This window comes from Pseudomonas sp. R3.Fl, assembly GCF_023516765.1.
Classification (GTDB): domain Bacteria; phylum Pseudomonadota; class Gammaproteobacteria; order Pseudomonadales; family Pseudomonadaceae; genus Pseudomonas; species Pseudomonas citronellolis.
Genome location: NZ_JAMGSO010000001.1, coordinates 2,702,094 through 2,758,936, shown reverse-complemented (window position 1 = coordinate 2,758,936; position 56,843 = coordinate 2,702,094). Strand labels below are relative to the sequence as shown.

At 67.1% G+C, this 56,843-nt stretch carries 49 protein-coding genes and 1 pseudogene (1 of these 50 only partly in view); 28 read left to right on the top strand and 22 right to left on the bottom strand.

Going from position 1 to position 56,843, the window contains the following annotated elements; all coding sequences use genetic code 11:
• The first annotated feature begins 337 nt into the window (after positions 1-337).
• From M8R19_RS11965 to M8R19_RS11955, 3 genes are read left to right on the top strand one after another with little or no spacing between them, the layout of a single operon-like run.
• The gene (locus tag M8R19_RS11965; RefSeq protein WP_249917898.1) at positions 338-1,828 is read left to right on the top strand and encodes a DUF6531 domain-containing protein; all 1,491 of its coding nucleotides are present in this window, start codon (positions 338-340) and stop codon (positions 1,826-1,828) included.
• A gap of 15 nt (positions 1,829-1,843) precedes the next feature.
• Complete coding sequence (locus tag M8R19_RS11960; RefSeq protein WP_249917897.1) at positions 1,844-4,630, top strand: RHS repeat-associated core domain-containing protein; 2,787 nt, start codon at positions 1,844-1,846, stop codon at positions 4,628-4,630.
• On the top strand, positions 4,627-4,917 hold the full coding sequence (locus tag M8R19_RS11955; protein ID WP_249917896.1) for a hypothetical protein: 291 nt from the start codon (positions 4,627-4,629) through the stop codon (positions 4,915-4,917). Before M8R19_RS11960 ends, M8R19_RS11955 begins: the two co-directional genes overlap by 4 nt.
• An 854-nt stretch (positions 4,918-5,771) precedes the next feature.
• Here M8R19_RS11955 and M8R19_RS11950 read toward each other — a convergent pair.
• Positions 5,772-5,876 (bottom strand): annotated as a pseudogene (locus tag M8R19_RS11950) (hypothetical protein); the annotation flags it as partial.
• Between the two features lie 87 nt (positions 5,877-5,963).
• On the opposite strand from M8R19_RS11950, the gene M8R19_RS11945 reads away from it, so the two are divergent.
• Entirely contained in the window at positions 5,964-6,380 is a 417-nt protein-coding gene (locus M8R19_RS11945; protein ID WP_249917895.1) for a hypothetical protein, read from the top strand.
• A 444-nt stretch (positions 6,381-6,824) separates the two neighbouring features.
• On the opposite strand, the gene M8R19_RS11940 is transcribed toward M8R19_RS11945, so the two are convergent.
• A complete protein-coding gene (locus M8R19_RS11940; protein WP_249917894.1) occupies positions 6,825-8,051 on the bottom strand; it encodes an alpha/beta fold hydrolase in 1,227 nt (408 codons plus the stop codon).
• Positions 8,052-8,369: 318 nt separating this feature from the next.
• Here M8R19_RS11940 and M8R19_RS11935 point away from each other — a divergent pair, with 318 nt between their 5' ends.
• The 18 genes from M8R19_RS11935 (at position 8,370) to M8R19_RS11850 (ending at position 27,212) form a co-directional block, all read left to right on the top strand.
• Positions 8,370-9,635 carry a glutamate-5-semialdehyde dehydrogenase gene (locus tag M8R19_RS11935; RefSeq protein WP_249917893.1) on the top strand — a complete coding sequence of 422 codons (1,266 nt, stop codon included), beginning with the start codon at positions 8,370-8,372 and terminating at the stop codon, positions 9,633-9,635.
• Entirely contained in the window at positions 9,635-10,297 is a 663-nt protein-coding gene (nadD, locus tag M8R19_RS11930) for a nicotinate-nucleotide adenylyltransferase (protein WP_249917892.1), read from the top strand. Before M8R19_RS11935 ends, nadD begins: the two co-directional genes overlap by 1 nt.
• A gap of 11 nt (positions 10,298-10,308) precedes the next feature.
• Positions 10,309-10,662, top strand: a complete 354-nt coding sequence (gene rsfS, locus M8R19_RS11925) for a ribosome silencing factor (protein ID WP_009617292.1) — start codon at positions 10,309-10,311, stop codon at positions 10,660-10,662.
• Positions 10,663-10,668: 6 nt separating this feature from the next.
• The gene (rlmH, locus tag M8R19_RS11920; RefSeq protein ID WP_009617293.1) at positions 10,669-11,136 is read left to right on the top strand and encodes a 23S rRNA (pseudouridine(1915)-N(3))-methyltransferase RlmH; all 468 of its coding nucleotides are present in this window, start codon (positions 10,669-10,671) and stop codon (positions 11,134-11,136) included.
• A gap of 15 nt (positions 11,137-11,151) precedes the next feature.
• Positions 11,152-13,038, top strand: a complete 1,887-nt coding sequence (gene mrdA, locus M8R19_RS11915; RefSeq protein ID WP_249917891.1) for a penicillin-binding protein 2 — start codon at positions 11,152-11,154, stop codon at positions 13,036-13,038.
• A gap of 50 nt (positions 13,039-13,088) precedes the next feature.
• On the top strand, positions 13,089-14,192 hold the full coding sequence (gene rodA, locus M8R19_RS11910) for a rod shape-determining protein RodA (protein WP_099049098.1): 1,104 nt from the start codon (positions 13,089-13,091) through the stop codon (positions 14,190-14,192).
• A 21-nt stretch (positions 14,193-14,213) separates the two neighbouring features.
• Positions 14,214-15,236: a lytic murein transglycosylase B gene (gene mltB, locus M8R19_RS11905; RefSeq protein ID WP_249917890.1), complete on the top strand. Its 1,023-nt coding sequence runs from the start codon at positions 14,214-14,216 to the stop codon at positions 15,234-15,236.
• Positions 15,233-16,264, top strand: coding sequence for a septal ring lytic transglycosylase RlpA family protein (locus tag M8R19_RS11900; RefSeq protein ID WP_061560640.1), 1,032 nt, complete (start codon positions 15,233-15,235; stop codon positions 16,262-16,264). Before mltB ends, M8R19_RS11900 begins: the two co-directional genes overlap by 4 nt.
• Positions 16,265-16,353: 89 nt before the next feature.
• Positions 16,354-17,514: a D-alanyl-D-alanine carboxypeptidase family protein gene (locus M8R19_RS11895; RefSeq protein WP_249917889.1), complete on the top strand. Its 1,161-nt coding sequence runs from the start codon at positions 16,354-16,356 to the stop codon at positions 17,512-17,514.
• Between the two features lie 196 nt (positions 17,515-17,710).
• A complete protein-coding gene (locus tag M8R19_RS11890; RefSeq protein ID WP_249917888.1) occupies positions 17,711-18,001 on the top strand; it encodes a DUF493 domain-containing protein in 291 nt (96 codons plus the stop codon).
• A complete protein-coding gene (gene lipB / locus M8R19_RS11885) occupies positions 18,001-18,663 on the top strand; it encodes a lipoyl(octanoyl) transferase LipB (protein WP_249917887.1) in 663 nt (220 codons plus the stop codon). The genes M8R19_RS11890 and lipB overlap by 1 nt, the downstream gene beginning before the upstream one ends.
• Positions 18,660-19,643 (top strand): lipoyl synthase, encoded by a 984-nt coding sequence (gene lipA, locus M8R19_RS11880; RefSeq protein WP_074981957.1) that lies wholly within the window; start codon positions 18,660-18,662, stop codon positions 19,641-19,643. Before lipB ends, lipA begins: the two co-directional genes overlap by 4 nt.
• Positions 19,644-20,037: 394 nt before the next feature.
• Positions 20,038-20,580, top strand: a complete 543-nt coding sequence (locus M8R19_RS11875) for a fimbrial protein (protein WP_249917886.1) — start codon at positions 20,038-20,040, stop codon at positions 20,578-20,580.
• Positions 20,581-20,629: 49 nt separating this feature from the next.
• On the top strand, positions 20,630-21,361 hold the full coding sequence (locus tag M8R19_RS11870; protein ID WP_064987593.1) for a fimbrial biogenesis chaperone: 732 nt from the start codon (positions 20,630-20,632) through the stop codon (positions 21,359-21,361).
• A gap of 5 nt (positions 21,362-21,366) precedes the next feature.
• Positions 21,367-23,916 carry a fimbria/pilus outer membrane usher protein gene (locus M8R19_RS11865; RefSeq protein ID WP_249917885.1) on the top strand — a complete coding sequence of 850 codons (2,550 nt, stop codon included), beginning with the start codon at positions 21,367-21,369 and terminating at the stop codon, positions 23,914-23,916.
• 33 nt (positions 23,917-23,949) lie between these two features.
• The gene (locus M8R19_RS11860; RefSeq protein WP_249917884.1) at positions 23,950-24,948 is read left to right on the top strand and encodes a fimbrial protein; all 999 of its coding nucleotides are present in this window, start codon (positions 23,950-23,952) and stop codon (positions 24,946-24,948) included.
• An 8-nt stretch (positions 24,949-24,956) separates the two neighbouring features.
• Positions 24,957-25,943: a fimbrial protein gene (locus M8R19_RS11855; protein ID WP_249917883.1), complete on the top strand. Its 987-nt coding sequence runs from the start codon at positions 24,957-24,959 to the stop codon at positions 25,941-25,943.
• Between the two features lie 243 nt (positions 25,944-26,186).
• Positions 26,187-27,212 carry a fimbrial protein gene (locus M8R19_RS11850; protein WP_249920170.1) on the top strand — a complete coding sequence of 342 codons (1,026 nt, stop codon included), beginning with the start codon at positions 26,187-26,189 and terminating at the stop codon, positions 27,210-27,212.
• A 43-nt stretch (positions 27,213-27,255) separates the two neighbouring features.
• On the opposite strand, the gene M8R19_RS11845 is transcribed toward M8R19_RS11850, so the two are convergent.
• The 11 genes from M8R19_RS11845 to leuS form a co-directional block, all read right to left on the bottom strand.
• On the bottom strand, positions 27,256-28,560 hold the full coding sequence (locus M8R19_RS11845; RefSeq protein WP_502943061.1) for a lytic murein transglycosylase: 1,305 nt from the start codon (positions 28,558-28,560) through the stop codon (positions 27,256-27,258).
• Positions 28,561-28,637: 77 nt separating this feature from the next.
• Positions 28,638-28,928: a hypothetical protein gene (locus tag M8R19_RS11840; protein WP_009617320.1), complete on the bottom strand. Its 291-nt coding sequence runs from the start codon at positions 28,926-28,928 to the stop codon at positions 28,638-28,640.
• 134 nt (positions 28,929-29,062) lie between these two features.
• The gene (locus tag M8R19_RS11835) at positions 29,063-30,232 is read right to left on the bottom strand and encodes a porin family protein (RefSeq protein ID WP_488453604.1); all 1,170 of its coding nucleotides are present in this window, start codon (positions 30,230-30,232) and stop codon (positions 29,063-29,065) included.
• A 62-nt stretch (positions 30,233-30,294) separates the two neighbouring features.
• On the bottom strand, positions 30,295-31,578 hold the full coding sequence (locus M8R19_RS11830; RefSeq protein ID WP_249917881.1) for a purine-cytosine permease family protein: 1,284 nt from the start codon (positions 31,576-31,578) through the stop codon (positions 30,295-30,297).
• Between the two features lie 232 nt (positions 31,579-31,810).
• Positions 31,811-31,963, bottom strand: coding sequence for an alternative ribosome rescue factor ArfA (gene arfA, locus M8R19_RS11825; RefSeq protein WP_043313745.1), 153 nt, complete (start codon positions 31,961-31,963; stop codon positions 31,811-31,813).
• Between the two features lie 82 nt (positions 31,964-32,045).
• Positions 32,046-33,002, bottom strand: coding sequence for an AraC-like ligand-binding domain-containing protein (locus tag M8R19_RS11820; RefSeq protein ID WP_249917880.1), 957 nt, complete (start codon positions 33,000-33,002; stop codon positions 32,046-32,048).
• A 105-nt stretch (positions 33,003-33,107) separates the two neighbouring features.
• The gene (capA, locus tag M8R19_RS11815; RefSeq protein ID WP_249917879.1) at positions 33,108-35,189 is read right to left on the bottom strand and encodes a caprolactamase subunit alpha; all 2,082 of its coding nucleotides are present in this window, start codon (positions 35,187-35,189) and stop codon (positions 33,108-33,110) included.
• 10 nt (positions 35,190-35,199) lie between these two features.
• Positions 35,200-36,936, bottom strand: a complete 1,737-nt coding sequence (gene capB / locus M8R19_RS11810) for a caprolactamase subunit beta (protein WP_283939458.1) — start codon at positions 36,934-36,936, stop codon at positions 35,200-35,202.
• A gap of 386 nt (positions 36,937-37,322) precedes the next feature.
• On the bottom strand, positions 37,323-38,360 hold the full coding sequence (gene holA, locus M8R19_RS11805; RefSeq protein ID WP_009617330.1) for a DNA polymerase III subunit delta: 1,038 nt from the start codon (positions 38,358-38,360) through the stop codon (positions 37,323-37,325).
• 39 nt (positions 38,361-38,399) lie between these two features.
• Positions 38,400-39,014 (bottom strand): LPS-assembly lipoprotein LptE, encoded by a 615-nt coding sequence (locus tag M8R19_RS11800; protein ID WP_009617331.1) that lies wholly within the window; start codon positions 39,012-39,014, stop codon positions 38,400-38,402.
• 62 nt (positions 39,015-39,076) lie between these two features.
• A complete protein-coding gene (gene leuS, locus M8R19_RS11795; protein ID WP_249917878.1) occupies positions 39,077-41,698 on the bottom strand; it encodes a leucine--tRNA ligase in 2,622 nt (873 codons plus the stop codon).
• A gap of 237 nt (positions 41,699-41,935) precedes the next feature.
• On the opposite strand from leuS, the gene M8R19_RS11790 reads away from it, so the two are divergent.
• The gene (locus M8R19_RS11790) at positions 41,936-42,364 is read left to right on the top strand and encodes a hypothetical protein (RefSeq protein ID WP_009617334.1); all 429 of its coding nucleotides are present in this window, start codon (positions 41,936-41,938) and stop codon (positions 42,362-42,364) included.
• Between the two features lie 50 nt (positions 42,365-42,414).
• Entirely contained in the window at positions 42,415-43,176 is a 762-nt protein-coding gene (locus M8R19_RS11785; protein WP_249917877.1) for a YdcF family protein, read from the top strand.
• 403 nt (positions 43,177-43,579) lie between these two features.
• Here M8R19_RS11785 and lnt read toward each other — a convergent pair whose 3' ends face one another.
• The 5 genes from lnt to miaB form a co-directional block, all read right to left on the bottom strand.
• Positions 43,580-45,112: an apolipoprotein N-acyltransferase gene (gene lnt / locus M8R19_RS11780; RefSeq protein ID WP_249917876.1), complete on the bottom strand. Its 1,533-nt coding sequence runs from the start codon at positions 45,110-45,112 to the stop codon at positions 43,580-43,582.
• Between the two features lie 331 nt (positions 45,113-45,443).
• Positions 45,444-46,283, bottom strand: coding sequence for a CorC family transporter (locus tag M8R19_RS11775; protein ID WP_009617338.1), 840 nt, complete (start codon positions 46,281-46,283; stop codon positions 45,444-45,446).
• A 21-nt stretch (positions 46,284-46,304) separates the two neighbouring features.
• Positions 46,305-46,766, bottom strand: a complete 462-nt coding sequence (gene ybeY / locus M8R19_RS11770) for an rRNA maturation RNase YbeY (RefSeq protein WP_058488469.1) — start codon at positions 46,764-46,766, stop codon at positions 46,305-46,307.
• Entirely contained in the window at positions 46,759-47,775 is a 1,017-nt protein-coding gene (locus M8R19_RS11765; protein WP_249917875.1) for a PhoH family protein, read from the bottom strand. Before M8R19_RS11765 ends, ybeY begins: the two co-directional genes overlap by 8 nt.
• Positions 47,776-47,865: 90 nt before the next feature.
• Positions 47,866-49,206, bottom strand: a complete 1,341-nt coding sequence (gene miaB / locus M8R19_RS11760; RefSeq protein ID WP_249917874.1) for a tRNA (N6-isopentenyl adenosine(37)-C2)-methylthiotransferase MiaB — start codon at positions 49,204-49,206, stop codon at positions 47,866-47,868.
• 131 nt (positions 49,207-49,337) lie between these two features.
• Between miaB and M8R19_RS11755 the strand changes: the two genes are divergently transcribed.
• Positions 49,338-49,670 carry a DUF1820 family protein gene (locus M8R19_RS11755; protein ID WP_074981912.1) on the top strand — a complete coding sequence of 111 codons (333 nt, stop codon included), beginning with the start codon at positions 49,338-49,340 and terminating at the stop codon, positions 49,668-49,670.
• A 119-nt stretch (positions 49,671-49,789) separates the two neighbouring features.
• On the opposite strand, the gene M8R19_RS11750 is transcribed toward M8R19_RS11755, so the two are convergent.
• The 4 genes from M8R19_RS11750 to M8R19_RS11735 all read right to left on the bottom strand — a co-directional run bounded on the left by M8R19_RS11750 (position 49,790) and on the right by M8R19_RS11735 (position 53,337).
• On the bottom strand, positions 49,790-50,335 hold the full coding sequence (locus M8R19_RS11750; protein ID WP_074981910.1) for a tetratricopeptide repeat protein: 546 nt from the start codon (positions 50,333-50,335) through the stop codon (positions 49,790-49,792).
• A gap of 215 nt (positions 50,336-50,550) precedes the next feature.
• Entirely contained in the window at positions 50,551-51,834 is a 1,284-nt protein-coding gene (gene hemL / locus M8R19_RS11745; protein WP_074981908.1) for a glutamate-1-semialdehyde 2,1-aminomutase, read from the bottom strand.
• A gap of 62 nt (positions 51,835-51,896) precedes the next feature.
• Positions 51,897-52,520, bottom strand: coding sequence for a thiamine phosphate synthase (gene thiE / locus M8R19_RS11740; RefSeq protein WP_249917873.1), 624 nt, complete (start codon positions 52,518-52,520; stop codon positions 51,897-51,899).
• Between the two features lie 19 nt (positions 52,521-52,539).
• Positions 52,540-53,337 carry a hydroxymethylpyrimidine/phosphomethylpyrimidine kinase gene (locus tag M8R19_RS11735; RefSeq protein WP_249917872.1) on the bottom strand — a complete coding sequence of 266 codons (798 nt, stop codon included), beginning with the start codon at positions 53,335-53,337 and terminating at the stop codon, positions 52,540-52,542.
• A gap of 180 nt (positions 53,338-53,517) precedes the next feature.
• Here M8R19_RS11735 and M8R19_RS11730 point away from each other — a divergent pair, with 180 nt between their 5' ends.
• The 3 genes from M8R19_RS11730 to M8R19_RS11720 all read left to right on the top strand — a co-directional run.
• The gene (locus M8R19_RS11730; RefSeq protein WP_249917871.1) at positions 53,518-55,905 is read left to right on the top strand and encodes a hybrid sensor histidine kinase/response regulator; all 2,388 of its coding nucleotides are present in this window, start codon (positions 53,518-53,520) and stop codon (positions 55,903-55,905) included.
• A gap of 130 nt (positions 55,906-56,035) precedes the next feature.
• Entirely contained in the window at positions 56,036-56,683 is a 648-nt protein-coding gene (locus tag M8R19_RS11725) for a TetR/AcrR family transcriptional regulator (RefSeq protein WP_074981898.1), read from the top strand.
• Positions 56,680-56,843: the 5' end (the start) of an acyl-CoA dehydrogenase family protein gene (locus M8R19_RS11720; protein WP_249917870.1), read on the top strand. 1,486 nt of this gene lie beyond the right edge of the window; only the first 164 of its 1,650 coding nucleotides appear in the window; the start codon lies at positions 56,680-56,682; the stop codon falls past the right edge of the window. Before M8R19_RS11725 ends, M8R19_RS11720 begins: the two co-directional genes overlap by 4 nt.

Below are 56,843 nucleotides of genomic sequence, written 5' to 3'. Positions count from 1 at the left end.
GATTTGAAGGGATTTCCTACAAATTAAATCCGTCGTTCGCTTTGATATTTGCGACTCATGTATAGGGTTGTGTTCTGTTCTTTATTTTTCTTTTGTGCATGCGGAAATTCTTTGCTGCTGGCGTATGTAATTAATTGTTTCTCTCTCCTTGGTTGCCCTTCTTGGTGAAAGATCAATTCAATCATTTTCTTCTGTTTTCCTTCTAATGGTCATTGTCTGTTCAGCGTGGCCTGATTTTTCGTCTTGAAATACTTCTTTACATGCGTCTGACATCGCTCCTTGGGCCGATGGACTTACCACTGTGTGGCCGATCAATTCAGCACATGGAGGTAGGCGTATGCACAGGTTCACTCTGCTTGCAGTCGCGGTCATGGCGTCGTTCACGGCCCAGGCCTGTTCGTTGAGCTTCACCTCTCCAGGGGATGGAGCAACGGTTCGCAGTCCGGGTATTACCGTCTATGGCCAAGGTGGAGCGAATGCCCAGGAAGGCGATCAAGGAACGGTGACTGCCACGCTCAATGGCGTCCCCTTCTTCAGCTATTCCGGCTCATTTACCGCTGCGGTTTCCTTTCTCGAGAGTCGCGGTGTGCCGGTCAGGCTGAGGCCGGGGCAGAATTTTCTATTCGTCAGCGGTAGCGCGGGTAGTTGTTCCGCATCGGACACCATGACCGTGACCTACGATCCCGAGGTGACCCAGGCGAAGAACAAGGGGGAGCCACCTCCGGAAGCCTGTATCGGGAATCCGATCAACCTGGCTGTCGGGAACAAGTATCAGCGGGAGGTCGACTATCTCGACAAGTCTTCGCCGCTCATGACGTTCATCCGGGCGTACAACAGCTTCGACGGATACTGGCGGCATAACTTCTCGACACGCCTGGTCATGGGAAAGACCGGCATTCGCCTTGTCCATGCGGACGGAAGAGAAGTCGAATTTGCACTGGCCGGTAACGTGGCCACACCTCCGGCCGATGAGTTGGGCAGCTTGAAGCATGAGGCGGGAAAATGGCTGTTCGCCTCGGCTGACCAGGAGCAGGGCACGTTCGATGGGCAGGGGCGCCTGTTGTCCTGGCGGGACGCATCAGGGAGAGGCGTGGCGCTGGATTATTCGGCCACGGAGATAACGGTCACGGATGATCATGGCAAAAGCTTCACGTTCACCCAGGACGAGAAGTATCAGCCATTGTCCTTCGTGGCAGCGGACTCGACAGTGGATTATGCCTATGACTCGACCAGGCGCCTGGTTGGCGTCAAGCGATCTGGCCAGGGCAATACCGAGGAACGCCGCTACCTCCATGAGAACAAGCTGTATCCCCGTTTCCTGACTGGCGTCATCGATGAAAACGGCGTCCGTTATGCGAGCTGGACATACGACGACCAGGGGCGCGCCATTTCCAGCGAGCACGCCAATGGCGCCGAGAAAATCGCTCTGGCGTACAACCGGGACGGCTCGACCACGATCACCAACGAATACGGCAAGAAGGCTACCTACCGTTTCCAGGTGGTCCAGGGCGTTCGCAAGCTCGTGGCTGTCGAGGGCGAGCCTTCGCCGAACTGCCCTGCCAGCAACTCCACCTTCGCCTACGACGAGCGCGGGTTGTTGACGCGTCGTACGGACAACAACGGCAACGTCACCCTCTACGAATACAACGAGCGCGGACTGGAGACCTCCCGCCGCGAAGCGCTGGGCACGCCCCAGGAACGCACCATCCTCACGCAGTGGCATCCCCGCTTCTACCTGCCTAGCCAGGTGGAGGAGCCCGGACGAACCATCCGCTACCAGTACGACGAACAAGGGCGGCAGATCAGCCAGACCTTTTCCACTCACTGAACAAGGATGTCGATCATGCGTAAGCCATACAGCTTCCGGCTTGGGGCTCTCGCCCTGGCCTGCACCTTGAGCCTGGGCATCCAAGCTGCCGAGCGCAGCTGGTCCTACAGCTACAACGACCTGGGCCTGATCGAAAGCGCCGACGGCCCGCGCACCGACGTGCAGGACGTCACCCGCTACAGCTACGACGCCAAGGGCAACCTCACCGCCGTGACCAACGCCCTGGGCCACGTCACCCGCCTGGCCGACCACGACGAGCGCGGCAACCCCGGCACCCTTACCGACGCCAACGGCGTGGTCAGCACCCTGACCTACAGCGGCATCGACGCCCGCCTGGCGTCCATCAGCAGCGCCGGCAGCACCACCCGCTTCGAGTACGACGCGGTCGGGCAGATCACCCGCCTGACCCGCGGCGACGGCAGTTGGCTGGCCTACACCTACGACGACGCGCGGCGCCTGGTGGCCATCGCCAACAACCTCGGCGAGCGCCTGGAATACGACGTCGACGCCCAGGGCAACCGCACGGCGCAGCGGCTGAAGGACGCCAACGGCAGCCTGGTGCGCCAGCAGCAGTGGGTATACGACGAACTCGGCCGGCTGCTGCGCGCGGTCGGCGCCGCTGGCCAGACCCACAGCTACCGGTACGACCTCAACGACAACCCCACCGGCCGGACCAACCCGCGCCAGTACGCCAGCACTCGGGCGTTCGACGCCCTCGATCGCCTGGTCAGCCATACCGACGCGCTCGATGGCGTCACCCAACTGACTTACGACGCTCAGGACAACCTCACCCAGGTCAGCGATCCCCGCGGCGTCACGACAGGTTACCGGTATGACGGACTGGGCAACCTCACCCAGCGCATCAGCCCCGACAGCGGCACCACCCACTTCGAGTACGACGCCGCCGGTAACGTCATCCGCCAGACCGATGCCCGTGGCGTGGTGGTGGAGTTCAGCTACGACGCCCTGAACCGCCTGAGCGAACGCCGCTACCCGGCCACCCCGGCCTTCGATGTGCGCTACCAGTACGACGGCAGTGCCGACGGCAACCACGGCATCGGCCGCCTGACGGCCATCGAGGATGGCAGCGGCCGTCTCGCCTATCGCTACGATGCTCGCGGCAATCTGCTGCAGCAGACGCGCAGCCTGAGCATCAACGGCCAGGTATTGGAAGAGTCCCTGAGCTTCCAGTACGACGCCGCCGACCGCCTGGCTGGCATCGGCTATCCGTCCGGCTACACCCTCGGCTACCCGCGCAATGCCGGCGGCCAGGTGAGCAGCGTCACCCTGGGTGTAGGCAGTCAGGCACCCCTCGTCCTGGCCAGCGATATCGCCTATCTGCCCTTCGGCCCCCTGCAACGCCTGAGCTGGGCCAACGGCATCAGCCTGGCCCGCGAGTACGACCAGGACTACCAACTGGTCCGCCAGCGCATCGGCCCCTGGCAGAGCGACTACCGGCACGACGCCAACGGCAACATCACCCAACTGGCCCACAGCCTCTGGGGCACGCTGGACTACCAGTACGACCCCCTGGACCGCCTGACCACGGAACGCAGCAGCCAGGCCGAGCGCCGCTACGGCTACGACGCCGTGGGCAACCGCACCGAGAAGAGCGCCACGCGCCTGGCTGACGGCGAATCCCTGCAGGACAGCTACCGCTACGCCAGCGACAGCAACCGCCTCACCGCCCTCAATGGCCACACGGTGACCAGCGATGCCGCCGGCAACCTGCTCCAGGACCGCGCCAGCCGCCTGCTCGGCTACGACGCCCAGGGCCGCCTGGCAAATGTGCGGATCGACGGCCAGGAAGTCGCCCAGTACCGCTACAACGCCCACGGCCAGCGCATCGCCAAGCTGACCGCGCAAGGCTTCACCACCTACCTCTACGGCCCCGACGGCCAACTGCTCGGCGAAGCCGCCTACGACCGGAATGGCCAGTCCCGCCGCGAACAGTACTACCTGTGGCTCGACCGCCTGCCCCTGGCCACCCTGAGCACGGCCTATGACGACCAGGGCCATCCGGGCAACCCCCGCGTGCTCTACCTGCACAGCGACCACCTCGACACCCCGCGGCTGGCCAGCGACGACGACCAGCGCCTGGCCTGGCAATGGCAATCCGACGCCTTCGGCAACGGCCAGCCCAGCAGCCCGGACAACACCGTGGTGAACCTGCGCTTCCCGGGGCAGTACTACGACGCCGAGAGCGGCCTGCACTACAACTACTTCAGGGATTACGACCCGCAGACCGGACGGTATGTGGAGAGTGATCCGATTGGGCTTGAGGGTGGGTTGAACACCTACGGATACGTAGAAGGAAATCCGCTCAATTACTTCGACTCAAACGGGTTAAGCGCTGCAGTAGAGACTTATCCTACCGACTGGATAACTAAATTCCCGAATATTCCTTGGTCATCAATTGGCAGGGCAGTTGCATCCACAAGTGCGGCAGGTTTGGCTTGTTTGGTTTACTCACCAAGCCTTGGCAATTCAGATTGCCCGGTTGGCGGCTGCTTCTACCCGCAGGAGATCGCTCCTGCAGCCGATGCTCCTGGGAAGCCAACAGCTGAGGATGGATTTGTCGAGCCTAAAAGGCCAACTGGCGATAAAAATGGAAAGGTGCAGAACCCCAATGGCCCTGGAAAAGGTTGGGTTGATGCTGATGGAAATGTATGGGTCCCCACTGGCCCAGCAGGCTCAATGCCGGGTACAACAGGGGCTGCACATGGTGGCCCCCATTGGGATGTCCAGAATCCTAGAACTGGAAAGCATACAAACAGGTATCCGGGAGGAAAGAAAAGATGAAACATTTGATCTTCCGAGGAATTGAGTTCTTATCTTCCATGGATGAGGATTCATTTTTCACTTGGCTCGGAAAAATTGAATGCATTACTGAGGTTCTGGGTGATGAAGAGGCAATAAATATTTCTATTGGGCAGTCAGTGTCAGATTACGATCTGCGCGAAATTATAGCGATTGCTTATAGGTATGGCGCTGATATGACTCAGTTGAGGGTGTTTTTAACTGATAAGAATAAGGGGTGGTTTTTCGAAAATACGGAATCTTACTGGCACAAAGAGGTATTCTACTAGGCGTGAGAGGGGGGCTCAATAGCTAGTTGCTGGGGCATGTGTAAGCAGAGTGCTAGTGTCCCGATCGGGTAGTTCGTTAATCTAAAAACTCCGGAATCATTGGGTGAAAGCATTTAAGTAGGTAAACGAACTAACCTTTCGGGGCACTAGACCATGCGTTGGGGCGTAGTGTTTATTGGTGGGGTGTTGTATACAGATAATCTTGGAGGGTATGATGAGTTTGGTAATTGCTCTGATATGCGGCCAAGCCCTTATATGTGTAAGCCTTGAATAGCATATGAGGGGTATTAATTATAAGGGGAACCTGGCAGCAGGGCTGTGTTTGCTTCCGACGACCATGTGGGGGCGCTACTGTTGTCAGGTAAACCATTGTATTTGTGGGTTGGGGGCTTTTACTCTTGATTGGAGGTGGCGCAAGGTTTTACTCAATGACGGTGCTGGCACCTGTGAATACCTCTCTAAGTGCCGGGCAGAGATATGTCTTGGCCTTTATTTCGCAACTAATTTTTTGGTCGGGTGTAATGGCTTTTGGTGCATGGGTGGGATTTATTGATGCTGGAGTCCCTTGACTATGTTTGCACCCCGCCTGGCCTTGTTCCCCAGTTTGGCGAATATACAGGTGCGATGGCCTATTTTGAGGTTGTTGATTACGGAGCATGAAGCTTGTCCACGGTCGTGTACCTAAGCTTCAAATGCTGGGTGCCCGAATATCCTATTAAAGCCAATCTACGCGTCTAGTCGTGTCGGTGTAATCCTCGCCATATGATATGCCTTGCGCCGCGCAGGCCCCTTGCTGCACCGGCACCACCATCGCTGCCAGGCTAGCGCTGGTCTGGGGGCGCTGCAGCGTTCGATCTGGCCAGGTGATCGGCGTCGTGGATCAGGGAGAACTGGGCGTTGGCACAGGCGAGGGTGAATTCGGAGTGCTCCCAGGGCTGGGTGAAGTGGTCGTATTCGTTTGAGTATCGAGTGTGTGGGATACCCAGGTGATGGGTAATGGTGGATCCACTTGTTTGGGGTAATTTAGGAAAAGATAAAAATACGTTATGTCGATAGGTGGCCTTAATAAGAAAGAGACTCTGGTTCCTTGGGAGGCAGAGTCTTCAATTCCTCGGGTTATGCATCTCGATAAAATAGTTGACTCGGCGGAAGGGTTAGGTATTTTTCTGGCTCGTGATTTGGGTAGCCCTGAGCGCATATTGTTTTTATTCCAACTAAAGGAACTGGTTGGATATTCAGTGGTAAACGATAGTTATACATGGAAGCGCTCTGCTGAGCGTGAATGCCCTGGCGGGTGCTCGGTTTACATTGTCGAGGGGTCAAAGGATGTTGTTCGATATCAAGAGGAAACTTTTGGTGTTACAGATATGTCTGGCGCAAAGCATTATTGCTTTGTTCTTGATGAGGAGGAAATAAATTTTGTTTCATTTTCTCCTCCTGAAGTAAGATTTGAGAATTTCTGAATTTTTGTAAGGGTTGGCGGTCCTCGGCCTGTTGGTCGTTCATGGTTCATCGCATGATGTTTGGGATACGACTTAAGTCCTGGTGTGGAGGGTAAGGGGATATGAATATCTAGAGGTTCCAGGTTGGGGCTTTTGCATACATGGTTTTGGTTGGTTGTAAGCAAGTAGTGCTTGTGCTTTAAATCGATGTTCTGGGGCGAGTTTTTGCGGGGAGCTTTCTGGATATGTTGTAAGGGTTTCGCTGAAATGCTCTTTTTTCTTTAAAAATTCTTTGTGAAGGCGTGTGGCTTAGAGTTGAAGGTTTTGCTGGGGCTACATGGCAAGGCACTATGATCTTCCGGCTGCTGCATGGAAGTGTTTCCCCAGAAGCCCTGCGAGGGGCGTTCTGTCTTAAGGCGCATACGTAGGGACGCACGACCGTTCGTGATCGTGCGCCATCCGGTATCAGGCCGCGCAGGCTCCTTGCTGCAGCGGCACCACCAGCTCCGCCAGGCTGGCGCTGGCGCGGGGATCGCCGTGGGGGAAGATGAAGGCGACGCCGTCCGTGGTGCGGCGTAGCGGGAGGATGTCCAGTTCTTCCACGCCGGGGATGGCCAGGCGCCAGCCGCGTTGCGGCAGTTCGGCCGGCAGGTCGGCGTGGGCCAGGCCGCCGAAGTAGCCGATCTCCACCAGTTCGGCGCGCCATTGCCCTCCGTCGGCGTGGCGCAGCAGGGCGCGGGGTTGCGGTGGCGCCAGGCGCGGTTCGAAGCGGCGTTCCAGGTGCGGCAGCTGCTGGCGCTGGAAGCGCGTGCTGCCGGCGGCGTTGAGCGGCAGTGGCTGGCCGTCGAGGAAGGGTGTGTACAGCCGGGCGCAGGCGCCGCGGCGTTCGAACTGGGCCAGGTGGTCGGCGTCGTGGATCAGGGCGAACTGCGCGTCGGCGCAGGCGAGGGCGAATTCGGCGTGCTCCCAGGGCTGGGTGAAGTGGTCGTATTCGCCGGCCAGCACCAGGGTCGGGCATTGCGGGTGGCGCTCGAAACCGCCGAAGGCCAGCAGGCGCCGGCTGTTCTGCCGGTAGCGTTCGACTTCCGCCGGCGTCAGGCGCTGCAACTGGCGCAGCAGGGCCTTGCGGAACACCGGGGAGACGCCGGTATCGGCCAGGCGCAGCGGGTTGACCAGGCCGGTCAGCACGCCGTTGGCGAAGGCTTCGTGCTGGCCCAGGTTCAGGCGCGCCAGGGCTTCTTCCAGTAGCGCGCGGGCGCCGGGGCGGCCGAAGGCGGTGATGCCGGCCAGCAGCAGGCGCGCGCAGCGCCCGGGGTGGCGGGCGGCGAAGAGGGCGGCCAGGGCCGAGCCGTAGGACAGGCCGATGGGCATCAGCGGCGGCAGGCGCAGCGCCTCGGCGAAGGCGGCGATCAGGTCGGCCAGGTCTTCCAGGCTCAGCTGCGGCGCCAGTTGCAGGTTGCCGCCCTGGCTGGGCAGGTCGAGGAGGATCACCGGGTGCTCGGCGAGCAGTTCGCTGACTTCGCTGGCGAAGGAGCGGAAGCTCTGGAAGGCGCCGCCGAGCAGCAGCACCGGCGGGCGCGGGTCGTCCGCGCGGTGGGCGAAGGCCTGGTAGTGGAGCTGCCAGCCGTCCAGTTCGAGCACCGCCGGGGCGGCGGTGAGGGCCTGGGCGCTGTAGTCGGTGCGGTAGCGCATGGCGAATCTCCGGCGGTGTTCCGCCTCTTGTTGTTCTTCCCTGGCGTGCCGGATGGCGAACGGCTGGCATTGCGCGGCGGGGTGGCTCCAAGGTAGACAGAGGCCGGCCTTTTGTTTACCCAACCTTCGGGCGGGGGAAATCGCAACGCGCTGTTGCGGGTGTCACCGTTCCGCGGCCGGGGCGCGGCCCGCGGCGCCCCGGCGGCGTTACCGGCGCACTGGTGGGACGCCCTGTCTACCGGCTGGCTGCTGTGGCTGGGCGGGCGCAGGCGGGGTCGCTATAATCGCGCATTTCCCTCACGCAGACGCGTACGAACCATGACCGAGTCCGTCCTCGACTATATGAGCCGCCTGGGCCGCGCCGCCCGTGAAGCCTCGCGCGTGCTCGCGCGGGCCTCCACCGCGCAGAAGAACGCCGCCCTGCTGGCCGCCGCCGATGCCCTGGACGCTGCCCGCGAGCAGCTCGCCCACGCCAACGAGCAGGACCTGGCCGCCGGCCGGGCCAATGGCCTGGAGCCAGCCATGCTCGACCGCCTGGCGCTGACCCCGGCGCGCATCGACGACATGATCGAGGGCCTGCGCCAGGTGGCCAAGCTGCCGGACCCCATCGGCGAGATCCGCGACATGCGCTTCGTGCCCTCGGGCATCCAGATCGGCAAGATGCGCGTGCCCCTGGGCGTGGTCGGGATCATCTACGAGTCGCGGCCGAACGTGACCATCGACGCCGCCAGCCTGTGCCTGAAATCGGGCAACGCCACCATCCTGCGTGGCGGCTCCGAGGCCATCCATTCCAACCAGGCCATCGCCCGCTGCATCCAGGCAGGCCTGGCCGCGGCCGGCCTGCCGGCGAGCGCCGTGCAGGTGGTCGAGACCACCGACCGCGCCGCCGTGGGCGCGCTGATCAGCATGCCCGAGTACGTCGACGTGATCGTCCCGCGCGGCGGCAAGGGCCTGATCGAGCGCATCAGCCGCGAGGCCAAGGTGCCGGTGATCAAGCATCTGGACGGCATCTGCCACGTGTTCATCGACGAGTCGGCCGACCTCGACAAGGCCATCCGCATCGCCGACAACGCCAAGACCCAGCGCTACGCGCCGTGCAACACCATGGAAACCCTGCTGGTGCACAAGGCCATCGCCCCGCGCGTGTTGCCGCCGCTGGCCGCCATCTACCGCGACAAGGGCGTGGAGCTGCGCGGCGACGCCGCCACCCGCGCGCTGCTGGGCAGCGACGTGCTGGAGGCGACCGAGGAAGACTGGCGCACCGAGTACAACGCGCCGATCCTGTCGATCCGCATCGTCGACGACCTGGACAGCGCCATCGAGCACATCAACACCTACGGCTCGCAGCACACCGACGCCATCGTCAGCGAGAACTTCAGCAACGCCCGGCGCTTCCTCGCCGAGGTGGACTCGGCTTCGGTCATGGTCAACGCCTCGACGCGCTTCGCCGACGGCTTTGAGTACGGCCTGGGGGCGGAGATCGGCATCTCCACCGACAAGCTGCACGCCCGCGGCCCGGTCGGCCTGGAAGGCCTGACCAGCGAGAAGTACGTGGTCTTCGGCGACGGGCACGTGCGCACCTGATGAGTAAACGGCAAGCGCGGCGGATCGGCCTCTTCGGCGGCACCTTCGATCCGGTGCACATCGGGCACCTGCGCAGTGCGCTGGAAACCGCCGAGCTGCTGGGCCTGGACGAGCTGCGCCTGCTGCCGGCGGCGCGCCCGCCGCACCGCGAGACGCCGCAGGTCTCGGCGCAGCAGCGCCTGGCCATGGTCGAGCTGGCGGTGGCCGGCGTCGCGCCCCTGACGGTGGATGCCCGCGAGCTGGCCCGCGACAAGCCGTCCTACACCATCGACACCCTGGAATCGCTGCGCGCGGAGCTGGGGAGCGAGGCGCAACTGTTCCTTATGGTCGGCTGGGACGCTTTCTGCGGCCTGCCCACCTGGCACCGCTGGGACGAACTGCTGCAGCACTGCCACGTGCTGGTGCTGCAGCGCCCGGATGCCGACGTGGAGGCGCCGGAAGCCCTGCGCGATCTGCTGGCGGCGCGTAGCATGGCCGACCCCAACGCCCTCGCCGGGCCGGCCGGGCAGGTCACTTTCATCTGGCAGACGCCCCTGGCGGTGTCGGCCACCCAGATCCGCGCCCTGCTGGCGCAGGGGCGCTCGCCGCGCTTCCTGGTGCCGGACGCGGTATTGAACTACATCGAGGCGCACGGGCTGTACCGCGCGTCCCTGGCAAACTAGAGAGTCATTCAATGCAAACCGAACAACTGGTCGAGCTGGCCGTCGCCGCTCTGGAAGACATGAAAGCGCAGGACATCACCGTCCTCGACGTGCGCGACAAGACCAGCATCACCGACGTCATGGTCATCGCCTCCGGCTCCTCCAGCCGCCAGGTCAAGTCGCTGGCCGACAACGTCCTGGAGAAGGTCAAGGAACAGGGCGTCAAGCCCATCGGCAGCGAAGGCCAGGAAGGCGGCGAGTGGGTGCTGATCGACCTGGGCAACGTCGTGGTCCACGTCATGCAGCCGGCCACCCGCCAGTTCTACGACCTGGAGCGCCTCTGGCTCGGCGCCGAACAGAGCCGCGCCCATCACAGCGGCGAGTAAGCGCCCTTGCGCCTGCGTCTGATCGCGGTCGGCTCGCGCATGCCGCGCTGGGTCGAGGAGGGCTGGCAGGAGTACGTCAAGCGCCTGCCCTCGGAGCTGTCCCTGGAACTGGTGGAGATCCCGCTGAACACGCGCGGCAAGAACGCCGACGTGGCCCGGCTGATCCGCCAGGAGGGCGAAGCCATGCTGGCCAAGGTGCAGCCCGGTGAACGGGTGGTGACCCTGGAAGTCGAAGGCAAGCCCTGGAGCACCCCGCAGCTGGCCGCCGAACTGGACCGCTGGCGCCTGGACGCGCGCACCGTCAACCTCATGGTCGGCGGCCCGGAAGGGCTGGCGCCGGAGGTCTGTGCGCGCAGCGAGCAGCGCTGGTCGCTGTCGCCGCTGACGTTGCCGCACCCGCTGGTGCGCATCCTGGTGGGCGAGCAGATCTACCGCGCCTGGACGGTGCTGTCCGGGCACCCCTACCACAAGTAGTCGTAGCCGTACCCGATGCCGCAGCCGATACAACTCAAGGACCACGAGAAGGACGCCCGCCTGGTGCGTCGCCGGGTCGTCGTCGGCGCGGTGGCGATCTTCCTCCTGGCCCTGGTGCTGGTGGCGCGCATGTACCACCTGCAGGTCACCCAGTACGAGTACCACTCGACGCTGTCGGAGAACAACCGCGTCCACGTCCAGCCGATCCCGCCGAACCGCGGCCTGATCTACGACCGCAACGGCGTGCTGATCGCCGACAACCGCCCCAGTTTCAGCCTCACGGTCACCCGCGAGCGCACCGAGAACCTGCAGCAGGAGCTGCAGGCGCTGGTGGAGATCCTCGGCCTGACCGAGGAGGACAAGGCGATCTTCGAGAAGCGCATGAAGCAGGGCCGGCGGCCGTTCGAGCCGGTGCCGATCATGTTCGAGCTGTCCGAGGAGCAGATCGCCCGCATCGCCGTGAACCAGTACCGCCTGCCGGGCATCGACGTCACCGCGCAGTTCGTCCGTCACTACCCGCTGGGCGAGCACTTCGCCCATTCGGTGGGCTACGTCGGGCGGATCAACGAGGCCGAGCTGAAGGTGCTCGACCCGGTCAACTATTCCGGCACCCACCACATCGGCAAGACCGGCGTGGAGAAGTTCTACGAGGCCGAGCTGCACGGCACCGTGGGCTACGAGGAGGTCGAGACCAACGCCCGTGGCCGCGTGCTGCGCGTGCTCAAGCGCACCGACCCGGTGCCGGGCAAGGACATCGTCCTGAGCATCGACAGCAAGCTGCAGGCCAAGGCCGAGGAGGCCCTGGGCGGGCGCCGCGGCGCTATCGTGGCGATCCAGCCGTCCACCGGCGAGGTGCTGGCGATGGTCAGCCAGCCGAGCTACGACCCCAACCTGTTCGTCACCGGCATCAGCTTCAAGGACTACTCGGCGCTGCGCGACTCCATCGACCGCCCGCTGTACAACCGCGTGCTACGCGGCCTGTACCCGCCGGGCTCGACGGTGAAGCCGGCGGTGGCCCTGGCCGGCCTGGATGCAGGAGTGGTCACGCCCAGCTCGCGGGTCTTCGACCCCGGCTACTACCAGCTGCCCAACTACGACCACAAGTACCGCAACTGGAACCGTTCCGGCGAGGGCTGGGTGAACCTGGAGACGGCGATCATGCGCTCCAACGACACCTACTTCTACGACCTCGCCCACAAGCTCGGCATCGACAGGCTGCACGACTACATGAGCCGCTTCGGCTTCGGCCAGCGCGTGTCCCTGGACATGTACGGCGAGTCTCCGGGGCTGATGCCCTCGCGCGAGTGGAAGCGCGCCACCCGCCGCCAGGTCTGGTTCCCCGGCGAGACGCTGATCCTCGGCATCGGTCAGGGCTACATGCAGTCCACGCCGCTGCAGCTGGCGCAGATGACCGCGCTGATCGCCAACCACGGCAAGTGGCTCCGCCCGCACCTGGCCAGGACCGTCGACGGCCAGCCGCCGGTCGACCCCGAGCCGATGCCCGACATCGACCTGCGCGAGCCGGGCAACTGGGAACTGATCGACTCCGACATGCAGCAAGTGGTGCACAATGCCCGCGGTACCGCGCACAAGGTCGGCGCCGCCTCGGTCTACCGCATCGCCGGCAAGTCCGGTACCGCGCAGGTGGTGGCGATCAAGCAGAACGAGCGCTACGACCGTTCCAAGCTCAACGAGCGCAACCGCGACCACGCGCTGTTCATCGGTTTCGCCCCGGCGGACAACCCGCAGATCGCGGTGGCGGTGATGGTGGAGAACGGCGAGTCCGGCTCCGGCGTCGCCGCGCCCGTGCTCAAGCAGGTGATGGATGCCTGGCTGCTGGACGAGAGCGGCAAGCTCAAGCCCGAATTCGCGCCACAGGTGGCGGAGGCGCCGAAGCCATGAGCATGAACATGAACCCCAACTTCGACCGCACGCTGTCCAACGAGGACGTGATGAAGCGGCGCGCCAGCCTGCTGCAGCGGCTGCACATCGACGGCCTGCTGCTGCTGCTGTTGCTGGTGCTGGGCGCGGCCGGCCTGTTCGTCCTCTACTCGGCCAGCGGCAAGAGCTGGGACCTGCTGCTCAAGCAGGCCTCGTCCTTCGGCCTGGGCCTGGTGATGATGTTCGTCATCGCCCAGATCGAGCCGCGCTTCCTGGCCCGCTGGGTGCCGCTGGGCTACCTGATCGGGGTGCTGCTGCTGGTGGTGGTGGACGTCATGGGCCACAACGCCATGGGCGCCACGCGCTGGATCAACATCCCCGGGGTGATCCGCTTCCAGCCCGCCGAGTTCATGAAGCTGTTCATGCCCATGACGCTGGCCTGGTACATGTCCAAGCGCAACCTGCCGCCGAATCTCAAGCACCTGGCGATCAGCCTGGCGCTGATCGGCGTGCCCTTCGTGCTGATCCTCAAGCAGCCGGACCTGGGCACCGCCATGCTGGTGCTGGCCTCCGGCGCCTTCGTGCTGTTCGTCGGCGGCCTGCAGTGGCGCTGGATCCTCGGCGCGGTGACCGCGGCGGTGCCGGTGGCGGTGGCCATGTGGTTCTTCGTCATGCACGATTACCAGAAGCAGCGCGTGCTGACCTTCCTCGACCCGGAAAGCGATCCGCTGGGCACCGGCTGGAACATCATCCAGTCAAAAGCGGCCATCGGTTCCGGCGGCGTATTCGGCAAGGGCTGGCTGCTGGGCACCCAGTCGCACCTGGATTTTTTGCCGGAAAGCCATACGGACTTTATCATTGCCGTGCTCGGCGAAGAGTTCGGCCTGGTGGGGGTATGCCTGCTGCTGGCCCTGTACCTGATGGTGATCTACCGCGGGCTGGTGATCACCGCGCAGGCGCAGACGCTGTATGGCAAGCTGCTGGCCGGCAGCATCACCATGACCTTCTTCGTGTACGTGTTCGTCAACATTGGTATGGTCAGCGGGTTGCTGCCGGTCGTGGGGGTTCCGCTTCCCTTCATCAGCTACGGCGGAACTTCGCTGGTGACGCTGATGTCAGGGTTCGGGGTTTTGATGTCGATTCATACGCACCGGAAATGGATCGCCCAGGTTTGAAGAAGAAACGTTGAGACCAGAGTGAAGAAAGGAATGCAGATACTGCGCGAGTGGGCAGTCAGGGGTGTCCATTGGGTGGGGCTGGCAGGGGCCATCGGCTTCGGCGGCGCCGCCCAGGCGGGCGACTACGACGGCTCGCCCCAGGTCGCCCAGTTCGTCGGCGAGATGACCCGCGACTACGGCTTCGCCGACGAGCAGCTGCTTTCGCTGTTCCAGGACGTCGAACGCAAGCAGTCGATCCTCGACGCCATTTCCCGGCCCGCCGAGCGCGTCAAGCCGTGGAAGGACTACCGGCCGATCTTCCTCACCGACGCGCGCATCAAGCGCGGCGTGGAGTTCTGGAACCAGAACGCCGAGGCCCTGGCCCGCGCGGAAAAGGACTACGGCGTGCCGGCCCAGTACATAGTGGCGATCATCGGCGTCGAGACCTTCTTCGGCCGCAACACCGGCAACTACCGGGTGATGGACGCGCTGTCCACCCTGGCCTTCGACTACCCGCCGCGCGCCGACTTCTTCCGCAAGGAGCTCAAGCAGTTCCTCCTGCTGGCCCGCGAGCAGCAGGTCGACCCGCTCGGCCTGAACGGCTCCTACGCCGGCGCCATGGGCCTGCCGCAGTTCATGCCCAGCAGCTTCCGCGCCTACGCCGTGGACTTCGACGGCGACGGCCACATCAACATCTGGACCGATCCGACCGACGCCATCGGCAGCGTCGCCAGCTACTTCAAGCAGCACGGCTGGCAGGCCGGCGAGCCCGTGGTATCGCAGGCCGAGCTGAGCATGGACAGCGCCCAGGACGCCATCACCCAGGGCCTGGAGCCGCAGATGAACCTCGGCCAGCTGCGCGCCGCGGGCTGGCGCACCCATGACGTGCTGCGCGACGACCTCAAGGTCACCGCCATCCGCTTCGAAGGCGCCGACGGCCCCGAATACTGGGTCGGGCTGCCCAACTTCTACGTGATCACCCGCTACAACCGCAGCGCCATGTACGCCATGGCGGTCCATCAGCTGGCCGGCGAGATCGTCCGGGCGCGAGGTGTCCAGTGAACCAGCGACTGAAGCGACCGGGCTTCTGGTCGGCGGCGGCGTGCTTCGGCCTGAGCGCCGTGCTGCTCGCCAGCTGCACCAGCTCCCGGGCTCCGCAACCGGCGAAAAGCGGCGGCCTTTCCGGGCCGATGGACTACAACCGGCCGCACCGCGACGGCGCCCCCTGGTGGGACGTCGACGTGTCGCGCATCCCCGATGCCGTGCCGATGCCGCACAACGGCCCGTTCAAGAACAACCCCTACACCGTGCTGGGCAAGACCTATTACCCGCTGAACGACGCGCGCGCCTACAGCGTGACCGGCACGGCGTCCTGGTACGGCACCAAGTTCCACGGCCAGGCCACCGCCAACGGCGAGATGTACGACCTCTACGGCATGACCGCGGCGCACAAGACGCTGCCGCTGCCCAGCTACGTGCGGGTGACCAACCTGGACAATGGCAAGAGCGTCATCGTCCGCGTCAACGACCGCGGCCCGTTCTATTCCGACCGCGTCATCGACCTGTCCTTCGCCGCGGCCAAGAAGCTCGGCTATGCCGAGACCGGCACCGCGCGGGTCAAGGTCGAGGGCATCGACCCGCAGCGCTGGTGGGCCGCCCAGGGGCGCCCGGTGCCGATGGTCCTGGCGCAGCCGAAGATGGCGCCGGTGCAGAGCGCCCCGGCGGCCGGCGCACAGCCGCAGGCGGTGGCCATGGCCCAGCCGATCGAGGTCTACACCCCACCGCCGGCGCAGCACGCCGCGCCCGTGGCGCCGGTGCAGGTCGACTCAAAAAAAAACGCTTCATTACCAGCCGCTGGCCTGTATCTCCAGGTGGGTGCCTTCGCCAACCCGGACGCTGCGGAACTGCTCAGGGACAAGATCAGCGGCATGACCTCGGCCCAGGTCTTTATCAGCTCGGTCGTGGTCAACAAGCAGACCCTGCACCGGGTACGCCTGGGGCCGATCGGAACGCAGGATGAAGCGGCGCGGATGCAGGACAGCATCCGCCTGGCCAACCTCGGCCAACCCAAGCTGGTGCGCCCGGACTGAACGCGGCGCACCGATGAAGCGGCACGCCAGAGGCCGCCCGGGAATTCCCCCAAGGGATTGTTTGACCATTAGTGAACCCAGAGAGACGGATGAATATCATCACCATCGCCAAACGCCTGTCCATGCTCGTGTTGCTCAGCGCCCCCGTGGCCGGCTGGGCGGCTGAATCCGTTGTCCCCGCCGCGCCGCAACTGGCGGCCAAGGCCTGGGTGCTGATGGACGGCGCCAGCGGCCAGGTCCTGGTGGAGAACAACGCCGACGAGCGCCTGCCCCCGGCCAGCCTGACCAAGCTGATGACCGCCTACATCGCCACCAAGGAGATCGAGGGCGGGCGCATCGCCGAGAGCGACCAGGTCACCGTCAGCGAGCACGCCTGGCGCACCGGCGGCTCGCGCATGTTCATCAAGTTGGGCTCGCAGGTGTCGGTCAGCGACCTGCTGCACGGCATCATCATCCAGTCGGGCAACGACGCCTCCGTCGCCCTCGCCGAGCACATCGCCGGCAGCGAGGACGCCTTCGCCGACATGATGAACAACACCGCGCAGAAGCTGGGCATGAGCAACTCCCACTTCATGGACGCCACCGGCCTGCCGAACCCGGAGCACTACTCCTCGGCCCGCGACATGGCGACCCTGGCCCGCGCCATCATCTACGGCGAGCCGACCCACTACGCCATCTACGCCCAGAAGGAATTCCTCTGGAACAACATCAAGCAGCCCAACCGCAACCTGCTGCTGTGGCGCGACAAGACCGTCGACGGCCTGAAGACCGGCCACACCGAGGAAGCCGGCTACTGCCTGGTGGCCTCCGCCGTGCGTGACGGCCAGCGCATGATCGCCGTGGTGTTCGGCACCAACAGCGAGCAGGCCCGCGCCGCCGAGACGCAGAAGCTGCTGACCTACGGCTTCCGCTTCTTCGAATCGCAGACCTTCTACAAGAAGGGCGCCGAGCTGACCAAGGCCATGGTCTGGAAGGGCTCCGAGCACGAGGTCAAGGCCGGCCTGTCCGAAGACCTGACCATGACCGTGCCGCGCGGCCAGCTCAAGCAGCTGCAGGCCAACATGGTGCTGCAGCCGCAACTGATGGCCCCGATCCAGCAGGGCCAGGTGATCGGCAAGGTGGAAGTGAAGCTGGGCGACAAGGTCGTGCGCACCTCCGATCTGGTGGCTCTGAACGCCGTGGAGGAGGGGGGTATCTTCCGCCGCCTGTGGGATAGCATCCGCCTGTTCTTCTACGGCCTGTTCAACTGACCGACGGTCCCCCGGGCTCGTACTTTTGTATACAAGCCCGGGAATTTCTACGCATGCGCGCGCCCGACTCAGGTAAAATGCGCGCCTGCGCCTGATCGACCTCCCCCGTGGCGTCGGCAGCCGTCAGGTCCGATCCATCCGGAACCTCCCGACCAGGGAGCTTCGTACGGAGGCGGGCTACCCGCCCGCGACAGCCATGACTGAAACCACTGATACCAGCACTCCTCCCGCGCCCAAGATCGAGTTCCCCTGCGAACGCTACCCGATCAAGGTGATCGGTGACGCCGGCGACGGCTTCGCCGACCTGATCGTGGAGATCATCCAGCGCCACGCGCCGGACCTGGACGTCGCCACCCTGGTGACCCGCGACAGCCGCAACGGTCGCTTCCTCTCGGTGCAGGTGCTGATCACCGCCACCGGCGTCGACCAGCTGCAGAACATCCATAGCGATCTGCGCGCCAGCGGCCGCGTGCACATGGTGCTGTGATGCCCGAGGCCGGTCCTTCCCTGGGCTTCCGCGAACTCGGCGTGCTGCCCTACGAGCCGACCTGGCACGCCATGCAGCGCTTCACCGCCGAGCGTGACGAGGGCACGCCCGACGAAGTCTGGCTGCTGGAGCACCAGCGGGTATTCACCCAGGGCCAGGCCGGCAAGGCCGAACACGTGCTGATGCCCGGCGACATCCCGGTGGTCAAGGTGGACCGCGGCGGCCAGGTGACCTACCACGGCCCCGGCCAACTGGTGGCCTACCTGCTGCTCGACGTGCGCCGCTCGCACCTGGGCGTGCGCGAGCTGGTCACGCGCATCGAACAGAGCCTGATCGGCCTGCTCGAGGGCTTCGGCGTCAGCGCCGTGTCCAAACCCGACGCCCCGGGCGTCTACGTGGACGGCGCGAAGATCGCCTCCCTCGGCCTGCGCATCCGCAACGGCCGGTCCTTCCATGGCCTGGCGCTGAACGTCGACATGGACCTGGAGCCTTTCCGTCGTATCAATCCCTGCGGCTACGCAGGCATGGCCATGACCCAGCTGCGCGAGCTGGCCGGCCCCATCACCCTGGCCGAGGTGCGCGAACGCCTGCGCGGCGAACTCACCGAGCGTCTTGGCTACGCTGAACAGAAGACCCTAACGGGCGGGATCGAACTGAGATGAGCACTGTTGTGGAGACCCCGGGCCAAGGCAAGCCGGGCAAGGTGGAAGTCGGCGTGAAACTGCGCGGCGCCGAGAAGGTGGCGCGCATTCCGGTGAAGATCATCCCCACCGAGGAACTGCCGAAGAAACCCGACTGGATCCGCGTGCGCATCCCGGTCTCGCCCGAGGTGGACCGCATCAAGCAGCTGCTGCGCAAGCACAAGCTGCACAGCGTGTGCGAAGAGGCCTCCTGCCCGAACCTGGGCGAGTGCTTCTCCGGCGGCACCGCCACCTTCATGATCATGGGCGACATCTGCACCCGCCGCTGCCCGTTCTGCGACGTCGGCCACGGCCGGCCGAAGCCGCTGGACGTGGACGAGCCGACCAACCTGGCCATCGCCATCGCCGACCTGCGCCTGAAGTACGTGGTGATCACCTCGGTGGACCGCGACGACCTGCGCGACGGCGGCGCCCAGCACTTCGCCGACTGCCTGCGCGAGATCCGCAAGCTGTCCCCCGGCATCCAGTTGGAAACCCTGGTCCCGGACTACCGCGGACGCATGGACATCGCCCTGGAAATCACCGCCGCCGAGCCGCCGGACGTGTTCAACCACAACCTGGAAACCGTGCCGCGGCTGTACAAGTCCTCGCGCCCGGGTTCGGACTTCGAGTGGTCGCTGGACCTGCTGCAGAAGTTCAAGCAACTGGTGCCCCACGTGCCGACCAAGTCCGGCCTGATGCTCGGCCTGGGCGAGACCGACGACGAGGTCATCGAGGTCATGCAGCGCATGCGCGAGCACGAGATCGACATGCTCACCCTCGGCCAGTACCTGCAGCCCTCGCGCAACCACCTGCCGGTGCAGCGCTTCGTCCATCCGGACACCTTCGCCTGGTTCGCCGAGGAAGGCGCGAAGATGGGCTTCAAGAACGTCGCTTCCGGCCCGCTGGTGCGCTCCTCGTACCACGCCGACCAGCAGGCCCACGGCGGCAAGATCGGCTGACCGGCGCCCGATACCCCGGCCGGCCCGCAAGGGGCCGGCCGTTCATCCTGCGAATTTTCCCCTCCCTGCGGCACCTCTCTTTCCCCTCCGCTCCATACCCACGAACCGCGCTTGCTCCGGGCCTCTGTGCGGCCGGTCACAGATATGGCTTACGGGAGTAGTGGCACATTGCCAGGAAATAAGTGGGGCTGAAGGCGCCTTTCCCTGACTGTATAGGGGAAAAGTTCGATTGGGCGTATAGGGCGTTTCCTACGTTTTTTGGGGGTTCCCTTACCTTAATTCATTTCCGAGTTTGTTCGACCATTTGTCCGGGCCTTTGAAGACGCCCTGACAACCAACGAGTCAGTGCCAGCCAAGCGCTGCCTGACGCCGTATCGACCTGGAGTTCGAACAAATGAGCAAGAAGCTAATCGCCGCCCTGGCGTGTCTTTCCGTGGCCGGCTTGTCCGGTGCGGCAACGGCTGCCGACGGTACCCTGACCTTCGAGGGCCTGGTCAACGCCAAGACCTGCACCCTCGAGCCTTCCAGCGCCAGCCAGCTCGTCACCCTGCAGCCGGTGAACGCCGACCTCCTGCAGGGCGCAGGGACCGTTGCCGGTTCGCAGACCTTCACCCTCAACACCACCGGTTGCGACGCCAATGCCATGGTCGCCGCGGTGTTCGCCACCGGCGGCAACGTCGACCCCGCCACCGGCAACCTGAACAACACCATCCCTTCCGCGAACGGCGGCACCAATGCGCAGGTCGCCCTGTTCCGCGCCGACGGCACCACCAAGATCGACCTGAGCGACGTCTCCAGTTCCGGCGGCTACCAGGTGGAGTCCGGTGCCGACGGCAAGGCTTCCCTGGGGTTCGTTGCCAAGTATGCCGCGAGCAGTGCCACCACCACCCCTGGCGTACTGAAGACCAACCTGCAGTACACCATGAGCTACCAGTAAGTCCCGCTTCCCCCGGGAGGCGACTCCCGGGGCATCCACCGAGGTTTCCATGAGCATGCTGATTCGTGCTGTCGCAATGACGGCAGGGCTCGCCTTTGCCGCGTGCCTGAGCACTTCCGCCTGGGCCGCCGTCACCGTCCAGGGCACCCGCCTGGTCTACCCCGCCGGCGAGCGGGAAATCACCGTCCGCCTGAGCAACGACGGCAAGGTCCCGGCGCTGATGCAGATCTGGGTCGACGAAGGCGACATCCAGACGCAACCCCAGGATGCCGACGCGCCCTTCGTCATCACCCCGCCGATCTTCCGCCTCGACCCCGCCAAGGGCCAGTCGGTGCGCGTGGCCTTCAGCGGCGAGACGCTGCCGGACGACCGCGAGTCGCTGTTCTGGTTCAACGCCCTGGAGATCCCGCCGCTGCCGGACGCCAGCGAGCGCAGCTACATGCAGATCGCCGTGCGTTCGCGGCTGAAGCTCTTCTACCGCCCCTCGGGCCTGCCCGGCAGCGCCGCGGAGGCGGTGCGCAAGGTGCGCTGGCAGGTGCTGGAGCAGGCGGGCAAGCGCGTACTGCGCGGGGAAAATCCCACGCCTTACCACGTGTCCTACGCCAGCCTGGGGCTGAAGCAGGGCGGGCGCGGCCACGATCTCGGCCCGGGCATGCTCAAGCCGTTCTCCCACGAGGACTTCGCCCTGCCCGCCACCCTGAAGGCCGCCGGCGGCACCCTGGAGTACAGCTGGATGAGCGACTACGGCGTCGCCACCGACGACAAGGTCAAGCTGCCGTGACCGGCATGGGCTCCTGCACAGGCTTCATCCGGCGCTGGAGCGGGCGGCGCAGGACCACCGCCGCCCTGGGCTCGCTCGCCGCCGCCCTGGCCGGCCTGCCGAGCCTCGCCGGCTGGGCGGACGACCAGCCGGTGCGCTTCGACACCGACTTCCTGCGCAACGCGCCGGGCCAGACGGTCGACCTGACGCGCTTCGAGCAGGGCAGCCCGGTGCAGCCCGGCAGCTACACGCTGGACCTGTACCTCAACGACAACTGGCAGGGGCGGCAGCGCGTCGAGGTGCGCGAGGACGCCCGCGTGTGCTGGGCGCGCGAGCAACTGCCGCTGCTGGGGCTGGCCATCGACCGCCTGCCGGCCGAGGCCCGCGAGGCGCTGCAGGCCGCCGACCCGGCGTGCATCGACCTCCAGCGCCTGATCCCGGATAGCCGGGTTACGCCCGACCTGGCCGACATGCGCCTGGAGCTGAGCATTCCCCAGGCCTACCTGCGCCGCACCCGCGCCGACCACGTCGACCCGCGCGACTGGGACCGCGGCATCACCGCGGCCTTCGTCGACTACAACGCCAACGCCTACCACAGCGACGTCGGCGGCAGCAGTTCCAGCCAGTACTACGCCGGGCTCAACAGCGGGGTGAACCTCGGCGACTGGCGCCTGCGCCACAACGGCAGCTATAGCCGCTCCGACGGCGTTTCCGAGTACGACGCCATCAGCAGCTACGCCCAGCGCGACATCACCGCGCTGAAGTCGCAGCTGACCCTGGGCGAGTACTACACCCCCGCCGACCTGTTCGACAGCGTGCCCTTCACCGGCGTCCAGCTGGCCTCGGACGAGCGCATGCTGCCCGACTCGCAGCGCGGCTTCGCCCCGGCCATCCGCGGCACCGCCGAGACCAACGCCAAGGTCACGGTGCGCCAGGGCGGCAACATCCTCTACGAAACCACGGTGGCGCCCGGCCCCTTCATCATCGACGAGCTCTACGGCACCGGCTATGCCGGCGACCTGGAAGTCACCGTGACCGAGGCCGACGGCCGCGAACGGCGCTTCACCGTGCCCTTCGCCAGCGTGGCGCAACTGCTGCGCCCGGGCGTGTCGCGCTACAGCCTCAGCGCCGGCGAGTACCGCGACGAGCGCCTGGACGACGCGCCTAAGTTCCTCCAGGGCACCTACCAGCGCGGCCTGTCGAACCTGTGGACCGGCTATACCGGCGGCATCGTCGCCGAGAACTACCTGGCGCTGCAGGGCGGGGTAGCGCTGAGTACGCCGGTGGGCGCCTTCGCCTTCGACGTCACCCGCTCCAGCGCCTCCGGCCTGGACCCCGTCCACGGCCTGGGCGGCGATGCCAGCGGGGAGAGCTACCGGCTGAGCTACAGCAAGCTGGTGGAGTCGACGCGCACCAACTTCGCGGTCGCCGCCTACCGCTTTTCCAGCGAAGGCTACCTGGGGCTGGGCGAGTTCGCCGAACTGAGCGACGGCTCCGGCGGCACCGGGCGCTTCCGCCAGCGCAACCGCCTGCAGGCCAACATCAGCCAGCCCCTGGCGGACGGCTGGGGCAGCTTCTACCTCAGCGGCTCGGCGCAGAACTACTGGAACGTCGACGCCGGCAGCGACCTCAGCTACCAGGCCGGCTACAGCAACGGCTGGCGCTGGGGCAGCCTGAACCTGTCGGCCAGCCGCACCCGCTCGCAGTCCGGGCAGAGCCAGAACCAGTACATGCTCAGCCTGTCGCTGCCCCTGGGCCGCGCGCCCAGCTCGCCCTACCTGAGCAGTTCCTACAGCCGCACCGACAACGGCGCCAGCGATGCCCAGCTCGGCCTGTCCGGCTCCCTCGGCGAGCGCAGCGCCTTCAGCTACGGCGTCTATGCATCGCGCAGCCGCAACGACGGCGGCAGCAGCACCAGCAGCGGCGCCAACGCCCAGTATCGCGCCTCGGCCGCCTCGCTGTCGGCCAGCGTCAGCGATGGCGACGGCTACCGGCAACTGGGCGTGGGTCTGTCCGGCAGCCTGCTGGCCCATGCCGGCGGCATCAACTTCAGCCCCGACCAGGGCGAGACCAAGGTACTGGTCGAGGCCCGCGGCGCCAGCGGCGCCGGCCTGGTCAACAGCACCGGCGCGCAGGTCGCCGGCAACGGCTTCGCCTTCACCAGCGGCCTCACCCCCTACCGGCGCAATCGCGTGGGGCTGGACCCCAAGGGCCTGGGCGAGGACGTCGAACTGCAACTGACCGAGCAGACGGTGGCCCCGCGCTTCGGCTCGGTGGCCCTGCTCAAGTACCCGACGCGCAACGGCCAGCCGCTGCTGCTGACGCTGCGGGACGAGGACGGCGGCAAGCTGCCGGTGGGCGCCGAGGTGCTGGATGCCGAGGGCACCAGCCTGACCCTGGTGGGGCAGGGCAGCCGCGTGTTCCTGCGCGCCGAGCAGGCGCAGGGCGAACTGCTGGTGCGCTGGGGAACCAGCCCCGACCGCCAGTGCGGGGCCGCCTACCAACTGCCGGAAACGAAGGCCGAAGGCCAGCCGTTCTTCCGCCTCGAGGCGCTCTGCCGCCGATCCGCCAACTGACAGGTGGGCGCCCGGCGCCCACGGAGAGTCCCCATGCTGAGAACAACCCTGCCGCTCTGCCTGCTGCTGTTCGCCGCACCTTCGGCCTGGGCCTCCTGCGCCTTCGTGCCGGGCTACATGACTTCGGTCTTCAGCGTGCCCATCGATAACGTCCTGGCCGTTCCGCGGGACGTGCCGGTCGGCACCGCGCTGTTCGACAGCGGCTGGCAGCGCGCGACCGGCGTGACCATCCGCTGCGACAGCAGCGGCCACGCCCGGGGCCTGCTGGGCGGCGGCTTCGGTGCGCCGCTGCAGGGCATTCCCGGCTTCGGCAGTGGCGAGGTGCTGGACACCGAGATTCCGGGCGTGGGCATCCAGGTGTTCTGGTGCAACTACGATTCCGAGTGCGGCAACCCTCCCGTGCCGAATCGGAGCGTGTCGCTGGTACAGAAGCTGGACTGGCGGGTGCCTGCCGATACCTATGCGCCCAGGAACAACTGGTGGGTGCGGCTGGTGAAGACCGGGCCGCTCCAGGCCGGGCTGCACGGTTTCAGCGGCACGGCGACGGTGCGCTACCTCGACCTGGACGTCGCCACGCTCAGCGTCCACGGCGCGCTGAGCACCAGCGCGCCGACCTGCCGGCTGGACACGCCCAACCTGGTGGTGCAGATGCCCACCGCGCCCCTGGATGCCTTCCAGGGCCCGGGGGTATTGCCGGAGCCCTGGCAGAAGCGCTTCGACATCAACCTGCAGTGCGACGCCGGCATCCGCCTCAGCTACCGGGTCGACCCGCTGTCGCTGTCGGCCGCGGCGGTGGGCGTCATGGCCAACCGCGAGGGGCCGCACATGGCCAGGAACGTCGGCATCCAGCTGTTCCACGGCGATGGCGAGGACGCGCAACCGCTGCCCATCATGACCAAGCTGCTGCACACCCCCTCGACCGCGGCCGGCCTGGTGCGCATCCCGCTGCTGGCCAGGTACTACCAGATCACCCCGAAGGTCACCTCGGGGCTGGTGACCACTTCGGCCACGCTGACCCTGACCTACGAGTGAGGCCTCCCATGTTCAACAGAACCCTGGGTTGTGCCCTGTGCCTGCTGCTGTGCCTCGCCGCACCGGCGGCCTGGGCGAAATGCAGTTTCAAGCCGGGCTATATGAAGTCCGTCTACAACGTCGAGCTGCCGGCGGACCTGGACTTCCCCCAGGACCTGGCGCCAGGCCGGATGCTGTATTCCAGCGCCTGGCGGAGCGCCACCGGCGTGCGCATCGCCTGCAACGCCTCGGGCAGGGTGTCTGGGCGGGTGGCGGGACACATCGGCCCGCTGCTCGAGGTGCCGGGCTGGTACAACGGCGGCGTGCATTCCACCAACGTGCCGGGCGTGGGCATCGCCGTGTACTGGTGCAACCGGGGCAACAGCTGCGAGCCCTCGCCGCCGGTGACCAGCCTGAACTGGGAGGTCGGGCCCTGGGACTACGATCCGGAGAACAACTGGCTGGTGCTGCTGGTCAAGACCGGGCCGATCGCCTCGGGCGTGCACGACTTCCTCGGCACCGCGACGGTGCGCTACGACAACCTGGACGTCGGCGAGCTGAGCATCCACGGGCGCTTGAAGGTGACCGCCCGGGGCTGCCGGCTCGACCCCGCCAGCAGCACCCAGACCATACGCCTGCCGACGGTCCCGGTGGATGCCTTCCAGGAGGGCGGCGTGTTGCCCGACCCCTGGCTGGGGCGGCCCTTCGACCTGCGCATGGAGTGCGATCCGGACATCCGCCTGAGCTACCGCATCGATCCGCTGTACCCCAGCAACTTCCCCGACGTCCTGGCCAACCGGCAGGGCGACGGCCTGGCGCGCAACGTCGGTATCCAGCTGTTCCGCGAGCTTGGCGGCAAGAGCGTGGTGCTGCCGCTGCGGATGACGGTGTTCGAGGGCTGGACCCAGGGCGGCGCGCAGCGTATCTCGCTGTTCGCCCGCTACTACCAGACCGGCGCGCGGGTCACGCCCGGCGCCCTCAACACCGCTGCGACCTTCAGCATGATCTACGAGTGACGCATTCGACATCCTGAGCCCTGGCGGCGGAACCCGTTTGCATTTGCGCGGACGGGCCGTTGAGCCAGGGCGGCGGCCCCACGATCATGGTCCGACCCGGCAGGCGCCTGCCGCCGAGCCGGGGCATATTGCCACGGAGCGGGGGAGTCGTGTGCGGAGGTTCCGGGCACCGTTCGTCTGCCACTGGATGGAGGACGAAAAGTGTCACGGAAATGCTTGCGTGTCGGATCCTTGTCATTGCTCATGAAATCCCTGGGGTTGTCGATCGCCTCGGGCCTGGCGCTGCTGTCGTCGGCGCCGGCCCTGGCCGACTGCTACTGGAGCAACGGTGGCTCGGGGTATGCCGGCCCCGGCAAAGTCGATTGGCCTCTACCTGCCACGCTGTCGGTTCCGCGGGATAAACCGGTAGGCGCGGTGCTCTGGCGTTCGGGTTGGAAATGGGGGGCCACCGGCATGCTCAACCGCTGTTCGGCGGGACGTATCAGCGGCCGCCTGACCAGCGACATCGGCCAGCCCACCAGCAATCCTGCGGTCCATGCCACGAACGTTCCCGGTATCGGCATCGCGGTGTTCTGGTGCAACGTGGGCCAGTCTTCCTGCGCGTCCGATCCGTTTCCGCTCGGGGTGACCGACAACCGCACCTGGTCGGAAGTCTCGGCGCTGAACTGGAGCTACCGGGCCGGCACCTACGATCCTTTCACGCACTTCATCGTGTATCTGGTGAAGACCGGCGACGTCAGCCCCGGAGTGATACGGATCGGTGGCCTGTCACAGGTGTTCTACAACGCCATCGAGGTCTCCCAGCTGACCCTGTCGGGGCAGACCATCGTCAGTTCGCCCGCCTGCCAGATCACCTCGGGCACCGACGTGCGCGTGCGGATGCCCCAGGTGACGGTCACCGACTTCCCGCCGAGCATCGGGGTGATGGCCGACGACAGCAAGGCCGCCCCGTTCAATATCGGCCTGCTGTGCAGCGGCAGCATGAAGGTCAGTTACAGGATCGATCCGCTGAACGCCGCGACCGTCGCCAACGTCATCGACAATGCGAAGGGCGCGGACTACGCGGCGGGCGTCGGCATCCAGCTGTTCCAGGGCGACACGTCCAGTTCCACGGTGCTGCCGCTGTCCACCCGCCTGACCCAGGCGAACGTCTCGGGCTCCAATCTGCCGCTGTCGATCCCGTTGGTGGCCAGGTACTACAAGACTTCCAACCGCATCAGCGGCGGCGCGGTGCGGGCTTCGGCGATGTTCACGCTGTTCTACGAATGAGGCGGTCGGTGCGGGCCGGCATTGCCGGCCCGCACGGGACCTTTCAGTCGCCTTGCTGCAGGCGTGCCAGCAGCGCCGGGGTGGGGTAGCCGTCGGCCGGCAGGCCCTGGCTCTGCTGGTAGGCGCGGATGGCCGTGCGGGTGTTGGCGCCGATGATGCCGTCCGGGTTGCCCGGCTGGTAGCCGCGGGCGGCCAGGCCCTGCTGCAGGGCGATGCGCTCGCTGCGGCTCAGCGGGCGGTCTTCCACCGGCCAGCCGGCCTCGATGCGGCCCAGGCCCTTGAAGCTGTCCGACAGCAGCCCGACGGCCAGGGCGTAGTTGGTGGAATTGTTGTACCTGAGGATGGCGCGGAAGTTGTCCAGCACCAGGAACGCCGGGCCGCGGTAGCCGGCCGGCAGCAACAGCGAGGCCGTGGCCTGGGGGTTGCCCGGCAGGCGCCCGCCCACCGGCTGCACGCCCAGGCGCAGCCACTCGCTGATCGGCTTGCGGATGCTCATGTCGGCCTGGGCGTAGTCGAAGCCCTGGGCCAGGCGCACTTCGAAGCCCCAGCTCTGGCCGGGCTTCCAGCCGGAGGACTGGAGGTAATTGGCGGTGGAGGCTAGGGCGTCGTCGGCGGAGCGCCAGATGTCGCGGCGGCCGTCGCCGTCGAAGTCCACCGCGTACTGGTCGTAGGTGGTGGGGATGAACTGCGTCTGGCCCATGGCGCCGGCCCAGGAACCGACCATGTCGGTGGCCGGCACGTCGCCGTGCTGGATGATCCGCAGGGCGCTCAGCAACTGGCCGTGGGCGTACTCCGGGCGGCGCCCTTCGTAGGCCAGGGTGGCCAGGGAGCGGATCACGTTGCGCTCGCCCATGTTGTTGCCGAAGTTGCTTTCCATGCCCCAGATCGCCACCACGGCCTCGGCATCCACCGCGTAGCGGCTGTCGATGCGCTGCAGCACCGCGGCGTTCTGCGTCAGCTTGCCCTGGCCATTGCGGATGCGCGTCGGCGACACGGCGCCGGCCAGGTATTCCCACACCGGCCGGGTGAACTCCGGCTGGCTGCGGTCGGCGGTGACCACCGCCGGGTCGGGCTCGAGGCCGGCGAAGGCCTGGTCGAAGGTCTGCGCGCTGATGCCGGCGGCCAGGGCCTGCTGGCGGAAGCCGTCGCGCCAGGTCTCGAAGCTGATGGACGGCAACGGCTGGCCATCGGCGTCAAGCAGCACGGTGGCCGTGGACGGCTGCGAATTCGCCGCCGGCGCGTCGGCGCAGGCGGAGAGCACGCAGGCACTGAGAAGGGTCAGGCAGAGGGGGAACAGGCGGAAGGGTGAAGCGGGTGTGCGCATTGCGCTCCTCGGCGGGTTCTTCAGGCAGCGGCCACCTTAGCACGCGGACGGCGGAGCGTCTGCCGCCGGGCCGGGCGCCGCGATGACAGGTTGTTGCAGGTTCAGGGGGCGGGCTTGGCCTTGGCGGCACTCTGGTCCAGTTCCTTGAGCATCTGGTCGTAGGCCGCGCAGTCGTCCGGGCGCTCCTTGCTGGAACGGCTCTTCTTCATGGCGGCGAGCTGGGCGTTGAGGCGCTTGGCGGTTTCCGGGTCGCGCTGGGTGATAGCGGCGACCTTGTCCGCGACCTGGCGGCCCTTGGCCAGGGCCTGCTGGTCGGAACAGAAGGCCCAGGCCGAGCCGGCCATGGGCAGCAGGGCCAGCACCAGGCCGGCGGCGAGTGTCCTGGTGTTCATCGTGCTTCTCCGGGTGTTGTGCCTATTCCATGGAGGGCGCACGGGGGGCCGGAGTTCCATCGATCTTGGCCACGGGCTCAGGATCCCTTCGCGGCGGGGAAGCCTCCGCGCTCCCCCGGCGCTTGGGTCGGGCCTCAGAAGTAGTAGCCGATATTGCTGTACAGCTGGTTTTCCCAGTGGCCGGTGCCGCCGGCGCCCAGGCTCTGGGTGTAGTCGCTGCCGCCGATGTACGGATCGTTCCTGCCGTGCAGCCATTCCAGGGCTATCCACAGCGGGCCGAGGCTGAAGGAGCTGCCGAGGATCAGGCGCTGGGAGTCGCTGAAGGCGCTTTCGTCCTTGTCGAACAGGCTGTAGTTGCCATAGACCTTGATGCCGGAGAGCCAGCCGTAGCGGCCGGGGATGTCGTAGCTGAGGTCGGCGACGTAGAGGTTGCCCTTGGCCGCGACGTTGAAGGTGCCGTCGAAGCTGCCGAAGCTGACCAGCCTGTCGCTGCCCGGGTTCTTCGCATTCATCTGCTGGCGCGTGGCCTGCGCCTGTATGCCCCAGGGGCCGCGCTTGCCGCTGTAGTGCAGGGCGAAGGCGTAGCGGCTGCCGTTGTCGTCGGTGTCCCGGTTGTCCAGGGTCGAGCTCAGGACGGAGGCGCCGACTTCCGAGTTCCAGCCGCCGCCTTCGAACTTGCGGGCCAGCCGGCCGACCAGGATGTTGCGCTCGTGGTTGTCGCTGCCGTCGACCACGTAGTCGTCGGCCGTCGCCACGCTGGTGCCGTAGGTGCGCCCGCCGCGGCTGGTGCCGCGCCCCTGTTCCGCCGGGATGGGGTAGTAGGCGGCCTGCAGGTCCCAGCCGGCGCTGTTCTGCAGGTATTTCACGCCGATGTCCTGGGTGTCTTCCAGGCCGATCACGTTGCCCAGGGTTTCGAAGAAGGTGCTGCCGAAATACGGCAGCAGGCCGAAGGGGATGGGCGTCTGGCCGACCTGCACCTGGCGTTGCGCGGAGAATTTGTAGCCGACCCAGGCGTACTCGGCGAAGGCGATGTCGCCGACCCGGTCGGTGTATTCGTAGGGATAGGCGTCGCCATAGAAGCGGTACTTGGCCGCGGCTATCCAGGTGTCGGAATGGTAGTCGGCGGTGAGGAAGAAGGTGTCGAAGCTGAACTTGGAGATATCCCGGTCCGGGTCGTAGTCCAGGCGGCCGCGCAGGGCGCCGCCGAGGTCGAGATCGTCGGTGATGGATACCGCGTGCGCGCCGGTGGCCAGCAGGGCCAGCGGCAAAAGGCAGGCGATGAGCCGCAGATGCAGGTGCAGCATGGAGTGCTCCAGTGTTTGTCGGTTCTTGTTGTCGGGAGCGAGCGGCGCCGGGCCGCTCGGGGTCAGCCGATGTCGCTTTCGGCCAGTGGGCGGCGGGTGAGGGAGGGCGCCCAGAGGTAGCCGAGGAAGGCCAGGCAGAAGGAAGCCGGCGCGGAGAAGGTGGACAGCTCGGCGTGGCCGAGCAGGGCGATGCCCACTGCGGCGGAAAGGAACCAGGTCAGCAGGCCGCGGGCGTTGAAGGCGGGCAGTTGCGCGGGATGGCGGCCCGGCTGGCTGCGCGTCCTGCGTATTTCCGCGAGGGCGATCGCCACCCAGGAGACGATGAAGATGCTCTGGTAGGACAGCGCCTGGAGGATGTAGCCGAAGACGTCCAGCAGCATCAGCAGGTAGACCAGCGTCCCGGTCAGCAGCGCCCAGGCCGCGTAGGGCACCCGGCGCAGGCCCAGGCGGCCGAAGAAGGCCTGCATGTTGGTCGCGGCGAGGAAGAAGTTGCCGGTGTTGATGCGCGTCTGGGTGATCCAGACGAACAGCAGGCCGCCCAGCCCCATCAGCTTGAGGATCGCCAGGACCACCGAGACCTCGCTCAGGCCGCCGTCGCTGGGGATGGTCGCGGCGAGGAAGATGCCGACCGTGCCGTTGAGCAGGAAGGTGACCATGTAGAAGGGAATGCCGAAGTTCACCCGCGCGTGGTAGTCGCTATCCTCTGGGCGGCCGTAGCGGGCGTAGTCCCAGGTGTACATCATCAGCACCCAGACGCCCATGAAGTAGGTGAAGCAGTTCCACCAGCCGTGCGCCACCGGGCCGCCGGGCGGTGCCAGCTCCAGCCAGGCAGTGGAGTAGCCGTATTCGGCGATGCTCATGCCGACCAGGGCGAACAGGCCGATGAGGTAGAGCGGCAGCAGCACGCCGTTGAGCTTGTCCAGCCGGCGCATGGCGTTGCCGAAGATCATCAGCACGCTGTAGACCACTACCACCAGCGCCGAGGCGTGCGTGCCCAGCGCGGGAAAGCTGTGCTGCAGCGCCACGGCCATCACCGAGCCCTCGAACACGCTGTAGTAGACCGCCGTGGCGCAGAAGATCAGCGTGGCCAGGGCCGCGCCGGCCTTGCCGAACAGCACCTGGGAGAACAGCGCCACCGATAGCCCGCTGGCGATGGCATAGCGGCTGATGACCGCATTGATCGCCCCGTAGCTGAGCACCGACAGCAACAGGCCGATGAGTGCGTTGAGGGTGCCGTAGCCCATTGCCAGCGCCGCGGCGACCACCAGGTAGAACATCGCGCTGCAGATGCCCCACCAGGCCATCGTCAGCGAGCCGCGGCCGAGCCGCTGGGCCTCGGGAATCACTCCCGCGGCGAGTTCCGTGGATGAAGCCGAATTCGAGATTGCTCCTGCCATGACCGTCCCCTTTGTTGTTGTTGAAATGAGCGGTCGCACGACATTAGGGGAACGGCTTCGCCAGGTATTTGCCGACAGCGCAGGAAGTTTTGTCGGCCAGCGCAAGCGGGTTCAGGGCGGGGGGATCGTTGGGAGGGGGGATGATGCGGGCGGTTGCGGGAGGGGGCTTTCGCGGGGATTTTCAGGCTGCCAGAAAGAACGAAGCCTCCCAGTTGTGGGAGGCTTCGCGGCGGTAGCTGCCTTTGCCTTTCTGCGGTTTTTCCTGGCGGCTGCGGAACAGCGGTTGGGCTACCAGGGACTTGGCCTTGTTCGGCCGCTTGGCTTTCTTCGCCATGGTCTTCTCCTCGGGATGAACGCCCGCCCATTGCGGGCGACGGCATCATCGGCGCTTTCTCCGGGGATGTCCAGGCCGCAGGTCAGTTGACCCGCGCAGCCCTGCGCAGCTCGCCGGGCGCGATGCCGTAGCGGGCCTTGAAGGCGCGGTTGAAGTGGGCCTGGTCGGCGAAGCCCCAGCGGTAGGCCAGCTCGCCGATGGACGGCGGTGGCGGCATGGCCAGCAGGGCATCGTGGCAGGCCTGCAGGCGCAGTTCGCGGACCCACTCCTGCACGCTGCGGCCGCTGCCCTGGAACAGCCGGTGCAGGTAGCGCACCGAAATGCCGCAGGCCTGGGCGATGCCGGCGGGGTTCAGGGTGCTGTCGTCGAGGTGGCGGTGGATGTGCTGCTCGACGCGGCGCAGGTGGGCCGCGGCGACGGCGCTGGACTGGCTTTCGCCGGGGTGCTGGCGCTCCAGGGCCATGCCCAGCAGTTCGAGCAGTTGGCGGCTCAGGCGTTGCCCATCGCCGGGTTCGAGCTCGCCCAGGCGGCGCGCGCTGAGGGCCAGGTAGTCGGCGAACAGCGCGCCGGCGCCGCGGGTGGCGTCGAAATTCAGCGCGCAACGCTGGTCGGGCGTGGCGACGTGGCGGCGCAGGGTGCGTTCGGGCAGCTTCAGCACCCACAGGGCGTTGCTCTGGGCGTAGAGGAATTCATAGGGTTCGCCGCTGCGTTCCAGCACGAAGCTGCCGGGCTGGCAGACGGTGCGGCGGCCGCGCTGGGTAAATTCGAAACAGCTGCGCAGGGGCAGGGAGAGCAGAAACGACTCGTCCTCGCTCTGGCCGAGATGGTGGTTCTGGCGACGGTAGCGCAGGGGCGAGGAGTCGAGGTAGGACAGGCTCAGGTCGCCCAGGCTGAACAGCTCCAGCCGGCCCTGGAAGCGCTCGCCCGCCATGTAGTCCAGTTCCAGCGGGAAATAGGTGTCGCTGACGCAGCGCTTCCAGTAGTCCTGGCGCCGCTCGCTGGCGATATCGGTGGTGTCGAAGCAGGCTTGCTTGGTCATGGCGGCGGCGGTTGCAGCGTATTCGGGGTGGAATATCCATGCAGCTCTTGTGCCTTGCCAGGCGCAGGGGCGCCGGACCTCCGCGGGAGGCCCGGCGCTCCCGGCTCAGCGCTGGCGCGTCAGGCGGTAGCAGCCGGACTCGTGCAGCTCGACGACCCAGCCGGGGCGGATGAGGATGTTGGTGGTGGCTTCCTCGATCACTGCCGGGCCGTGCAGGCGGTCGCCGGCCAGCAGCAGGGCGCCCTGGTACACCGGCGTGTCGGTGCGGATGCCGTCCTCGCCGAAAAGCATCGGCCGGCTGCCGGCCAGGGCCCGCTGGGCATGGCCGTCGCTGGCCGCCAGGCTGGGGAAGGGCGGGCGCGAGACGCGGCCGATCACCTGGCTTTCCAGGTTGACGATCTCCACCGGGTTGTCCGCCTCGGCGTAGGTGTAGAGCGCCTCGTGGCGGCGGTGGAAGGCTTCGACTATGGCCGGCAGGGTGTCGGCGTTGACCTGCAGGTCGCCGATTTCCACCGTGCATTCGTGGATCTGCCCGACGTAGCGCATCTCCAGGCTGCGCACCACGGCGATGTCCTCGTCGCGGAAGCCGTCGCCGCGCAGGGTGGCGCGGCCCTGCTGCTCCAGTTCGGCGAAGGCCGCTTCCAGGCCGGCCAGGTCGGCGTCCTCGCGGGCGAGGATGGGGTAGGTGGCCAGGTAGTTGTGCTTCACGTCGGAGAGGATCTGCCCGAGCGCGCACAGGCCGGAGGCGACCTTGGGGATCAGCACGGTGTCGATGCCCATGTCCTCGGCCAGCGCGGTCATGTGCACGCCCGCCGCGCCGCCGGCGCCGATCAGGGCGAAGTCGCGCGGGTCGTAGCCGCGCTCGATGGACACGCGGCGGATGCCGTTGACCATGTTGGCGTTGACGATGGCGTGGATGCCCCAGGCCGCCTTGTCCACGTCCATGCCCAGGGGCTCGGCGATCTTCCCGCGGATGGCCGCCAGCGCCGCCTCGCGGTCCAGGCTGATGCGCCCGCCCAGGCGCGCCTCGGGGTTGAGGTAGCCCAGGGCGAGGTTGGCGTCGGTCACCGTCGGCTGCTCGCCGCCCTGGCCGTAGGCCACCGGACCGGGGCTGGAGCCGGCGCTCTGCGGACCGACTTCGAGCATGCCGTAGGGGTTGATGTGGGCGATGGAGCCGCCGCCGGCGCCGAGGGTCTCGACCTGGATCATCGGCACGCCGATGCGCTGGCGCAGGAAGTCGGCGTCGCGGCTGAGGTTGGTCTTGCCTTCGCGGGTCAGGGTGATGTCGAAGGAAGTGCCGCCCATGTCCACGGTGATGACGTTGCGGATGCCGAACGGCTGGGCCACGAACAGCCCGGCCTGGGGCGCCGAGGCCGGGCCGGAGTTGATCGCGTTCACCGCGCGGCCGCGCATGTGCTCGCCGGTGGCCAGGCCGCCGTTGGACTGGAAGTAGCGCACCGGGCGCTGCGCGCCGAGCTGGCGGAAGTAGTCGTCGATCTTCGCCACGTAGCGCGCCATCACCGGGCTCAGGTAGGCGTTGACCAGGGTGGTGGAGGTGCGGGTGTATTCGCGGATCTGCGGGAACACCTCGGTGCCGCTGCAGACGAACACCCCCGGCAGCATCTCGCGCAGGATGGCCACGGCGCGCTGCTCGTGGGCCGGGTTGCGCACCGACCAGAGGAAGGATACGGCGACCGCCTCCACGCCCTGCTCGGCGAACAGCCGTGCGGCCTCGCGCACGTCGTCCTCGTTCAGCGGCGCGTGCTCGCGGCCGTCGGCGAGGATGCGCCCGCGCACCGGACGGCGCAGGAAGCGCGGGGCCAGTTGCGGCGCCGGCGGGTAGTCGGGGTCGTAGCGGTAGCCTTCTTCCTTGTGGCCCAGGCGGATCTCGATGCTGTCCTCGTGGCCGGCGCTGGCCAGCAGGCCGACTTTCACGCCCTTGAGTTCGATCAGCGCATTGAGCGCTACGGTGGTGCCGTTGATGCAGAGGTCGCAGTTGGCGACGACCTCTTCCACCGGGCGGCCCAGCGCCTGGCTGATCTGGCGCAGGCCGTCGGCGATGGCCAGGGTGCCGTCCTGCGGGGTGGAAAGGGCCTTGAACAGGTGAACGCGGCCTTCGCGCTCGGCCAGGATGAAGTCGGTGAAGGTGCCGCCGGCGTCGACACCGAGGCGGTATTGGCTGTGCATGTCGGTTTCCTCAGGCGGTTTGGCGGCGTTGGGCGGTGGCAGCTTGATCGACTTCGCCGGCGGGGTTCAGCACCACGCCGTAGTCGAGTTCGGCGCCCTGCGGCGAGACCAGGCCGTCGCGCACGTCGCGGGCGACCGCCTCGGGCAGGCGGCGGAAGGCCTGGCCGTAGCCGCCGCCACCCGGCGTGCGGTTGACCAGGCGTTCGCCGGGCTTGAGCACGGTCATGACGTTGCGGGTGTGCTTCTCGTGCTCGCCGGCGCGGACGATCTCCACGCCGCCCAGCTTGGGCGCGTCCAGGCCGTTGGCCGCGCCGGCGGCGCCCATGGTGGTGCGCTGGCGGCCTTCGCCGAAGGAGATCACGGTCATCTCGTGGTCCAGCGGCTCCACTTCCAGGCAGGTGCCCGAGCCGCCGCGCAGCTGGCCGGCGCCGGCGCTGTCGGCCATCAGGCCGTAGCGGTGGATGAGGATCGGGTAGCTGTACTCCAGCAGCTCGATGTCCCCGGAGTAGAGCGCGCCGAAGCAGCACAGCGGGCCGCAGGCGTGCCAGCCGTCCAGTTCCGAGGTGGCGCCGGCGCCGGAGATGATCGAGGCCAGCACCATGGTCACGTATTCCTCGCCGGTGCGCGGGTCGACGCCGGCGATGTTCACCCCGCTGGTGTGCCCCCAGGAGGCGGTGACGCGTTCCGGCGCGGCCTGCTCGAAGGCCTGGCGCACGGCGTCGGTGAGGGTTTCCATGGGCGTGGTGGTGCAGTTGACGTGGGGCGCCGGTTCCTCGGCGTTGCACAGGGTGCCTTTCGGCCCCAGGTCCACGGTCACGCAGCGGTACAGCCCGGCGTTATAGGGCGGCGGCACCTGGGCGAACATCATCAGCCCGAGGTAGATGCCCGACATCGAGTTGCCGGCGTAGGAGTTGATGAAGTAGGGCACCTGCGGCGGGCTCTGCACGGCGATGTGGCAGTTGTCGTCCTTGATGGTGACGGTGGCGCTGATGGCCAGTTCGCCCAGGCCGTGGCCGGAGTCCTCCAGCACCGCGTGGCCGGTGTAGCTGCCGTCGGGCACCGAGCGGATCAGCTCGCGCATCTGTCGGTCGGCCATGTCCTTCAGCTCGGCGATGCACTCGTGCACCGTGGCCACGCCGTACTTGTCGAGCAGGGCGATCAGGTTGCGCTCGCCGACGCGGCAGGCGCCGTACTGGGCGTTGAGGTCGCCTTCCTGGTTGCGCCGGGCGCGCATGTTGGTGAGCAGCAGGTTGATCACGTCCTCGCGGCGGCGGCCCTTGTCCCACAGCTTCACCGGCGGGATGCGCAGGCCTTCGGCGTAGATTTCCTTGGCATCGGGGTTGTAGCCGGCCGGCACCGGACCGCCGATGTCGGTGAGGTGGCCCTTGCACACGGTCCAGAACACCAGCTCGCCCTGGTAGAACACCGGCTTGTACATGCAGCAGTCGATGATGTGGCTGCCGGCGTAGGTGGGGTCGTTGTGGTAGATCACGTCGCCTTCGGCGATGTCGTCGCCGAAGTAGCCGGACACGGCTTTCATCGCCGGGATCAGCGAGCCCAGGTGGATGGGGATGTCCTGGCCCTGCAGGATCATTTCCGAGTGGTGGTCGAAGAGCGCGTTGGAATAGTCGTGGGCGAGGTTGAAGACGCTGGAACGGCTGGTTTTTTCCAGCGTCAGGGTCATCTCGCGCTGGGTCATTTCCAGCGCGCCGCGCACCACGGCCAGGGTAATCGGATCGGCCGGCATCGCTTTGTTCTCCTTATCGGCGGGTCGATGGGGCGACGATAGGGAGGCGCCGGCCGGGCGTATTGCGCGGGAGCGCAGTGGTTCTTGTCGTGCAGTGCACAGGTGCCGAACGGGGGCTTTCCGGCATCAATCTGTAGGAGCGGGCCCTGCCCGCGATTCGCGCGCAGGGCGCGCTCCTACATGGGAATGGCGCGGGTGGAGCAGCGTAGGAGCGGATCTCATCCGCGAATCGCGCCGGGACGTCCGGCCATCGCGGACAAGGTCCGCTCCTACGGCTCCGGCAAACCCGACACCCCGTAGGATGGGTTGAGCGAAGCGATACCCATCACCTGGGTCTGTAGGAGCGGATTTATCCGCGATTCGCGCGCAGGGAGACGGCAGGGGGATCAGCCCGGCGGCAACGGCAGGCGCTGGCCGGCCAGCAGCAGCGCCAGGCGTGCCAGGCCGTTCCAGGCGTCGCCCTGGGCCTGGCCCTTGATCTGGGCGTCGATCAGTTGGGCGTCCTGCAGCAGCTGGTTCCAGCGGTTGCCGCTGTGGCGCTGCAGGGCGCGGGTGAGCAGGGGGCGGCGTTTGTCCCACACCGGCGGGCGGCATTGGGCGAAGGCCTTGTCCAGGGGCACGCCCTGGCCGAACTGCTGGGCGATGCCGGCCAACTGGCGGATTTCCCGGGCCAGGGCCCAGAGGATCACCGGCGGCTCCACGCCCTCGCCGCGCAGGCCTTCGAGCATGCGCAGGCTGTGCGCGGCTTCGCCGGCCAGGGCCGCGTCGATCAGGCCGAACACGTCGAAGCGCGCGCTGTCGGCCACCGCCGCCTGCACGGTGGCGGCGTCGAGCTGGTTGCCGTCGGCCAGCAGCTTGAGTTTCTCGATCTCCTGCGCGGCGGCCAGCAGGTTGCCTTCCACCCGCGCGGCGATCAGGTCCACCGCGTCCTGGCTGGCGGCGAGGCCGGCCTGGGACAGGCGCTGGCGGATCCACTGCGGCAGCTGGTGCACGTCCACCGGCCAGATCTGGATGAACTGCGCGGCCTCGCCGTCGATCAGAGCCTTGGCCCACTTGGTCTTCTGGGTGGCGCCGTCGAGCTTGGGCAGGGTGACCAGCAGCACCGTGTCTTCCGGCGGACGCTGCAGGTATTCCTGGAGGGCGGCGGCGCCCTTGTCGCCGGGCTTGCCGGAGGGCAGGCGCAGCTCCAGCAGGCGCTTCTCGGCGAACAGCGAGAGGCTGGCGCCGGCTTCCAGCAGCAGGCCCCAGTCGAAGTTGGCTTCGGCGTTGAACACCTGGCGTTCGCTGAAATCACGCTGGCGGCAGGCGGCGCGGATGGCGTCGCAGGCTTCCTGGCAGAGCAGCGGTTCGTCGCCGCTGACCACGTAGACGGGGGCCAGGCTGCCCTGCAGGTGCTTGGCGAGTTGGGCGGGATTGAGCTTCATGAAAGTACTGGGGCCGGCATGGCCGGCCCCCTGGTCCTCTTACTGCGCCTTCGGCAGTTCGATCGGCGACTGCTGCGGCTGCTGCCTGGCCGCCTCGTCCGCGGCCTTGAGCGCGTCGGCTTCGGCCTTGGCCTTGGCTTCGGCCTGCTGCTGCAGGTATTCCAGGCGGGCCGGGGTGAGCATCTGCAGGCGCAGGGAAAGCTGCTGCACCAGGTCGCGGCGCATTTCCTTGCGCAGCTGGGCGGCTTCCTGGTCGGAGCCGATCAGGTTGTTCTCGTCGTGCAGGTAGACCTTCTGCACTTCGACCTTGTCGGTCATCAGCAGCAGGTTGTCGGCGCCGCGCACTTCGTAGTCGACCGTGGTGGTCAGCTCGTACTCGGCACTGCGCGCCGAGCTGCTGTAGCTGGCGGTGCGCTGGGTCTCGGCCTCGCGGGCGAGGAACAGGTGGTAGGGCGCGCCCTTGGTCACTTTCACGCCGCTGTTCTCCAGCAGGCGCTGCAGGTCCTTGACGGTGTCGCCATAGGCGTTGCGCGCGCTCAGGTCGACTTCCTTGAGCGCGAAGTTCGTATCGCCCAGGCCGCGCAGGTGGAAACCGCAGGCGGCCAGCACGGTGGTCAGGCCGATCAGCGCGATGCCGGTCAGGATACGTTTCATCAAGCTTCCCTCACTCCTGTTGATCCGGGTTGCCCGCGGCAAGGCGCCGCGGGCGAATGCCATCAGTTGGCGACGATATTGACCAGCTTGCCGGGGACCACGATCACCTTGCGGATGGTCAGGCCGTCGGTGAAGCGCAGCACGTTCTCGTTGGCGCGGGCGGTGGCCTCGACGTCCTCGCGGCTGGCTTCGGCCGGCACCTCGATGTGCCCGCGCAGCTTGCCGTTGACCTGCACCACCAGTTGCAGGGTGTCCTGCACCAGCGCGCTCTCGTCGACCTGCGGCCAGGGCGCGTCGATCACCGCGCCGGTGTGGCCCAGCTCGTGCCAGAGCACGTGGCAGATGTGCGGGGTGATCGGCGCCAGCAGCAGGGCGACGGTCTCCAGGCCTTCCTGCAGCAGGGCGCGGTTGCCGGCGCCTTCCTGCGGGACCTTCTCCAGCACGTTCATCAGCGTCATCACCGCGGCGATGGCGGTGTTGAACTTGTGGTTCTGGCCGATATCCTGGCTGGCCTGCTTGATGGCCAGGTGGATGGCGCGGCGGATTTCCTTCTGCGCGTCGTCCAGCGTGTCCTGCGCCACGGCGGCGGCGAAGCCGGCGTTGACGTGGGCCTGGGCCAGGCGCCAGACGCGGCGCAGGAAGCGGCTCGCGCCCTCGACGCCGGAGTCGGACCACTCCAGGCTCATGTCCGGCGGCGAGGCGAACATCATGAACAGGCGGCAGGTGTCGGCGCCGTAGGCGTCGATCATGGCCTGCGGGTCCACGCCGTTGTTCTTCGACTTGGACATCTTCTCGGTGCCGCCGATCTCCACCGGCAGGCCGTCGGTCTTCAGGCGCGCGCCTATGACCTTGGCCTTGGCGTCACGCTCGACTTCCACGTCGGCCGGGTTGAACCAGTCCTTGCCGCCATTGGCGGTGGTGCGGTAGTAGGTCTCGGCGACCACCATGCCCTGGGTCAGCAGGTCCTTGAACGGCTCGTCGGAGTCGATCAGGCCCTCGTCGCGCATCAGCTTGTGGAAGAAGCGCGCGTACAGCAGGTGCAGGATGGCGTGCTCGATGCCGCCGATGTACTGGTCCACCGGCAGCCAGTAGTTGGCGGCCTTCTTGTCCAGCATGCCGTCCTCGAACTGCGGGCAGGCGTAGCGGGCGAAGTACCAGGAGGACTCGACGAAGGTGTCCATGGTGTCGGTTTCGCGCTTGGCCGGCTGGCCGCATTTCGGGCAGCTGCACTCGTAGAATTCCGGCATTTTTGCCAGGGGCGAACCGGCGCCGTCCGGCACCACGTCCTCCGGCAGCACCACCGGCAGCTGGTCGGCCGGTACCGGCACGTCGCCGCAGGTCTCGCAGTGGATGATCGGGATCGGGCAGCCCCAGTAGCGCTGGCGGCTGATGCCCCAGTCGCGCAGGCGGAACTGGGTGCGCGCCTGGCCCAGGCCCTTGGCGGCCAGGTCGGCGCCGATGGCGTCGAAGGCGGCCTGGTAGCCGAGGCCATCGTACTTGCCGGAGTTGACGGTGCGGACGCTGTCGTCCTTGGCGCCGTACCACTCCTGCCAGGCGCTGGCGTCGTAGCCGTCGTCGCCGGCGGCCAGGGTGATCACCTGCCTGATCGGCAACTGGTACTTGTTGGCGAATTCGAAGTCGCGCTCGTCATGGGCCGGCACGGCCATCACCGCGCCTTCGCCGTAGGTCATCAGCACGTAGTTGGCGATCCACACCGGCAGCTTCTCGCCGGTCAGCGGGTGCTCGACGAACAGGGAAGTGGCGACGCCTTTCTTCTCCTGGGTGGCAATGTCCGCCTCGGCGACGCCGCCGCGCTTGCACTCGTCGATGAACGCCTGCAGGGCCGGCTCGCGCTGGGCGGCCAGGGTGGCCAGCGGGTGCTCGGCGGCCACGGCGACGTAGGTGGCGCCCATCAGGGTGTCCGGACGGGTGGTGAAGACCTTCAGCTGGCCGGCCTCGCCGATGGAGGCCTGGTCATAGGGGAAGGCGATCTCCATGCCGCGGGACTTGCCGATCCAGTTGCGCTGCATGGTCTTGACCTGCTCGGGCCAGCCCGGCAGGTGGTCGAGGCTTTCCAGCAGTTCTTCGGCGTAGGCGGTGATCTTGAAGTAGTACATCGGGATTTCGCGCTTCTCGATCAGCGCGCCCGAACGCCAGCCGCGGCCGTCGATGACCTGCTCGTTGGCCAGCACGGTCTGGTCCACCGGGTCCCAGTTGACGGTGCCGTTCTTGCGGTAGATCACGCCCTTCTCGAACAGGCGGGTGAACAGCCACTGCTCCCAACGGTAGTAGTCCGGCTTGCAGGTGGTGACTTCGCGCGACCAGTCGATGGCCAGGCCCAGGCTGTTCAGCTGGGCCTTCATGTAGGCGATGTTGTCGTAGGTCCAGGCGGCGGGGGCGACGTTGTTCTTCATCGCGGCGTTTTCCGCCGGCATGCCGAAGGCGTCCCAGCCCATCGGCTGCAGGACGTTCTTGCCGCGCATGCGCTGGTAGCGGCTGATCACGTCGCCGATGGTGTAGTTGCGCACGTGGCCCATGTGCAGCTTGCCACTCGGATACGGGAACATCGACAGGCAGTAGAACTTCTCCTTGCCGGGGACTTCCTCGACGCGGAAGGAGTTGTGTTCGTTCCAGTACTTCTGGGCCTGGGATTCGATCTCGAGAGGCTGGTATTGCTCGTGCATGGCGCGACTTGGACCTGTACGGAATAGACGGCGCGGCCGTGGGAGCGGAGCGGGCGCTCCCGTCTTGCCGGGGCACCGCGGCGGCCGGTCGGCAAGGGGCTGCATAAAGCCTCGTAGCATACATGAGCCCTCCCCGAGCCGGTAGCCCGCGCCGTTTGTCGCGCGCTCGGTGGCCCGGGGGCCGGGACGCTAAGCTTGGCCTGAGGGCGGGAGGTTTCCGCCTGCTTGAGGTGACTGATGGCTGAGCTGCATCGTGCAAGTTTGTCGGGTCCCGGTCTTTATGAGCGGTTGTTGCATCGACTTGAACTGGCCCTGGACGAGGCCGAGACCGCGGAACGCCTGCGCGATGAGCATCCCGAGGAGTTGGAGCTGCGCGGCCTGAGCAGCGCCGAGATGCAGCTGATCCGCGCCTACCTCGACCAGGACGTCAACTGGCTGCGCGGCTGGCACGCCGCCGCCGAGGAACTGGCGCTGATCGAGCACGCTCCCGCCCGCTCCACGCGGGCGCGCCTGGGCGGCAGCGCCGGCAAGACGCGTCCGTCCCATCGCCACCTGCAATTGCTCTGCGCGCTGTGCGGCACGCCGGTGGTGTACAACCGCCAGCACGGGGTGATGCCCTGCGCTTCCTGTGGTTCGCAGTTGTTCCGCGGCTCCCGCGGGCGTTGATTCCACGCGTTCATCCGCTAGGCTGTGGCGCTCCATGAAAGGAGCCGCCGATGCCGCTGCGCTATCTCATCAAGCAGATCCTGATGCCGCCGGGCATCCTGCTCATCCTCCTGTTGCTGGGTTTCGTTCTGCGCCGCCGCCGGCCAAGGCTGGCGCTGGCCTGCTTCGTCGCCGGGTTCGCCGGCTTCTGGCTGCTCAGCCTGCCGCTGACGGTGGAGTGGGGCGCGCGCCTGCTGGAGCGCCAGCCGGCCCTGGCGCGTTCGGAGTGGGCGGGGCTGGCGCAGCGCGCCGAGGCCATCGTCATCCTCGGCGCGGGCCGCGAGCGCGGCGACCCGGCCTGGGGCGACGACCAGCCCGGGCTCATGGCCCGCGAGCGGCTGCGCTACGCCGCGCGCCTGGCCAAGGCCAGCGGCCTGCCGCTGCTGACTTCCGGCGGCCTGCACTACGGCACGCCGCCCAGCGAGGCGCAGATCATGGCCACCAGCCTGGCGGATGACTACGGCGTGAGCGTGCGCTGGCAGGAAGGGCACAGCCGCACCACCTGGGAGAACGCCACCATGAGCGCGGAAATTCTCCGCCAGGCCGGCGTACGCCGCGTGGTGCTGGTCACCCAGGCGCAGCACATGCCGCGTGCGGTCTGGAGTTTCGAGGCCAACGGCCTGGAGGTGGTGCCGGCGCCGATGGGCTTCATCGGCGTGGACAACGCCCGCCCGTTCGGCGGCTGGCTGCCGGAGGCCAAGGCGTTCTGGCAGAGTAACCAGTTGCTCAACGAGGCGCTGGGGTTGTTGGGGTACCGGTTGTTCTATCGCTGAAGGGATGCATCGCGGACCTTGTCCGCGATTCGCGCGCAGGGCGCGCTCCTACAGTAGGAATGGCGTGTGGCCGGCTATCGCGGATGAATCCGCTCCTGCGTTCCAGGCGAGCATGGCTTCTCGTAGGAGCGAGCTTGCTCGCGAACAAACGCGGTGCCATGCGGTTCGCGAGCAAGCTCGCTCCTACGAAGAGCACCTCGGCGCAGTAGGAGCGGGCCCTGCCCGCGATTCGCGCGCAGGGCGCGCTCCTACAGGGGAACGATGTGGGTGGGGCAGCGTAGGCGTATAACCGTTCGCGGTTATCCGCCGCCTGACCTTGGCTGCATTCCGCTCGGTGTCGAGCACGGAGCCGCTGTTGAACTCAACCTCGGCGTACAACCGCGAACGGTTGTACGCCCTACGCTCAGCCGAACATCCGGCGCTGCTCGGGCGCGGCCTGGCGGCGCACCACGGCCCAGAGCGCCAGGATCACCGCCAGGGCGCCCAGCGGCCACAGGCGCCATTTCAGGTAGGGCGTCAGGCCCTGCATCGGGGTGACCTCGCCGCGCAGCACGCCCTGCTGGAACTGAGGGATCTCGTGGGCGATGCGGCCCTGCGGGTCGATCAGCGCGGTGACGCCGTTGTTGGTGCCGCGGACCATCCAGCGTCCGGCTTCCAGGGCGCGCATCTGCGCCATCTGCAGGTGTTGCAGCGGGCCGATGGAGGTGCCGAACCAGGCGTCGTTGCTGATGGTCAGCAGCAGCTGGCTCTGTGCCGCGAGGCCGGCGGCGAATTCCGGGTAGACCACTTCGTAGCAGATGTACGGCGCGATGGCGTAGCCCTTGGCCTTGAGCAGCGCCTGGTCGGCCGGGCCGCGGGCGAAGTCGGACATGGGCAGGTCGAAGAAGGTGATCAGGCCGCGCAGCAGGTCCTGCAGCGGCACGTATTCGCCGAAGGGCACCAGCTTCTGCTTGAGGTAGTCGCCGCTACCATCGCCGACCACGGTGATGCCGTTGTAGTAGTGCACGCCGTCGGCGTCGCGCTGGCGCATGGGCACGCCGGTGATGAGCGCGGCGCGCTTCTGCTTGGCCATCTCGTCGAGCATGCCCAGGTAGCCGCCGGCCTGGTCCTTGAGCAGCGGCACGGCGGTTTCCGGCAGGACGATCAGGTCGACGTCGTGCTGTTCGGTGCTGAGGTCGCGGTACAGCTCAAGTTGCGCGGTGACGTGCTTGGGGTCCCACTTCATTTCCTGGGCGATGTTGCCCTGGATGGCGGCGACGGTCAGCGGCGCGCCGGCGGGGGCGGTCCAGGCGTGGCCCTTGAGGACGAGGCCGGCGATCCACGGCGCCAGCAGCAGGACCAGGCCGACGACCAGTTGCGCCGGGCGGAAGGTCAGCTGCGGCAGGTTGATCAGCAGCGCGGCGCACAGGGCGATGCTGAAGGAGATCAGCCACACGCCGCCGATCGGGGCCAGGCCGGCCAGGGGGCCCTGCAGCTGGCTGTAGCCGGTGAAGAGCCAGGGGAAGCCGGTGAGGAACCAGCTGCGGAACACCTCCAGGCCCAGCCACAGCGCGGCGAAGGCCAGGGAATCGCTGACCGGCGCATTGTTGCGCCGCAGCAGACGCACCCAGGCCCAGGCCGGCAGGCCGAAGAAGAACGCCACCCCGGCGCTGAAGCCGACCACCAGGAAACCGGCCAGGGCCGGCGAGGCGCCGCCGAAGTCGTGGATGCTGTAGTAGATCCAGCCGGTGCCGGCGAGGAAGGCGCCGAAGCCGTACCACCAGCCGCGCCACAGCGCCGAGCCCGGGGTGACGCCACGCAGCCCGAGGTAGAACAGGGCGACGGAAAGCAGCGCCAGCGGCCAGATGCCGTAGGGGGCCAGGGCCAGTGGGGTGATGGCGCCGGCGGCGAGGGCCAGCAGATGGCCCGGCCAGCCGGGACGGGTGATCCAGCGCATCGGTATTCCTTGGAAGCGGTTTGGCGATGCGCAAGAGTAATGGAGAGACGAACGGTCGGCTATGGGGGCGAGGGCGAAAAGCCATGAGGCGTCTGCGACGCTGTGTTGCAGGATGTCAGAACGGCCCGTAGGCGCGGAGCTCGTCCGCGGCGGGAGGCGCTCTTCGTAGGATGGGTTGAGCCTGCGAAACCCATCGGACCATGGTGATGGGTATCGCTTCGCTCAACCCATCCTACGATGGTGCTTCCCTGGAACTGTAGGAGCGGGCCCTGCCCGCGATTCGCGCGCAGGGCGCGCTCCTACAGAGGGGTGTGGGAGCGGCAGGCCCGCCTCAGTCGCGCAGCGGCGTCAGGCGCAGCAGGTGCAGGCGGCGGCTGTCGGCGTTGAGCACGCGGAAGCGGAAACCGCCCAGTTCGGTGGTCTCGTTGCGCTTGGGCAGGTGGCCGAAGGCGCTCATCACCAGGCCGCCGACGGTGTCGAATTCCTCGTCGGAGAATTCCGCGCCGAAGAAGTCGTTGAAGGCTTCCACCGGGGTCAGCGCCTTGACGATGAAGTCGCCGCTGGGCAGCGGCTTGATGTAGCTGTCTTCCTCGACGTCGTGCTCGTCCTCGATGTCGCCGACGATCTGCTCCAGCACGTCCTCGATGGTCACCAGGCCCGCCACGCCGCCGTACTCGTCGATGACGATGGCCATGTGGTTGTGGTTGGCGCGGAACTCGCGCAGCAGCACGTTCAGGCGCTTGGACTCGGGCACGAAGGTGGCCGGGCGCAGCAGGTCCTTGATGTTGAAGGCGTGGCTGTCGTCGTGAAGGATCAGCGGCAGCAGGTCCTTGGCCAGCAGCACGCCCATCACGTCGTCGAGGCTCTCGCCGACCACCGGGTAGCGCGAGTGCGCCGCCTCGATGATCGCCGGGAGGAACTCGCGCGGGCTCTGGCTGGCCTTGATGCTGATCATCTGCGAACGCGGCACCATGATGTCGCGCACCTGCAGGTCAGCGACCTGGATGGCGCCCTCGACGATGGACAGCGCCTCGCTGTCCAGCAGCTTGTTGTCGTGGGCGTCGCGCAGCAGCTCGAGGAGCTCCTGGCGGTTTCTCGGCTCATGGGCAAAAGCCTGGGTGATCTTGTCCAGCCAGGACTTATGCCCGTTGCTCGATCGGTCTTCGCTCATCTTTCCTTTGCTCGTTGGCTTTTATTCTTCATCCGCCGCGTACGGGTCGGGGTAGCCCAGTTCGGCCAGCAATTGCCGTTCCAGGGCCTCCATTTCCTCGGCCTCGGCGTCTTCGATATGGTCGTAGCCCAAAAGGTGCAGGCAACCGTGGATCACCAGGTGGGCCCAGTGCGCCGCCGGTTCCTTGCCCTGTTCGGCGGCTTCGCGCTCGACCACCGGCACGCAGATCACCAGGTCGCCCAGCAGCGGTATGTCCAGCAGTTCGTCGGGTACGTCGGCGGGGAAGGACAGCACGTTGGTGGCGTAGTCCTTGTGCCGCCAGGTGCGGTTCAGCTCGCGGCCCTCGGCCTCGTCCACCAGGCGGATGGTCAGCTCGGAGTCGGCCTGGCGCTGGCGCAGGGCCAGTTCGCACCACTGGCGCAGCTGCGCCTCGGCGGGCAGGTCGGCGGCCTGGCTGGCGACCTGCAGGTCGAGTTCAAGCATCGCGGGTTTCCCCGGGGGCGCGCTCGCCGTCCTGGCGCAGCGGCTGGTGCGCCTCGAAACGCTCGTAGGCTTCGACGATGCGTTGCACCAGCGGGTGGCGCACCACGTCCTTGGGCTTGAAGTGGGTGAAGCTGATGCCCGGCACGTCGCGCAGCACTTCCATCACGTGCTTGAGGCCCGAGCGGGTGCCGCGCGGCAGGTCGACCTGGGTGACGTCGCCGGTGATCACCGCGGTGGAGCCGAAGCCGATGCGGGTGAGGAACATCTTCATCTGTTCCATCGTGGTGTTCTGGCTTTCATCGAGGATGATGAAGCTGTTGTTCAGCGTGCGCCCGCGCATGTAGGCCAGCGGCGCGACCTCGATCACCTGGCGCTCGATCAGCTTGGCCACGGTCTCGAAGCCGAGCATCTCGTACAGGGCGTCGTACAGCGGGCGCAGGTAGGGGTCGATCTTCTGCGACAGGTCGCCGGGCAGGAAGCCGAGCTTCTCGCCGGCCTCCACCGCCGGGCGCACCAGCAGGATGCGGCGGATCTGCTCGCGCTCCAGGGCGTCCACCGCGCAGGCCACCGCCAGGTAGGTCTTGCCGGTGCCGGCCGGGCCGATGCCGAAGTTGATGTCGTGGTCGAGGATCGCCTTGACGTAGCGCTGCTGGTTGGCGCCGCGCGGGCGGATGTGCGCCTTGCGCGTCTTCAGCGTGATGCTGGGCGCTTCGCCGGAGCTGGCCAGGTCTTCCAGGCCGGATTCCTGGAGGAACAGGTGGACCATGTCCGGGGTCAGCTCGGTGCCGCTCTGCGCCTCGCGGTACAGGCGCTGCAGCAGGTGCTCGGCGGCCTGGGTGCGCGCGGCCTCGCCAACCAGTTCGAACTGGTTGCCGCGGTTGCGGATCTCGATGTCCAGGCGTTTCTCGATCTGGTGCAGGTGCTCGTCGAACTGCCCGCAGAGATTGGCGAAGCTGCGCGCGTCGAAGGGTTCCAGGGTGAAGCGATGAAGATCCAGGGGGGCGTTCAAGGTGCTGTCGGTATGACCGTTGGGAAATTAGGAATGACCGAAGAATAACCCCGGCGGCCCCTGTGGGAAAGTCGGGCGCCGGGATGGACTTCAGTGACGGGTGGGCTCGATGAGGCGGCCGCGCAGCGAGTTGGGCAGCGCCTCGTAGATTTCCACCTCGGCGAACTGGCCGATCAGGCGCGGGTTGTCGCAGGCGAAGTTGACCACGCGGTTGTTCGCCGTGCGGCCCTGCAGCTGGCCCGGGTCGCGCTTGGAGTAGTCGGTGACGAGGATGCGCTGCACGCTGCCGACCATGCGTCGGCTGATCTCGAAGCCCTGCTGTTGCAGGCGCGTGTTGAGAATCATCAGGCGCTGCTTCTTCACTTCTTCCGGGGTGTCGTCCACCAGGTCCGACGCCGGGGTGCCCGGGCGCTGGCTGTAGATGAAGACGAAGGAGTAGTCGAAACCGACTTCTTCCACCAGCTTCATGGTCTGTTCGAAGTCCTTGTCGGTCTCGCCGGGGAAGCCGACGATGAAGTCCGAGCTGATGCAGATGTCCGGCACCGCGGCCTTGAGCTTGCGGATGCGCGACTTGTATTCCAGCGCGGTGTGGTTGCGTTTCATGGCGGCCAGCACGCGGTCCGAGCCGGACTGCACCGGCAGGTGGACGAAGGGCACCAGCTGCGGCAGCTCGGCGTGGGCGGCGATCAGCGCGTCGCTGAACTCCAGCGGGTGCGAGGTGGTGTAGCGGATGCGCTCGATGCCGTCGACCTCGGCGACCACCCGCAGCAGCTCGGCGAAGTCGGCGATGCGCCCGTCATGGGTGGCGCCGCGGAAGCCGTTGACGTTCTGCCCCAGCAGGGTGACTTCCCTGACGCCGTTCTCGGCCAGGTGGATGACCTCGGCGAGCACGTCGTCGAACGGCCGGCTGACTTCCTCGCCGCGGGTGTAGGGCACCACGCAGAAGCTGCAGTACTTGCTGCAGCCTTCCATCACCGAGACGAAGGCGGTGGGGCCGTCGACGCGCGGTTCGGGCAGGCGGTCGAACTTCTCGATCTCCGGGAAGGACACGTCCACCTGCGGTTTGCGGGTGGTGCGCGCGGCGTCGATCATTTCCGGCAGGCGGTGCAGGGTCTGCGGGCCGAACACCACGTCGACGAACGGCGCACGCTCGCGGATGGCGGCGCCTTCCTGGCTGGCCACGCAGCCGCCGACGCCGATCACCAGCTCCGGCTTGCGCTGCTTCAGGGCCCGCCAGGCGCCCAGTTCGGAGAATACCTTCTCCTGGGCCTTTTCGCGGATCGAGCAGGTATTGAGGAGGATCACGTCGGCTTCTTCGGCCTTCTCGGTCAACTCCAGGGCATGCTCCTCGCCCAGCAGGTCGGCCATGCGCGAGCTGTCGTACTCGTTCATCTGGCAGCCGTGGGTCTGGATGAAAAGCTTCTTGGCCATGCGCGTTTCGTCGGGGAAATCCAAAATGACCGGGCATTATAGTGGCGCGCCGGGCCCGTTCCTAGGGTTGCGCGCCAGGCGGCTGTGCTATGCTTCGCGCCCCCTTTTCGCAGAGCTGTCATCCGTCGTTCATGAACAAGCGCGAGAACCCGATCTACAAAGTCGTCTTCCTCAACCAGGGCCAGGTGTTCGAGATGTACGCCAAGCAGATCTACCAGAGCGAACTGTGGGGCTTCCTGGAGATCGAGGAGTTCGTCTTCGGCGAGCGCACCCAGGTGGTCGTGGACCCCAGCGAAGAGAAGCTCAAGGCCCAGTTCGAGGGCGTGATCCGCAGCTTCGTGCCGCTGCACGCGATCATCCGCATCGACGAAGTCGAGCGCCTGGGCACGCCGAAGATCAGCGAGGCCAAGGGCGGCGGCAACGTGATGCCGTTTCCGATGCCGATGCCGGACAAGAGCAGCTGAAGGCTATAGGCTATAGGTTGAAGGCAAGAGCGAAGAGCACGCTGGAGTCGCTCCTACGAAAAGCCCGTATGCTCTTCGCCTCTAGCCTCTAGCCTCTAGCCTCTAGCCTCTAGCCTCTTTTAGGGCAACGGCGAAAACGGCGTATTGCCCGCGGTCTGCAGCTCGATCAGGTAGTTGCGGAAGATCTGCCCCAGCACCTTGCTGGCGATGTCCAGTTCGTCCTTGCTCATCTGCTCGGCGACCAGGTCGGCGCTGTCCATGGCGTCTTCGGCGCCGTTCACCGCGGCCATCTTCAGCACTATGTAGGCCTGGATGTTGTTGGCCTTGACCCCTTCGCCGCGGAAGAACATGGTCCCCAGGCGCCATTGGGCCTGGGCGTGGCCCAGCAGCGAGGCTTTTTCGTACCAGCGCAGCGCGGCCGGGAAGTCGCGCGGGGCGCGTTCGCCGGTGTAGTAGTACTCGCCCAGTTCGAACTGCGCTTCGGCGTCGCCGCCATTGGCGATCTGCTGGCAGCTGGCCAGGGCCTGCTGCAGTTGCTCGGGGACGGTGTTCAGGGTGCAACGGCCGGTCGCCGGGACCAGCAGCGAGTTGCCTCCCGCCTGCGCGAGCAGGGGCGAGATGAACAACAGGCTGCCCAGCAGCAGGGCGCGACCAGAACGGTACATGGGGAGAAACGGCCTCCGGCAACGGGGCGGGCGCAATGCCCGGCCGGCGAAAACGTGCCGGCCTGCACATTATGAAATAAGCCGACGCTTCCTTACAAAGTCTTTACGGTGTTTTTCGCGGTTTCCGTCCGAATGGCCAAGAAACCGGCGTAGGACTCGCCTGGAAAACGTAACGACGGAAAATTGGCCGCGGCGGGCGCCGCGGCCGGAGGGAGTTACTTGAGGGCGGCGAAGGCGCGCTCGGCGGCGTCCAGAGTCAGCTTCAGCTCGGTGTCGCCGTGGGCGATGGAGGTGAAGCCGGCCTCGTAGGCGCTGGGCGCCAGGTACACGCCGCCGTCCAGCATCAGATGGAAGAAGCGCTTGAAGCGCTCGGCGTCGCTGGCCATCACGTCGGCGAAAGTGATGATGTCGTCCGCGCCGCTGAAGTACAGGCCGAACATGGCGCCGGCCTGGGTGGTGACGAACGGGATGCCGGCGGCATCGGCGCGCTCCTGCAGGCCCTGCAGCATGCGGCTGGTGTAGTCGGTCAGCTCGTCGTGGAAGCCCGGGCGGCTGATCAGCTTCAGGGTGGTCAGGCCGGCGGCCATGGCCAGCGGGTTGCCCGACAGGGTGCCGGCCTGGTAGACCGGGCCCAGCGGGGAAATCTGCTGCATGATCGCGCGCTTGCCGCCGAAGGCGCCCACCGGCATGCCGCCGCCGATGATCTTGCCGAAGGTCGACAGGTCCGGTGTCACGCCGTACAGCGCCTGGGCGCTGCCGAGGTGGACGCGGAAGCCGGTCATCACCTCGTCGAAGATCAGCACCACGCCGTGCTTGTCGCAGGCCTTGCGCAGGCCCTGGAGGAAGCCCGGGGCGGGCGGCACGCAGTTCATGTTGCCGGCCACCGGCTCGACGATGATGCAGGCGACGTTCTGGCCGCACTCGTCCAGGGCCTTCTCCACCGCTTCCAGGTCGTTGAACGGCAGCGTCAGGGTGTGCTTGGCGAAGTCCGCCGGCACGCCCGGGGAGTTCGGCACGCCGAAGGTCAGGGCGCCGGAGCCGGCCTTCACCAGCAGGCTGTCGGAGTGGCCGTGGTAGCAGCCCTCGAACTTGATGATGTCGTCGCGGCCGGTGTAGCCGCGGGCCAGGCGGATGGCGCTCATGGTCGCCTCGGTGCCGGAGCTGACCATGCGCACCATGTCCATGGACGGCACCAGCGAGCAGACCAGGTCGGCCATTTCCACTTCCAGCGCAGTCGGCGCGCCGTAGGACAGGCCGTGCTGCAGCTGGCGGCGCACCGCGTCGAGCACTTCCGGGTGGGCGTGGCCGAGGATCATCGGGCCCCAGGAGCCGACGTAGTCGACGTAGCGCTTGTCGTCTTCGTCCACCACGTAGGCGCCTTCCGCGTGCTTGAAGAACAGCGGGGTGCCGCCGACGCTCTTGAAGGCGCGCACCGGCGAGTTGACGCCGCCGGGGATGTGCTTCTGGGCGTTGGCGAAGAGGAGTTCGGAACGGGACATGGCGACCTCTCGTTGGGATCCGTGAAAGCGGGGCGGCGCCGGGCCGGCGCCGCGGGAAAAGGTTAGAACAGCGCGGCGAAGGCGCGGGCGCGGCGCTCCACCTCGGCCGGGGTGTCGGCTGCGAAGAGCGCGTTGATCACCGCCAGCAGGTCGGCGCCGCGGCCGATCAGCTCGGGGGCGTTGTCCAGGCTCACGCCGCCGATGGCCACCAGCGGCACGTTGGCGAAGCGCGCGCGGGCCTGCTCCAGCAGCTCGGGGCTGGCCTCGGAGGCGCCGGGCTTGGTCAGCGACTGGAAGAAGCGGCCGAAGGCCACGTAGTCGGCGCCCTCGGCGACGGCCTGGTCGGCCAGTTGCAGGCTGCCGTGGCAGGTGGCGCCGATGATCGCCTGGCGGCCCAGCAGGGCGCGGGCGGCGGCCAGGGAGCCGTCGGTCTGGCCCAGGTGCACGCTCACGCCCAGGCGCGCGGCCAGCTCGGCGTCGTCGTTGATGATCAGGGTGGCGCCGTGGCGCTCGCAGAGTTCGCGCAGGGCCTCGGCCTCGCGCAGGCGGCGCGACTCGTCGCTGGACTTGTCGCGGTACTGCAGCAGGCGCGCGCCACCGCGCAGCGCGGCCTCGACGTAGGGCAGCAGGCGGCCGTCGGCGAGCAGCTTGCTATCGGTGATGGCGTAGAGTCCGCGGAGTTTCATGAAGGCCTCGGCAGGTGAATCAGGAGCAGAAGTCCAGCGGCAGCCGGCGCGGGACGTACTGGCCGTGGCCGGGGGCCTCGGCGTCGCGCAGGGTGCGCCAGGTGTAGTCGAGGGCGCTGCGCACGGCGCTGGCCAACTCCTCGCCCAGGGCCAGGCGGCCGGACAGGGCGCTGGCCAGGGTGCAGCCGGAGCCGTGGTAGCTGCCCGGCAGGCGCTGGCAGGTGAAGCTATGCTGGCTGCCGTCGCGGCTGTACAGGCGGTTGTGCACCTCGGATTCTTCGCCGTGGCCGCCGGTGATCAGCAGGTTGCGGATGTACGGCAGCAGCTTCTCGGCGCATTCGTCAGCGCTGCCTTCGGGCAGCTCGGCGAGGATGCGCGCCTCCGGCAGGTTCGGCGTGGCGATGGCGGCCACCGGGAACAGCCGCTCGCGGATCGCGTAGCCCACCTCGTCCTTGCCCAGGGCGCCGCCGCCGCCGGCGCGCAGCACCGGGTCGCAGACCAGTGGCACGCCGGGCAGCGACTGCATGATCTCGACCACGGTGTCGACCATCTCCACCGAGCCGAGCATGCCCAGCTTGACCGCGGCCACCGGCAGGTCGGCGATCACGGCGTTGGCCTGGGCCAGCACCCACTCGCGGTCGAGCACGCGGAAGTCGGCAACGTTGACGGTGTCCTGAACGGTCAGCGCGGTGACGGCGGGCGCCGCATGGCAGCCTTGGGCGATCAGGGCTTCGATGTCGGCCTGCAGGCCGGCGCCGCCACTGGGATCGTGGCCGGACAGGCAGAGCACTACGGGACGGGAGGTTGGCGTTTTCATGGCGCGGGAGCTTACCACTAAACCCGGCAGGCGTCGTTTGCCCCGACCCCCGGCCCGGCGCTGCTTGATCGTCATGCCGGCGTGCTAAAGTTGGCCGATTCGAAAATCACGCCCACAGGGCGCGCCGATCGCGGGGGATGGGGCCCCTGGGCGTCGTCCGGAGGGGCACTGCGGGGTAGCATGCAGCGCTGGCTGATCCTCTTCCTTCTCCTTCTTTCGCCGCTGGCCGGCGCGGTCAGCTTCGACGAGCACACCAGCCGCCTGCCGCTGGGCCACTCGATCGACGTCTTCGAGGATGTGCGCGGCACCGCCGACATCGCCGACATCACCTCCGCGGCCCTGGCCGAAAGCTTCCGCCGCCACGACCGCGACGTGCTCAACGCCGGCTACTCGCGCTCGGTGTTCTGGATCCGCCTGGACCTGGACTACCGCCCGCAGGAGTCCCAGGACCCGGCGCCCTGGCTGCTGGAACTGGCCTACCCGCCGCTGGACCGCCTGGACCTCTACCTGCCCGACGCCGACGGCAAGTACCGCCTGGCCCAGCGCACCGGCGACACCCTGCCGTTCGCCAGCCGGCCGATCAGCCTGACCAACTACCTGTTCGACCTCAAGCTTGCGCCCGGCAAGCCGCTGCGGGTGTACCTGCGCCTGGAGAGCCAGGGCTCGATCCAGGCGCCGCTGACGCTCTGGTCGCCCAAGGCCTACATGGAAAACCTGCCGGGCAACGTCTACGTGCTCGGCATCATCTACGGCGTGCTGCTGGTGATGCTGGTGTACAACCTGTTCATCTTCGTCAGCGTGCGCGACACCAGCTACCTCTATTACATCCTCTACATCGCCTCCTTCGGCCTCTACCAGGTCTCGGTCAACGGCGCCGGCATCGAGTACTTCTGGCCCGACAGCCCCTGGTGGGCCAACGCCGCCACGCCCTTCCTGATCGGCTCCGCCGGCCTGTTCGGCTGCCAGTTCGCCCGCAGCTTCCTGCACACCCGCGAGCACAGTCCATGGGTCGACCGCACCCTGCTGGCGCTGATGGCCGTGGGCGCGCTGGTGATGCTGCTGGCGTTGTCGGCCAGCTACGCGCTGTCGCTGCGCCTGGCCACCTACCTGGCGCTGGCGTTCGTGGTGGTCATCTTCAGCGCCGGCATCCTCGCCTGGCTGCGCGGCATGCGCGTGGCGCGCTACTTCATCTTCGCCTGGACCGCCTTCCTCCTCGGCGGGACCATCAACACCCTGATGGTGCTGGGCTTCCTGCCCAACGTGTTCTTCACCATGTACTCCGGGCAGATCGGCTCGGCCCTGGAAGTGGGCCTGCTGTCCCTGGCCCTGGCCGACCGCATCAACGCCATGAAGGAAGAGCGCACGCGCATCCTCCAGGAATCCAGCCGCAAGCTGGAGCAACTGAACCTCGAACTGGCCAACAGCAACCGCCTGAAGGACGAGTTCCTGGCCACTGTCACCCATGAGCTGCGCACGCCCATGAGCGGCGTGATCGGCTCGCTGGAGCTGATGCAGACGGTGCCCATGGACGTGGAGCTGGCGCAGTACCAGAAGACCGCCACCGGCTCGGCGCGCGACATGATGCGCATGGTCAACGACATCCTCGCGCTGATCGAGCTGCAGGCCGGCAAGCTCTACCCGCGGCGCGAGCCCTTCAGCCTGCGCGGCCTGTTCGACAGCCTGCGCGCCCAGTACGCGCCGCGCGCCGAGGCCAAGGGCCTGCGTTTCGACCTGCAGCTGGACGAGAACCTGCCCGACACCCTGGAAGGCGACGCCGGCAAGCTGGCCCAGACCCTCGGCTACCTGCTGGACAACGCCATCAAGTTCACCCACCAGGGTGGCGTGAGCCTGCGCGTGGACGGCCAGCGGCAGAGCGACGGCGTCGCCCTGCGGGTGACGGTGCAGGACTCCGGCATCGGCTTCGAGACGCCGGCCGACGATGCGCTGTACCAGCGCTTCCACCAGCTCGACGGCTCGCTGACCCGCGAGTACGGCGGCCTGGGCATCGGCCTGGCGCTGTGCCGCCAGCTCACCGAGCTGCTCGGCGGGCAGCTGCAGCACCATTCCAGCCCCGGGCGCGGCAGCCGCTTCGTCCTTGAACTGAACCTCGGCCAGCCGGCGCAGAGCTTCAGCGTGCCGCCGCGCCGCGCCGGCGGTCAGGCCCTGCGCCGCCCGGACCAGTGCACGGTGCTGGTGGTGGAGGACAACGCCATCAACCAACTGGTGATCCGCGGCATGCTGCTCAAGCTGGGCTACCGGGTGCGAACCGCCGACAACGGCTCGGAAGCCATCGACCTGCTGCGCCGCGAGAGCGTCGATGCCGTGCTGCTGGACTGCCAGATGCCGATCATGGACGGCTTCGCCACCTGCCGGGCGATCCGCACACTGCCCCAGGGCGGCGAGCTGCCGGTGCTGGCCATCACCGCCCACAGCCACAGCGGCGACCGCGAGCGCTGCCTGGCGGCGGGCATGAGCGACTACCTGGCCAAGCCGGTGAAGTTCGAGGAGCTGCAGACCCTGCTGCACGACTGGCTGCTGTGCCAGCCGGCGCTGCCCAGCCACGCCTGATCCGCCACGCCCGTTGCGTCACGCGGCGCGATCCGCTGGCCGGAACGCCCGCACCGCTGGCGCAATTCCCCCTATGGCCAAGTCCTGAACCGTGATTCACTGCTTGAAACAGTGAATCCGGATTCAGAGCATGGTCTACCGTCTCACCGAAGCCCGCCTGCAGAAGGACGTGGAACTGCGCGAGCGTATCCTCCAGCTGGCCCTGGCGCGGGTCGCCGAGGGCGGTTTCGCGGCGCTGACCATGCAGGGCCTGGCCGAAGAGGCGGGCATCGCCACCGGCAGCCTGTACCGGCATTTCCGCGGCAAGGGCGAACTGGCCGCCGAGGTCTTCGCCCGCGCCAGCCAACGTGAGGTGGACGCCCTGGCCGTCGTCCTGCGCGGCCCAGGCGGGCCCGCCGGGCGCCTGGCCCGTGGCCTGCGCCAGTTCGCCCGGCGCGCCTGGGAGAGCCGGCGCCTGGCCTTCGCGCTGATCGCCGAACCGGTCGACCCCGAGGTGGACGAGCAGCGCCTGCTCTACCGCGAGGCCTACGCCGAGCTGTTCATCGAACTGCTGGAAGAGGGCGTGCGCAGCGGCCACTTCCATTGCGGCCCCACGCCGCTGATCGCTGCCTGCCTGGTGGGGGCGATCGCCGAATCCCTGGTCGGCCCGCTGTCGCCGCCGGCCCGAGCCGCCCGCGATGCCGGGCAAGCCAGCCCTGGCCTGGAGCAAGTCAGCCAGGCCCTCGTCGATTTCTGCCTGCGCGCCGTCGGCGCGCCCCAGCCGGAGGAACAGCGATGAACCTGCACGAGTACGCCGAGACCCACGAAGTGACCAACCAGGTGCCGCCGCTGGATGGCGCCAACCTCTACCGCATCGACCTGCCGCTGCAGGAGTGGGTGCGCCGCTACGACGGCGGCTGGGCCGAGCAGCGCCTGGGAGCCTACGGCGCCCTGGCCGG

What these genes read in the sequence shown, in the direction of transcription:
- M8R19_RS11965 (WP_249917898.1), top strand. Translation starts at nt 338, where the DNA reads ATGCACAGGTTCACTCTGCTTGCAGTCGCGGTCATGGCGTCGTTCACG.
- M8R19_RS11960 (WP_249917897.1), top strand. Translation starts at nt 1,844, where the DNA reads ATGCGTAAGCCATACAGCTTCCGGCTTGGGGCTCTCGCCCTGGCCTGC.
- M8R19_RS11955 (WP_249917896.1), top strand. Translation starts at nt 4,627, where the DNA reads ATGAAACATTTGATCTTCCGAGGAATTGAGTTCTTATCTTCCATGGAT.
- M8R19_RS11945 (WP_249917895.1), top strand. Translation starts at nt 5,964, where the DNA reads ATGTCGATAGGTGGCCTTAATAAGAAAGAGACTCTGGTTCCTTGGGAG.
- M8R19_RS11940 (WP_249917894.1), bottom strand. Translation starts at nt 8,051, where the DNA reads ATGCGCTACCGCACCGACTACAGCGCCCAGGCCCTCACCGCCGCCCCG.
- M8R19_RS11935 (WP_249917893.1), top strand. Translation starts at nt 8,370, where the DNA reads ATGACCGAGTCCGTCCTCGACTATATGAGCCGCCTGGGCCGCGCCGCC.
- nadD (WP_249917892.1), top strand. Translation starts at nt 9,635, where the DNA reads ATGAGTAAACGGCAAGCGCGGCGGATCGGCCTCTTCGGCGGCACCTTC.
- rsfS (WP_009617292.1), top strand. Translation starts at nt 10,309, where the DNA reads ATGCAAACCGAACAACTGGTCGAGCTGGCCGTCGCCGCTCTGGAAGAC.
- mrdA (WP_249917891.1), top strand. Translation starts at nt 11,152, where the DNA reads ATGCCGCAGCCGATACAACTCAAGGACCACGAGAAGGACGCCCGCCTG.
- rodA (WP_099049098.1), top strand. Translation starts at nt 13,089, where the DNA reads ATGAAGCGGCGCGCCAGCCTGCTGCAGCGGCTGCACATCGACGGCCTG.
- M8R19_RS11895 (WP_249917889.1), top strand. Translation starts at nt 16,354, where the DNA reads ATGAATATCATCACCATCGCCAAACGCCTGTCCATGCTCGTGTTGCTC.
- M8R19_RS11890 (WP_249917888.1), top strand. Translation starts at nt 17,711, where the DNA reads ATGACTGAAACCACTGATACCAGCACTCCTCCCGCGCCCAAGATCGAG.
- lipB (WP_249917887.1), top strand. Translation starts at nt 18,001, where the DNA reads ATGCCCGAGGCCGGTCCTTCCCTGGGCTTCCGCGAACTCGGCGTGCTG.
- lipA (WP_074981957.1), top strand. Translation starts at nt 18,660, where the DNA reads ATGAGCACTGTTGTGGAGACCCCGGGCCAAGGCAAGCCGGGCAAGGTG.
- M8R19_RS11875 (WP_249917886.1), top strand. Translation starts at nt 20,038, where the DNA reads ATGAGCAAGAAGCTAATCGCCGCCCTGGCGTGTCTTTCCGTGGCCGGC.
- M8R19_RS11870 (WP_064987593.1), top strand. Translation starts at nt 20,630, where the DNA reads ATGAGCATGCTGATTCGTGCTGTCGCAATGACGGCAGGGCTCGCCTTT.
- M8R19_RS11865 (WP_249917885.1), top strand. Translation starts at nt 21,367, where the DNA reads ATGGGCTCCTGCACAGGCTTCATCCGGCGCTGGAGCGGGCGGCGCAGG.
- M8R19_RS11860 (WP_249917884.1), top strand. Translation starts at nt 23,950, where the DNA reads ATGCTGAGAACAACCCTGCCGCTCTGCCTGCTGCTGTTCGCCGCACCT.
- M8R19_RS11855 (WP_249917883.1), top strand. Translation starts at nt 24,957, where the DNA reads ATGTTCAACAGAACCCTGGGTTGTGCCCTGTGCCTGCTGCTGTGCCTC.
- M8R19_RS11850 (WP_249920170.1), top strand. Translation starts at nt 26,187, where the DNA reads ATGAAATCCCTGGGGTTGTCGATCGCCTCGGGCCTGGCGCTGCTGTCG.
- M8R19_RS11840 (WP_009617320.1), bottom strand. Translation starts at nt 28,928, where the DNA reads ATGAACACCAGGACACTCGCCGCCGGCCTGGTGCTGGCCCTGCTGCCC.
- M8R19_RS11835 (WP_488453604.1), bottom strand. Translation starts at nt 30,232, where the DNA reads ATGCTGCACCTGCATCTGCGGCTCATCGCCTGCCTTTTGCCGCTGGCC.
- arfA (WP_043313745.1), bottom strand. Translation starts at nt 31,963, where the DNA reads ATGGCGAAGAAAGCCAAGCGGCCGAACAAGGCCAAGTCCCTGGTAGCC.
- M8R19_RS11820 (WP_249917880.1), bottom strand. Translation starts at nt 33,002, where the DNA reads ATGACCAAGCAAGCCTGCTTCGACACCACCGATATCGCCAGCGAGCGG.
- capA (WP_249917879.1), bottom strand. Translation starts at nt 35,189, where the DNA reads ATGCACAGCCAATACCGCCTCGGTGTCGACGCCGGCGGCACCTTCACC.
- capB (WP_283939458.1), bottom strand. Translation starts at nt 36,936, where the DNA reads ATGCCGGCCGATCCGATTACCCTGGCCGTGGTGCGCGGCGCGCTGGAA.
- holA (WP_009617330.1), bottom strand. Translation starts at nt 38,360, where the DNA reads ATGAAGCTCAATCCCGCCCAACTCGCCAAGCACCTGCAGGGCAGCCTG.
- M8R19_RS11800 (WP_009617331.1), bottom strand. Translation starts at nt 39,014, where the DNA reads ATGAAACGTATCCTGACCGGCATCGCGCTGATCGGCCTGACCACCGTG.
- leuS (WP_249917878.1), bottom strand. Translation starts at nt 41,698, where the DNA reads ATGCACGAGCAATACCAGCCTCTCGAGATCGAATCCCAGGCCCAGAAG.
- M8R19_RS11790 (WP_009617334.1), top strand. Translation starts at nt 41,936, where the DNA reads ATGGCTGAGCTGCATCGTGCAAGTTTGTCGGGTCCCGGTCTTTATGAG.
- M8R19_RS11785 (WP_249917877.1), top strand. Translation starts at nt 42,415, where the DNA reads ATGCCGCTGCGCTATCTCATCAAGCAGATCCTGATGCCGCCGGGCATC.
- lnt (WP_249917876.1), bottom strand. Translation starts at nt 45,112, where the DNA reads ATGCGCTGGATCACCCGTCCCGGCTGGCCGGGCCATCTGCTGGCCCTC.
- M8R19_RS11775 (WP_009617338.1), bottom strand. Translation starts at nt 46,283, where the DNA reads ATGAGCGAAGACCGATCGAGCAACGGGCATAAGTCCTGGCTGGACAAG.
- ybeY (WP_058488469.1), bottom strand. Translation starts at nt 46,766, where the DNA reads ATGCTTGAACTCGACCTGCAGGTCGCCAGCCAGGCCGCCGACCTGCCC.
- miaB (WP_249917874.1), bottom strand. Translation starts at nt 49,206, where the DNA reads ATGGCCAAGAAGCTTTTCATCCAGACCCACGGCTGCCAGATGAACGAG.
- M8R19_RS11755 (WP_074981912.1), top strand. Translation starts at nt 49,338, where the DNA reads ATGAACAAGCGCGAGAACCCGATCTACAAAGTCGTCTTCCTCAACCAG.
- M8R19_RS11750 (WP_074981910.1), bottom strand. Translation starts at nt 50,335, where the DNA reads ATGTACCGTTCTGGTCGCGCCCTGCTGCTGGGCAGCCTGTTGTTCATC.
- hemL (WP_074981908.1), bottom strand. Translation starts at nt 51,834, where the DNA reads ATGTCCCGTTCCGAACTCCTCTTCGCCAACGCCCAGAAGCACATCCCC.
- thiE (WP_249917873.1), bottom strand. Translation starts at nt 52,520, where the DNA reads ATGAAACTCCGCGGACTCTACGCCATCACCGATAGCAAGCTGCTCGCC.
- M8R19_RS11735 (WP_249917872.1), bottom strand. Translation starts at nt 53,337, where the DNA reads ATGAAAACGCCAACCTCCCGTCCCGTAGTGCTCTGCCTGTCCGGCCAC.
- M8R19_RS11730 (WP_249917871.1), top strand. Translation starts at nt 53,518, where the DNA reads ATGCAGCGCTGGCTGATCCTCTTCCTTCTCCTTCTTTCGCCGCTGGCC.
- M8R19_RS11725 (WP_074981898.1), top strand. Translation starts at nt 56,036, where the DNA reads ATGGTCTACCGTCTCACCGAAGCCCGCCTGCAGAAGGACGTGGAACTG.